This is a genomic window from Streptomyces sp. NPDC001492 (assembly GCF_053597275.1).
In genome coordinates this window covers 113486-171156 of record NZ_JBSFHW010000004.1, presented here as the reverse complement: position 1 = coordinate 171156, position 57671 = coordinate 113486, and the positions used below count along the sequence as shown (strand labels likewise).

The window sequence follows — 57671 nt, the reverse complement described above, 5'->3', positions numbered from 1 at the left end:
CAGCGCCGGGACACCGGATCGTAGACGGCGTAGAGGCAGGTCGCTCCGACGATGCCGGAGTCGGCCTGGGTGCTCTCCACCGCCCAGCCCTCGCCCCGGTCGAGGCGGCCCACCAGGTCGTCGAGGTGGGCGAGGAGGTCGTCGGGCGGCAGGTCCAGGGAGCAGAAGTTGTGCACGGCGGTACGCAGCCGGCCCATGGTGGCGGCGGCGTGCAGTCCGTGGCCGACGACGTCCCCGACGACCAGCGCCACCCGCGCGCCCGACAGCGGGATGACGTCGAACCAGTCGCCGCCGACTTCGGCCTGCGCCGGCAGATAGCGGCAGGCGACCTCGACGGCGCTCTGCTCGGGGCGGCCCTTGGGCAGCAGGCTGCGCTGCAGCGCGAGGGCGGTGTTGTGCTCGCGGGTGTAGCGGCGGGCGTTGTCGATGCAGGTCGCGGCGCGCAGGACCAGCTCCTGGGCGAGGGAGAGGTCGTCGTCCTCGAAGGGGGCGGGCCGCTCGGAACGGTAGAAGCTGACCACGCCGAGCGTGGTGCCGCGGGCCCGCAGCGGCACGGTGATCAGGGAGTGGACGCCCGCCGCGAGCACCCGCCCCATCCGCTCGGGATCCTGCGCGATCCAGCCGCCCGCCTCCGCCAGCACCGGCTCCATGACGGACTGCGTGAGCTCCAGACAGCGGGCCTGCGGCGTGGACGGGACGTACTCGACGGCGTCGCCGACGTCGTACAGATTCGCGGGCTGCTTGCGTACGGCGCGGATGGCGACCCGGCGCAGCGCCGTCCGGCCGCCGAGCGCCACCGGCTCCTCGCCGCGCAGCACCGCGTCGGGCAGGTCGACGGCGACGAAGTCGGCGAACCGGGGCACGGTCACCTCGGCGAGTTCCTCCGCGGTGCGGGTGACGTCGAGGGTGGTGCCGATCCGCACGCCCGCGTCATGCAGCAACTCCAGCCGCCTGCGCGCGAGTACGGCCAGCCGGCCGACGCCGGGCTCCCCGACGAGCAGCAGCCGGCTCTCGGCGCCGTCGAGGATGTCGCCGACGGTCTCGGCGGGCTGTGGCGGCGGGGCCGGAGGTACGACGGCTCGTACGACGACGGCGGGCCGGGGCCCCATGGGGGCCGTCGCCTCGCGCGCGGCCACCGGGGACCCGTTCGACCCGGGGGTCGCCACCGGCACCGGCCCGGCGACCGGTGGCGACGTCGGCAGCCCGAGGTCCCTCAGGCGCGGCCCGCCCAGGATGCGCACCTCCACCGCGACGCCCGTCTCCCCGGCCGCGCCCATGACCTGACGCCGCAGCAGCGTGGCGATACGGCCGCCCGAGAGGGGAACCTCGTCGAGGGTGCGGCCCGGCGAGGCGATGAGTTCCTCGGCCCGCTCGCGCAGTACGGCCAGGTCGATCCGGCCGAGACCGTCGGTGTCGTGTCCGTTGCCGTCGCCCGGTGCCGGGCGGACGGGCGGGCGTGCCGCTCCGCGCACGTCGAGGGCGGCGCGCCGGTAGGCGGCGAGGAGTGCGCGTTCCCGTTCCGTGGCCTGTTCGAGGAGGCGGCCCTCGATGTCCCGGGCGGCCGCCCGGACCAGCCGCAGCATGGTGATGTCGCCGTCGTCGCGCAGACAGGTGAGGTCCAGGACGGCCTCGATGCTGCCGCTCAGCGGATTGCGGACGGGTGCGCCGGCGCAGGCGAAGGGCTGCAGACAGTCGGCGAAGTGCTCACGGCCGACGACATAGATCGGTCCGCGCTCGGCGAGGGCGGTGCCGACGCCGTTGGTGCCGACCACCGGCTCGGAGGCGTCGAAGCCGGGGGCGAAGTTCACCTCGTCCAGCCGGTCGCGCAGCCGCAGATCGCCGTCGAGGCGCCGCACCATGCGGCCCCGTGCGTCGCACAGCGCGATCGACATGCCCATGTCCGCCAGGGAGGCGCTCAGTTTCGTCAGCACCGGGTCGGCCGCGCGCAGGAACCGTTCGTCCAGCGTGAGGCCCTGCTCGTAGGGGACCAGCAGATGGCCGGGTTCCAGCCCCGCGGAGCGGCAGCGCTTCCAGGATTTGAGTACCGAACCCCGGACGTCCGCCTCGACCCGCGCACCCGCCAGGAATCGTTCGTGGGCATCGACGAGTCCGCCGATGTCGTCCCAGGCGACGGACACCGAGATCACTTCCTCACCTGGAGCAGGCCCGGTCGCGCACCGCCGATCGGTACGTCCGGGCGTGGTCCTCCAAGCGCTTTCACCCTAGCCCCGCTGTGACCCACACCACAACATCAGGCCCTTTTGGTCAAGGCAGAGATCGGCTCCTCGCGCCATTGAATGATGCATTCAGCATCTCTAGCATCACACGGTGGATGCATTCACCCTTGGCTCAGGAGAATCCATGTTCCCAGCCAGACGTCCATGGCGCTTCACGACCGCGGCGCTCCTGCTGACCGCCGCCCTGACCGCCCCCACGGCGGCCACCGCGACGGCCGCCCCGACCGCCCGGCCGCCCCAGGTATGGCCGACGCCCCAGCAGATCCAGAGGACGGCGCCGGGCCACCTCGCCGTCCCCGCACGAGTCGTCGAGGTCGTCGGCCCCCGCACCGACCCCTCGGCCCACCGTCTCGTCGACTCCGTCCTGCGCGGGGCCGGCGCCACACACATCACCACCGTTGGGGCCGACGGCAGACCTCCGAAGGCCGGTCTCACCGTCTATCTCGGCGGCCCCACGGAAAACCCCGCCACGGCAGGCATCTTGAAGCGCCTGCACGCCAAGTCCCCCAGCGGTCTTCCCTCCGGCGGCCACACCCTCGCATCCGGCCGCGCCGACGGCCGCGCCCTTCTCGCTCTCTCCGGTGTCGACCCCACGGGCACGTTCTACGCGGCCCAGACCCTGCGCCAACTGGTCACCGCCAAAGGCAAGTTGCCCCTGGTCACCGTCCGCGACTGGCCCACCGCCGCTCTGCGCGGAGTCGTCGAAGGCTTCTACGGCACCCCGTGGACGCACGCCGAGCGACTCGCCCAGCTCGACTTCTACGGCCGCACGAAACAGAACGTCTACGTCTACTCCCCCAAGGACGACGCCTATCTGCGGGCCCGATGGCGCGACGAGTACCCGGCCGCCGAGCTGGCCGGGCTCAGGGAGCTGGTCGACCGCGCCGACGCCAACCACGTCCGCTTCACCTACGCCCTCTCCCCCGGCCTGTCGGTCTGCTACTCCTCCGCGTCGGACATCGCCGCCCTCACCCGCAAGTTCGACTCGCTGTACGACATCGGTGCGCGGTCGTTCGCGATCCCGCTGGACGACATCAGCTACACGAAGTGGAACTGCGACGCCGACGAGAAGGAGTTCGGCACGGGCGGGGGCGCGGCAGGCGCGGCCCAGGCGCATCTCCTCAACCAGGTGTGGAAGGACTTCTCCGCCCACCACCCCGGCCTCCAGCCCCTGGAGATGGTCCCCACGGAGTACTCCGACCTCGCCGACTCCCCGTACAAGAAGGCGCTGCGCGAGAAGCTGGACCCGTCCGTCGTCGTGGAGTGGACCGGCGTCGGCGTGATCGCGCCGACCATCACCGCCGAGCAGCTGAAGCAGGCCCGTTCGGTCTACGGTCACCCGATCCTGGTCTGGGACAACTACCCGGTGAACGACTACGTCACCAGCCGTCTCCTCCTCGGCCCCTACACCGGCCGCGAACCCGGGGTGGCGAGCCAGGCCGTCGGCGTGACCGCCAACCCGATGATCCAGGCCGAGGCCGGCCGCCTGGCCCTGTTCACCTCCGCCGCCTACCTCTGGAACCCGGCCGCCTACGACCCCCGCGCGGCCTTCCTCGCCTCCGTCCGCGACCTGGCCGGGCCTTCCGCCGCGACCTGGCTGCGCATCTTCGCCGAGAACAACTACTCCTCCCAGCTGGACGCGACCGAATCACCCACACTCACGAAGCTCATCGCGGCCTTCCGCAAGGCCTACGCCGACGACAACGGCCTCGACCGGGCGGCCGCCGCGCTGACCTCGTACTTCACGGACATGGCAGCCACGCCCGCCGAACTGCGCGCCCACCTTCCCAACTCCGCGTTCCTGGACGAGACTTCGGCCTGGCTGGACAAGCTGGGCCGCTACGGCAGCGCGGGCCGGACCGCCGTGGCCCTGCTGCTGGCCGACAAGAAGGGCGACACCGAAGCCGTCACCACGTACTGGAACCGGCTGAGGGCCGAGCGCAAGGAACTCGACGCGATCCCCCAGCAGGTCTCGCCGGGCGTGATGGACCCGTTCCTCTCTACGACGATGCTGGACACGGCGCCCGACCCCGGTGCCGACGCCTCCTTCGCCCCGGGTTCGCTGAGCCTCGCGCCGGGCGCGACCGAAACGGTCACGCTCAACCTCTCCGACAAGCGCTCCACCGCCTCCCGCACGGTCTCCTGGAAGCTGACCGTCCCCGAAGGCGTCACCGCCTCGCCCGCCGAGGGCAGTGTCACCGTCCCGGCCGGTGGCAGCGCCTCGGCGACGGTCACAGTCACCGCCGGGACGGCGCAAGGGGTCCGCTCGCTGGTCGTCTCCGGCACCGGAATCCTCAGCCGGGCACTCCCGGTCCGGGTCACCGACGGGACGGGAACGCCCAGGGCGCTGACCGCCGACTTCAGTGGTGCTTCGGTGAGTTCGATCGACCTCTCCTCCGGCAAGAGCACCGGCATCCCGGTGGGCGCCAACCCCGGCGAGGTGGTCGTGAGCGCCGACGGGCGCACCGCGTACGCCGCCAACCAGGGTTCGAACACGGTCAGCGTGATCGACGTCGGCCACAGCAGGGTCACCGCGACGGTCTCCGTGGGCCGGGTCCCGGCCGGCCTCGCCCTCACCCCTGACGGCCGTACGCTCTGGGTCGCCAACTACACGGACGGCACCGTCCAGCCCGTGGACACGACCACACTGACGGCGGGCACACCCGTGCCGGTCGGTTCCGGACCGGAGAACCTGGCGATCACACCCGACGGCAGGACCCTGTACGTCGCCAACATCCACGACAACACGGTCTCGCCCGTCGACCTGACCACGGGCAAGGCGGAGAGCGCCGTCCCGGTCGGCCCGAGCCCCTTCAATGTGGTCGCCGCACCCGACGGCAGGACGGTCTACGTCTCCGACTCCGGCGGTTCGACGGTCACTCCGATCGACACGGCGACGAACGACACCGAGCCGACCCTGCTGGTCACGGGCCAGGCCTACGGCCTCGCCCTCTCCCCGGACGGCCGGACACTGTGGGTGAGCCCGAGCAACGGCGACTCCGTGACCCCCGTGGACACGGTGACGGGCGCCCCCGGCAAACAGATCCCGGTCGGCAGGTCGGCCTTCGACGTGGCGCTGAACTGGAACGGCACCAAGGCCTACGTCACAACAGCGGACGAAAACGCCTTGGTGCCGATCGACGCAGCCACGGGGAAGGCAGAGGCCCCCCTCCCCACCGGCGCATATCCACTCGCGGTCGCGTTGGCCTTTTAGGGGCTCAACTGGCGGTACGCCGAATCCTCCCGGCGTACCGCTTCTCCAACTCGAGGTTCCCCTCGAACCCACCGGGCACATTGGCCGACACATACACGGGCGGCCGCTCACCGGCCTCAAGCAGCAGCTTCGAAGCCTCGGCGACAGCCATCTGGACCAGCATCACCCCGGTGAGGGTGGACAGCGCACAAACCGCCCCACCCCCGGGAAGCTCCAGCAACGCGTCCCCCCGCGGCGCCCGATTGTCCAGCACGACATCGGCCAGATCGGCGAGCTTCTTCCCGCTCGGGTGGCCGGCCGGGACGGCCCTGGTGTGCGTGAGGGAGGTGATGGCCAGAACCCGGTGCCCCCGCTCCTTGGCGGCCAGCGCCATCTCGACGATCACGTTGTTGACGCCGGAGTTGGAGATGATCACGAAGAGGTCCTGGGGGCTGGGCGCCGCAAGGTGGTAGAGCCGCTCGGCCACACCGGGTTCGCGCTCCAGGAGGGGATCGTCGAGAACGCTCGGGGCGTCGCCGCCGTACAGGACGAGGTCGGCGATCTGGAGCCGGTTGGTGGGGACCAGACCGCCCGCCCGGCCCGCGACTTCGAGGACCATCGCCTGGGAGTGGCCGGTGCCGAAGGCCTGGATCACGCCGTCCGAGCGGACGCAGTCGGCGATCAGTCCGGCGGCGCCCGCCACCTCCCCGCGTGCGGACTCGGTGATCTTCGCCAGGACGGCCAGGCTCTCCTGTGCGAAGCCCTCCGCGCTCACAGACTCGACGGACACGCGACACTCCCCACTGGTGGATTGAACCACCCCACCCGACTTCATAGATGAATCAATAAATCACATGGCCATGCAGCAAGCAATGCGCCGGTGCCGACGTGTGAACATGGCTCGCTTTTGTGGTCCTGGTATTCAATACATCCGCCTATGGGTGGCTGATACCTTCTCTTCATGCCCTCGACGGACGTCACCACACTGATCCGCACCGAGCTTCCCCGGCTGGCCGGATCCCTCCGCAAGGTCGGCGAGCTGATCCTGGAGGATCCGGCCGCCGTGACCCACTGTTCGGCCGCCGAACTGGGCCGCCGCACCGGCACCTCCCAGGCGACGGTGACCCGCTTCTGCCGCGCCATCGGGCTCGACTCCTATCAGCATCTGCTGATCGAGCTGGCCCAGGAGCGCGGCCGCGGCGAGGTCTCCGACTGGGGTTCCGCCGAGATCGGGCCGGACATCTCGCCGGACGACAGCCTGGAGCGGGTCGTCCAGGTCGTCGGCAGCGCCGACCTGCGTGCGATCCAGCAGACCATCGACCGGATCGACCTCGACGCGGTCGAGCGCGCGGCCCAGGCGCTGGCCAAGGCCCGGCGGATCGATGTGTACGGCGTCGGCGGCAGCGGCACGGTGGCGCAGGAGACCGAGACCCGGCTGTTCCGCATCGGCTGCGCGGTCCGCGGCTGGACCGAGGTGCACGGCGCGGCCACCTCCGCGGCCCTGCTCACGCCGGCCGACGTGGCCATCGGCATCTCCCACTCCGGCGCCACCCGCGAGACCCTCGAACCGTTCGAGATGGCCAAGGAGCGCGGCGCCACCACCGTCGCCATCACCACCGACCCGCGCTCACCGCTCGCCCGGGCCGCCGACATCCGGCTCATCTCGGCCACCTCGGAGACCAGCTTCCGTACAGGCAGCATCGGTGGCCGGCACTCGGTCCTGATGATCGTCGACTGTCTCTACGTCCGGGTCGGCCAGCTCTCCTACCAGCGCGCCAGCGCCTCCCTCGCCCTCACCGACCACATCGCCCCGCAGCATGCGGTGAAGTCCCGCCGGACGAGGTGAACCCGGCCCGTTATGCATGGATGAACCACCGAGAATGCGTGAAGGTGGTTGTTTGAATCATCCCGGCGATGCCAGGATGGGCTCCCCGAGCATTCTCGTAGGAGACCCATGCGCGTCACCTCTGCCGAATCGACCGAGCTCTTCGTCGGGACGACCGGGCATCCGCGCCAGGTGATGGCCGTCGAACTGAGCCACGCCCCGGGCCGCACGGTCCGCATCACCGTCGCCGGTCCGGGCGTCTCGGGGACGACGGTCGCGACGACGGGTGAGGACGGCACGGTCCGCGCCGAGACACCCGTGACGAGCGACCTCGTCCCCGGCGCCGGCACCCATGTCACGGTCACCGCCGAGGATGCCGGCGACCCCGCGCGGACCAGTGCGCTCACGGTCCCCTTCACCGCCGCCGAGCCCGGCTGGACCATGTTCATGGTCAGCCACTTCCACTACGACCCGGTGTGGTGGAACACCCAGGCCGCCTACACCGAGACCTGGGACGTCGCCGACGACCCGGCCTCCACCGGTCTGCCGGCCCGGACCTTCGACTCACGGGGCCAGTCCGGGATGAGCCTGGTCCGCGCCCACTGCGACCTGGCCCGCCGCGATCCCGCGTACACCTTCGTGCTCGCCGAGGTCGACTACCTCAAGCCGTACTGGGACTCCTTCCCGGAGGAGCGCGCCTTCCTGCGCGAGCTGATCCGCACCGGCCGCGTCGAGATCATGGGCGGCACCTACAACGAGCCCAACACCAATCTCACCGGCGCCGAGGCCACCGTGCGCAACGCGCTGTACGGCGACGGGTTCCAGCGCGGGATCATGGGCGGATCGCCGGAAACGGCCTGGCAGTTGGACGCGTTCGGGCACGATCCGCAGTTCCCGGGGCTGATGGCGGACGCGGGGATCAGCTCCAGTTCGTGGGCGCGCGGGCCGTTCCACCAGTGGGGGCCGGCTCTCTCCGTCTTCGGCGAGGAGCCGCGCGATCCCGGACGGATGCAGTTCCCGGCCGAGTTCAGCTGGATCGCCCCGTCGGGGCGCGGGCTGCTGACGGCCTACATGGTCAACCACTACGGCGCCGGCTGGGCGATCGACAACGCGCCCACCCTGCCGGCGGCGGAGGCGGCCGCCCTCAAGCTGTTCCGGGGCTTGAGGTCGGTCGCCCTCACCCGCAACGTCCTGCTCCCGGTCGGCGGTGACTACGCGCCGCCGTGCCGCTGGGTGATGGACATCCACCGGGACTGGAACGCCCGTTACGTCTGGCCGCGCTTCATCAGCGGCACACCGCGCGACTTCTTCGCCGCCGTGCGCGCCGAGCTCGACGCGGAGGGCCGCAAGGCGTCCCCGCAGACACGGGACATGAACCCGGTCTACACCGGCAAGGACGTCTCCTACATCGACACCAAGCAGGCCCAGCGGTACGGCGAGACGCTGCTCGCCGACGCGGAGGCCTGGGCGACACTCGCCTCACTGGTCGCCGGGCACCCGTATCCGGACGCGGCGCTCGACAAGGCGTGGCGGCAGCTGGTCTACGGCGCCCACCACGACGCCATCACGGGCTCCGAGTCCGACCAGGTCTACATCGACCTGATGACCGGCTGGCGCGAGCTGGCCGACCTGGCCGAGACCGTGCACACCGACGCCACGCAGGCGCTGGCCGACCGGGTCACCCCGGGCGAGGGCACCGACCTGGTCGTCTTCAACTCCTCGACGTGGCAGCGGCGGGACGTCCTCACGGTCGACGACCCCGGACTCGTCCCCGCCGGCCTCCCTGCGGTGCGCGAGAACGGTCAACTCCACGTCGTCGTGCCGGAGTTGCCCGGCATGGGACTCAAGGCCCTCCCCCTCACCGAGGGCACCGTCCCCGAGTGGGCGCCCGGCGAGGGCACCACCATCCGCAACGAGTTCTACGAGGTGACGGTCGACCCCGCGCGCGGCGGCGGCGTCAGCAGCCTCCGCGCCCTCACCGAGGGGGGCCGGGAGCTGCTGCGCGCAGGGGACATCGGCAACGAGCTCGTCGTGCAGGAGGAATACCCCAGGCACCCGCGCTTCGGCGAGGGGCCCTGGCACCTCACCCCGACGGGCACCACCGCCGCCCGCAGCCGTGACGTGGTGGCACAGGCCGAGGTCGAGCACTCCCCCGCCGGCGCACGGATCACCGTCCGCGCCGACCTCGGGCTGTTCCGCTACACACAGCGGCTCACGCTGTGGACCGGCGTTCCGCGCGTCGACGTGACGACGACCGTCGACGGCTACGACGGCGCCGACCGGCTGATCCGGGTGCGCTGGCCCTGCGACGTACAGGGCGGGCTGCCGGTGCACGAGGTCGCCGACGCGGTGATCGGGCGCGGCTTCGGGTTCGTGGACGTGGACAGCGAGGAGTTCCCGTGGACGCTGGACAACCCGGCGGGCACCTGGTTCGGGCTCGGGTCGACGGCACGGGTCGAACTGCGGGACGGCACAGGCGCGTTGCTGGGCCGCCGGTCGATCGGGGTCGCCGAGCTGGTGTACGCCTCCTGGGACGAGGCAGGTGAGCTGGGGACGCCGCTCGCGGCCGCCCTGGTGCGCGCCGGGGTCACGGCGACCTCGACGATCGCCGACGGCCCGCGCTACGGCGACCTGGAGGTCGACTCCAACCTGCCCGACATCCGAATCGCCGTCGGCGGCCCGGACCGCAATTCCCTCGTCGCCGAGGCACTCGGCTGGGATCCGGCCGCAGGGCGCGAACTGCAGCGGCAGCTCGCAGAGGGCGGCGTGGCCGCCGTCTGGGTCGCGCCGCGCGCCTCACTGCGCGAGGAGTGGGTGCCCGGGGCCGACCTGCGCGACCTCGAACGGCTGCCGCTGCTGGTGGTGGCGGGCGCCGACGCCGAGGGGGACGCGAAGGCGGTCGACGCGCTGATCGCCGACCTGGACGACGCGACCGTCACGGCCACGGCGGCCGGCGGCGGCGAGGCCCTGCCGCCGGGCGACGCCTGGGACGGGCGCGGCTTCGCCGTCCTCAACCGGGGTACGCCGGGCTGTGTCGTGACGTCCTCCGGCGACCTCTACATGTCGCTGATGCGCTCCTGCACGGGCTGGCCCTCAGGCATCTGGGTCGACCCGCCCCGCCGCACGGCACCCGACGGCTCGGGATTCCAGCTCCAACGCTGGTCCCACACCTTCGAGTACGCGGTGGTCGGCGGCGAGGGCGACTGGCGCGAGCAGCGACTGCCCCGCGTGGGCCATGAGTTCAACCACCCGCTGAGCGCCCGTGTGCGGCGGACATCGGAAGCGGCTTCCCTGCCGAGGGAGTTGAGCCTGCTGCGCCTCGAACCGGCGGGCGAGGTGCTGCTCGACGCCCTCAAGCCGGCCGGTTCCCCGCTCGCCCGCGGGAGCGTGGCACCGGCGGACCCGGAGCGCGGGGTCGTGGTGCGGATGCACGAGGTCAACGGCCGTCCGGTACGGGCGCGAGCGGAGGGACCGCGGCCCTGGACGCGGGGCGCCCGCACCGACGTACTGGAAACACCCCGGGAACAACTGGCGCCGGACGAACACGGAGCGCTCTCCCTCGGCCTGACCGGGTTCGAGGTCACCACGGTCCTGGCCACACCCACCGAGGGCTCCCGAAGCCCGTACGGCCCCGGCGTCGCCGCCCACGAGCCCGCGCAGCCGGTCCACACCCGCTACTGGCTCCACAACTCCGGCCCCGCACCCCGCGGCAACATGCCGCTCGCGGTGTACATCTCACCGACGACGCTCACCGCCTCCGGCGGCCCCTTCCACGCGACCGTCCGGATCTCCTCGGAACTCACCGACGCCCCCGTCTCGGGCACGGTGACCGTGGAGGCCCCGCCCGACTGGTCCGTTGATCCCGCCGCACTGCCCTACGCACTGGCCCCCGGCGGCTTCACCCTCACCGAGGTCACGGTGACACCGCCGCCCGACGCACCACCCGGCCGGCACTGGCTGGCGGCACGGCTGTCGTACGAGGGGCAGACGTACGAGGACGTCGCGGCCGTCGACGTACCGGGCGGGCAGGCCGGTCCAACTCTCATGACAGATCTAGGAGTTGACCGAATCACGGTCAGGACCGGCGAACGCGTCCGCGTTCCGGTGACCCTGCACAACACCACCCACGGCCCCATCAACGGCACCCTGTGGGCGGTCTCCTCCTGGGGAACCTGGCCCGGGGTCACCCCGGGCTGCCAGGGCTTCACGATCGCAGCGGGCGAGCAACTGAACTCCACCATCGACGTGAACGGCAGCGCGATACCGCCGGGCTCGTACTGGCTGCTGGCAAAGACCGCCTGGCACGGCCACGTCGCCTACACGAAGGCCGTGGAACTGGAGATAACGCCATGACAGACCACGCAGCAGTCGTACACGGCGAACCGCTCCCCAAAAACCGCGTCGACGCCTTCCTGGAGACGGTGCCGGAGCGCCCCGTCAGGGGTGCGGGACTGTATTCATCAGCGGCTCCGCCGCGGGGCGCGACCAGCCACGACGGCGAGTCAGTCAACCACCGACACAACGAGGCACTATCCGCCCCCGCCCGCGCGGAGCGCCAACGCAGACGCTGGGCGACCCAGGTCGTCGTCGCAGACGAACTGGCCCGAAGGGCCTGCGAGGACCGGGGGCTGGCCCCCGTGGAAGAGGTGTCCCCGACACAACTGCTGGCCGTGGCCGAAAACGACGTCGCGGACATGGGCAGCATCGTCGCAGCCGCCCTCGCCCACTCCCCCGCCGCCCGCACCCTCCTCGCCGAGCTGGAGGCCGAGCAGCACATCCCCGAGGAAGCCGTACAGGACTACTACGACCGCAACCGGGACCGCTTCCTCACCCCGGACGCGCTGCGGCGCGGGGTGGACCCCTTCGGTCGTGCGGCGCCCGCGGACTTCCTGCCGTACGAACAGGTCCGCGAGGGCATCGCGCGGGAACTGCGCCGCGCCGCGGGGCGACGTGCCTTCTTCGCCTGGTTCGACCAGGCACGGGCCGACGTGGTGTACGCCGCGGGGCACGAGCACCCCGGCGACCCCGCGCACCCGGACCACGAGCACCGCCACTGAGTCACGGACGGAACCACGGGCGGAACCGAAACGCAACACGGCAAACCATTGACCTCCGATGAATTCTGGTCCACCTTTTCATCAATCGGAGTCGAAGTTGGTTGATTGAACCAGCCCTCGGCTGGTCCCAGGAGGGTGGACATGCGCGCTGGAAGACTCACCGCATCCGTGGCGGGAATCATCGCCCTGACGCTGACGGCGGCCGGCTGCGGCCTGTCCGGCGGCTCCGGCGGCGGGGACGGCACCGCCGGGGGCTGCAAGGTCGACAAGGGCAACGTCGGCTCGGGCAAGCTGACAGGTGACGTCAAGGGCCGGATCACTTTCCAGACGACGAACCTGAAGAAAGACTTCGGGAGCTTCTTCAACGGAGTGATCGCCTCCTTCGAGAAGGCCCACCCCGGCGCCGAGGTCAAGTGGATCGACGACCCGGGCGACAACACCTTCACCCAGCGGACCGTCGCCGACGCCCAGGCCTGTACGTTGCCGGACGTCATCAACGTCAACGCCCCGACCGCGACCGCCCTCACCAAGGCCGGCTACCTGCTGAACCTGAGCGTGAAGGACCCGCAGGTCGCGAAGCCGTTCGTGCCGTCGTTCTGGAAGTCCGCCACCTTCAAGGACGCCTCCGGCTCGGCGATCCACACCACGCTCCCCTGGTACACCGGCGGCGTCCTGCTGACGTACAACAAGGACCTGCTGGACAAGGCGGGCATCGACCCGGCGAAGCCGCCGACCACGCTGTTCGGACTGTTCGCCGACTACGAGAAGGTCGCCAAGGCGGGCAAGGGCAAGTTCTACGCGACGATGGCCAACCCGATCTGGCGCATACCGTCGGACTTCGACCAGATGAACATCAAGACGCTGTCCGCGGACGGCAAGTCCGCCGTCTTCGCCAATGATCCGAGGACCACCCAGTGGGTGGCCTGGATGGCGAAGCTGTACAAGGAGGGCGCGATGCCGAAGGACTCGCTGTCCTCCAGCAACGACCCGTCCACGCCCTACAGCCAGGGCAAGGTCGCCTATGGCTCGACGAACCCGAGTTTCGTGCGCTTCGTGAAGCAGAACAGCCCGTCGATCTACGCGAAGACGGCTGTCGGTCAGCAGCCCTACGACGCGCTCGGCCGCGCCTCCGCCGGTGCCCCGCAGTACATCTCGGTCGCGGCGACCAGCAAGCACGCGCCGGTGGCACTCGCCTTCGCCGAGTACCTCACCAACGCCGAGAACCAGACGGCCTGGTGCAAGGACCCCAACGTGGTGATCTTCCCGACGACCACGGCCTCGCTGAACGACCCGTTCTTCCAGAAGGTCACCGGCAGCGACCCGTTCTCCCAGGCCCGCAAGCTGGTCGCCGACCAGCTCAAGACGGCCGACACCAACCAGACCAACCTCTCCCCGGCCGTGCAGAACGCGATCGTGGGACAGGTGCAGCTGGCCATGCAGGGCAAGAAGAGCCCCGCGCAGGCCGTGAAGGACGCCCAGGCGAAGGCGAACGAGCTGCTGAAGCAGGCGGGCTGAGCGTGGCGACCGAGACCGCTGAGCCGGTGACCGTGCCTGGTACGGGGCGTACTGCCGCCGTGCCGGGCACGGCCCCGTCCGGCATCCGCCGCATCGGCCGGGCCCTGCTGCCCGGCCCCGCGCCGGGCGCCAACGGCGCGGCGCTGTACCGCCGTTGGTGGCTGCCCTGGCTGTGGACCGCGCCCGCGATCGTGTGCGCGGTGGTGTTCGGGGTCTTCCCGTTCCTCAACACCGTCATCCTGTCGTTCACGAACGCCAAGCCGCTGGGCGGCGCCGCCGGCTTCGTCGGGCTGGACAACTACACCCGGATGCTGGGCGACTCGGACTTCTGGCTGGCGACCCGCAACAGCATCCTGTACGCGGTCGTCGTCGTCCCGCTGATGGTGCTGCTGCCGCTGATGCTGGCCGTCCTGGTGGAGAAGAACCTCCCCGGCATCGGCTTCTTCCGCTCCGCCTTCTACACGCCGGTCCTCGCCTCCAGCGTGGTCGTGGGCCTGAGCTGGCAGTGGCTGCTGGCCGACGACGGACTGGTCAACACCTGGCTCGAGAAAGCCCACTTGATCAGGTCCGCCGTCCCGTTCCTCTCCGACTCCTGGCTCATCCTCTTCTCCGCGATGGGCCTGACACTGTGGAAGGGCCTCGGCTGGTACATGATCTTCTACCTGGCCGCGCTCGGGAACGTCCCCAAGGAACTGCACGAGGCGGCGCAGATGGACGGCGCCGGCGCGGTCCGCCGCTTCTGGCACATCACCGTGCCGGGCGTGCGCCAGGCGATGATGCTGGTCGGCACGCTCACCGGCATCGGCTGCCTGAGGGTGTTCACGGAGATCTTCATGCTGGGCAGCTCCACCGGCGGCCCCGGCGGCGCCGACCGCACCCTGCCCTTCTACATCCGCGACGTCGGCCTCGACCCGATCACCGGCAACGCCGGCTACGGCTCCGCGGTCAGCGTCGCCCTGTTCGTACTCACTCTCGGCCTGACCCTGCTCGCGCAGCGCCTGACGAAGGAGGACGAGGCATGACGACCGCCGTCGAGAAGCCCCGGCGGCTGATGCCGCGCTGGCGGGAGTACGGCCGTCCCCGCGAACTGGTCGTCCGCTACCTGCTGCTGCTCCTCGTGCTTGGCATCACGGTCGGCCCGCTGGTCTGGCAGTTCCTCGCGTCGCTGAAGGGCGTCGGCGAGGACGTCTTCGGCGCGGACGCCTCCCTGCTGCCGCACCACCCGACCCTGCGGGCCTACCGCGAGGTCTTCTCGCAGGTGCCGGTGGCGACGTACATCCGCAACAGCCTGATCGTGGTCGTCCTGTCGATCGTCGGCCAGCTCGTCTTCTCCACCACGGCCGGCTACATGCTCTCCAAGCCCGGCTGGAAGGGCCGCAAGGCGGTCTGGGTGGTGCTGGTCGCCTCCATGATGTTCCCCTTCGAGTCGATCATGGTGTCGCTGTTCCTCAGCATCCGCGACCTGGGTCTGGTCGACAACCTGGTGGGCGTGTGGCTGCCCGGCTTCGTGGGCGCCATCAACGTCCTGCTGATGCGCGGCGCGTTCCTGGCCGTACCGCGGGAGATCGAGGACTCCGCGATGCTCGACGGCGCGAACGAGTGGCAGCGGTTCCGGTACCTGTATCTGCCGTCCGCGTGGGGCGCGATCATGGTGGTCACCATCAACACCTTCATCAGCGCCTGGGACGACTTCCTCTGGCCGCTGATCGTGCTCCGCTCGGAGAACCACATGACGCTGACGCTGGGCCTGTCCCGGCTGCAGAGCTCGTCGTTCGGCTACGACCAGCGGGTGGTGATGGCCGGTTCGGTGATCTCCGTCATCCCGGTGCTGGTGCTGTTCGTGATCACCCAGCGGTGGTTCTACAGGGGCGTCTCGGCGGGAGCGGTCAAGCTCTGAAAGCTGTCAGCTCCAGCACGCCGGGTACGGCGGTGAGCGCGGCCCGCGCGGACTCCGCGACCCGGATCTCCACGGTCCTGGTCCCGGCGAGTCGGTCCCTGTCGAGCGGCAAGGTGACCGAACGGCACTCGCCGGGCACCAGGTCGACACCCTCGAACGCGAACAGTTCGAGGGTGCGCGGCCAGGTGGACGTGATCAGCCGCCGCAGATAGACCTGCACGACGGTACGGCCCGACCGCGCACCGGTGTTGGTGACGTCGACCGTGACGGTGTGCCCGTCCGTGCGCGGCGGGCCGTACGCGAAGCTGGTGTACGACAGCCCGTGGCCGAAGGAGTACAGCGGCTCGGCGCTCTCGTCCACGTAGCCGCCGTACTCGGTGTCCTTGTGGTTGTAGTGGACGGGGAGCTGGGCGGCCGAGCGGGGCATCGAGACGGGGAGCCGGCCGGCGGGTGCCGCGTGTCCGAGCAGCACCTCGGCGATCGCGTCGCCGCCCCAGGGGCCCGGGTACCAGGCGGTGAGCAGGGCGGCCGGGGTCTCGGGCACGAGGTGCGGGCGGCCCTGGACCAGGACGACGACGGTCGGCGTGCCGGTCGCCACGACGGCGTCGAGCAGGACGTACTGGGCCCTGCCGAGCCGCAGCCCCGCGAGGTCGACGCCTTCTCCGCAGGTCATCTCCGAAGCGGCCGTGAGCGCGGCCCCGTTGGCGGCGAAGTCCGTCTCGGGGCTACGGGCGCTGCTGCCGCCCAGCACCAGGACGGCGACGTCGGAGGCGGCGGCCGCGGCGACCGCCTCGGGGATGCCGGAGAGATCGCCGCCGGTGAGGGCGCAGCCGCGGGCGTACCGGATGTCGGTGCCGGGCGGGGCCAGCTTGCGCAGCCCGTCGAGGACACTGCTGCCGGTGCGCTGCGGGGCGGTGTAGTCGCCGGACTGGTGGGCAGCGGTGGCGGACTGGGGTCCCAGGACGGCGATACGGGAGACGGTCGCCGGTATCGGGAGGGCGCCGCCGTGGTCGTGGAGGAGGGTGACCGAGGCGCGCGCCAGGGCGGTGCTCAGGTTGCGGCCCTGCTCCGGAGACGGCAACTCACCACCGCCACAGGGACGTTCGAAGAGCCCGAGACGGAACTTCAGGCGCAGGACGCGGGCGACGGCGGCATCGAGGACGGACTCCTCGACGAGCCCCCTCTCCACGGCCTCCTCCAGATGCGTGAAGCCCTCGTCCCACAGGCTCAGATCGACACCCGAGTCGAGGGCGAGGGCACCCGCGGAGACCTTGTCGCCGGTGATGCGGGCCAGCCGGTCCACGGCCAGCCCGTCGGCCATGACCAGCCCGTCGAAGCCCCAGCTCTCCCGCAGAAGCCCCGTGAGCAGGGCGTGGTTGCCGGAGCACGGCATCCCGTCGACCTCGTTGTACGCGGCCATCACGGCGGCGGCCCCGGCAGTGACGCCCGCGCGGGCCGCGAGCAGGTGGATCTCGTGCAGTTCCCGCGGGCCGAGCTCGGACTCGGCGGAGTTGCGGCCGCCGACGGTGGCGCCCTGCCCGGCGAAGTGCTTGAGGACGACGGGGGCCTTGTCGTCGGCGAAGTACTCGGCGGGCTCCCCCTGCATGCCGCGCACCAGTGCCCGGGTCATCCGGGCGGCGAGGTACGGGTCCTCGCCGAAGCACTCCTCGGTACGGCCCCAGCGGGGGTCGCGGACGATGTCGAGCGCCGCGACCAGGGCCAAGTGGCCGCCACGGGCGCGGAGTTCGGCCGCGGCGTGCGCGGCGGCACGCTCGTACAGCGCGGGGTCCCAGGTGGCGCCGACCGCCAGGTTGACGGGGAGGACCGTGCCGTCCAGGGCCATGTGGCCGTGCGGCACCTCCTCCACGAACAACGCGGGTATGCCGAGCCGGCTGCGTTCGAGAACGTGCCGCTGCACCAGCTCCGCGAGAGCCGCGCTGTCCCGGCCGCCGGGCCCGCTGCCGTGGTCGACACCGGACCAGGCGTCGGCGCGCATCAGCCCGTAGAGGGCACCGAGCCCCTCGAAACGGTCGGTCTCGGCGTACAGCGCCTCGGTGAGTTCGTATGCACCGCCGGGGCTGCGACGGTAGGCGTCCCAGCCGTACATGCGCTGGTTGAGCTGACCGACCTTCTCGCGCAGTGTCATGCGGGCGAGCAGGTCACCGACACGGGCGTCGACGGGGGCATCGGGATCCCGGTAGAGGGGACGCCCCCGTCGCGTGTCCTCGGCGCGGTCGGCCGCGCGCTCCTGCTTCGGCATGCGGCCGGTCCTTTCGTCGCTTGCGGAGGGGATTTCGGGGGTCTCGGTCGGACGTGGCGGGTGCCGGTCCGGCGTCATGGGTGCCGGTGCGGGCGTCGCGCATGCCCGTCGGGCTCAGCGGGTGTCGGTCCGGTGCCGTGGGGGCTGGCCGGCATCGGTCGGGGTTCGCGGGTGGTGTCGGTCGGACCGCATGGGCGTCGGTCTGCTGCGTGGGTCCCGGTCACAGGAGGAGGCGGGCGAGGGCGACGGAGCCTGCGCAGCCGTCGGCCACCCAGTCGAGGCTGAGGCCGAGAGCCTGGAGGCGGGTGGTGAGACGGGCGGTGAGGGGGCCCTCAGGGCCGAGGAGACCGCCGGTCGCGACCACGCGCTCACCCGGCTGCGGCGCCAAAGCCCGCACCGTTTCGGTCAGTTGACCGGCTGCTTCGTCGAGGATCGCCGCGGCCACCGGGTCCTTCTCCCGGGCCGCCTCGGCCACCAGTGGAGCGAGCCGGGCCAGCCGGGTCGGCGGTTCGGCCATGACGACGGGGAGCAGACGCATGCGGTAGGCCTCACGGTCGGCGAGTGACCAGACGGCAAAGTCGCCTTCCGGCACCGCGGGGGTACGCGCCGCAGTGCCGGGGCCGCCCTGCCGTCCGCCGCCCGGAACATCGGAGCCGCCTTCCGGCACCGCGGGGGTACGCACCGCACCACCGGGCCCGCCCTGCCGTCCGCCGCCCCGCACATCGGAGCCGCCTTCCGGCGCTGCGGGGGTGCCGCACGGCGGGCCGACCGGGTCCTCGTGCCGTCCGCCGGAACGACCACGGACGGCATCCGCGCCAGGACTGCCACCGGTGGCAGCCGGAGCAGGGCCATCGTGAGGCGCCCCCGGGGCGGGCCCTCCGCGCGGCGCCCAGGGTGCCCTTCCGCGCGGCAGCACCTCCTCCGGCAGCCCCAGCGTCCGCCCCACCGCCTCGGCCAGGGCGGTCGCCCCACCCCGTCCGTCCGCCATCCGCAGGGCGGCCCTGACCGCCTCGCGGCCGATCCAGAAGCCGCTGCCGTCGTCGCCGAGGAGCCAGCCGTCGCCGTCGACGGTGGCCGTGCAGCGGCGGCCGGTGATGCGCATGGCGACCGCGCCCGTGCCGGCGACCAGGGCGAGCCCGTCGGCCGGGGTGCCGGGGGCGGAGGCGAAGGCCGCCTCGATGTCGCTGCTGATGCCGATCGAGCCGGTGGTGATGCCGAGCCGGCGGAGGGCGGCGGTCAGGGCGGTGAGCGCGTTGAGGCGGCCGGGGTCGTCCTCCGTCGCCCCCGTGGCGCCGGCGAAACCGCCGGCCACCGCCGCGACCCGGCCGCGCGCGGGCTTCGGCACCGCCCGGGCGACGGCCTCGGCAAGGTGGTCGGTGAGCCGGGGCAGTGGGACGGTGAGGGCGTTGCCCGGACCGGCGGCGCCCTCACCAAGCACGTGGCCGTCCGCCGCGGCGGCGAGAACCGCGCGGATGCGGGTGCCGCCGGCGTCGAGGCCGAGCACCAGGTCCGGTTCCCCGGAGCCCCGGCCGCCGCCGGACTCCTGGTTGAAATCGTTATTCATCATCGACCATGGTGGTTGATACATTCAGCGAGGACAAGCCCCCGACCCCGCGGGGTCGGCGCCCCGAGGAGGATCCCATCCCCACGCTCCGCTTCGGCGTCAACTACACGCCCCGCCGCGGCTGGTTCCACGCCTGGCACGACTTCGACCCGCGGCACGCCCGTGAGGACCTGGCCCAGATCGCGGGGCTGGGACTCGACCACATCCGGGCCTTCCACCTCTGGCCGCTGCTCCAGCCCAACCGCACCCTCATCCGCACCGCCGCCGTCGACCAGCTCGCGCAGCTGGTCGACCTCGCGGCCGAGGCCGGCCTCGACGTCATGGTGGACGGCGTGCAGGGCCATCTGTCCAGCTTCGACTTCTACCCGGAGTGGACCCGCAGCTGGCACCACCGCAACGTCTTCACCGACCCGGAGGCCGTCGAAGCGCAGGCCGAGCTGCTGCGCACGCTCGCCCACGCCCTCGCCGACCGCCCGAACCTCATCGGCCTCCAGCTCGGCAACGAGCTCAACAACCTGGTCGAGCACAACCCGGTGACACCGGCCGAGGTCGACCACTACCTCGACACGCTGCTGGCGGCCGCCCGGGAGGGCCTGCGCCCCGGGCAGCTGGCCACCCACTCCGCGTACGACGCCGCCTGGTACGGCGACGACCACCCGTTCACGCCCGAGGCCTCGGCCCGCAAGGGCGATGTGACGACCGTGCACCCCTGGGTGTTCTCCGCCAACTGCGCCCGCCGTTACGGGCCCGCCTCCTTCGAGGTGCGGCACCTCGCCGAGTACGGCACGGAACTCGCGAAGGCGTACGCCACCGATCCGTCCCGCCCCGTCTGGGTCCAGGAGACGGGCGCCCCCGAACCGCACATCCCGGCGGCCGACGCCCCGGACTTCGCCCGCGCCACGGTCCTCAACGCGGCCGACTGCCAGGGACTTTGGGGCGTGACGTGGTGGTGCTCCCACGACGTGGACCGCTCGCTGGCCGACTATCCGGAGCTGGAGTACACCCTGGGCCTGTTCGACGCGGCGGGCCGCCCCAAGCCGATCGCCACCGCCCTCGCGGACACGATCGCAGAACTGCGCGCGAAGCCCGCCTCCCCCCAACCGCGCACCACCGCCCTGGTGTTGGACTGCACGCCCGCCACACGTTCCGTGTCGGGTCCGGGCGGGGCGTACTTCGACGCGTGGATGCGACTGCGCAGGCAGGGCGAACGCCCGGCGGTGCTGCCGGCGGAACGGGCCGACGACAAGGAGTACTTGGCGTCGCGGGGAATCACGCAGAACGTACGACTGCCGTAGGCCGCAACACCCTGAAGGGGCGCGGGGCCGTGTCGATATGCGGCTCCGCCGCGGGGCGCGACCAGCCCCCACCGGCCCGCGGGTTCATCCCGCTTCCCGCAGACCGCTCAGTACCTCCGCCACGGCCCGCAGATTGACCCGCCCCCGCCCGTACGAGCACAGGTCACCCCCCTCCGGCAGCCCGGTGTCCACCCGCACCGCGTCCGGCCGCCGGGCCAGCAGAGCCTCCCGGAACCAGGCCTGCCAGGGATGCAACCCGGCATCGCACGTAGCCACGACCAGCGGCGCGGCCGCACAGATCCGCAGGATCCCGTCAACCAGGGCGGCCGGATCCGCCGGCTCCCCGCTCACCGCCGTACCGCTCGCCGCGGGGTCGAGGGGCCGCAGCTCGGTCAGGAGGTCCTCGCCACCCCAGTTGAGGGCCGGGTGCGGCGGCGGGAAGAGGTCGACGACATGCGCGCCGCGTACCGCACGCGGCAGCGCCCGGCTGCGTACCGCGCGGCGCGCGGCCTCCATTCCGGCTCCGGCGTCCCAGGCGGCCACCACCCCGGCGGGGGTCGCATAGCGCTGGGCGAGCCGCCGTACCCGCCCGGCCGCCTCCCACACCCGCTCCTCGGAGAGCCGGCCGGAGTCCACGGCGTCGAGCACCGCGTCCCGGCAGGTCAGGGTGACCTCCAGATCCGGCACGGCGACGATCACCTGGTCCGCGCCCGCGGCGAGGGCTATGCGCGCGCCGGCCGCCTCGCCGTAGCGGTCGGCGATGGCCCTCATCTCCAGGGCGTCGCTGACCAGCACACCGTCGAAGCCGAGGTCGTGGCGGAGCAGGTCGCCGAGGATGCGGCGGCTGAGGGTGGCGGGGCGGTTGGCGTCCAGCGCCGGGTAGACGACGTGGGCGCTCATCAGCATGGGCACGCCCGCGGCGACGGCCGCGCGGAACGGTTCCAGGTCGGCGCGCAGCTCGTCGGCGGGCCGCGGGTCGACCGCGAGGTCGTGGTGGCTGTCGGTCTCGGTGCCGCCGTGGCCCGGGAAGTGCTTGGCGCAGGAGGCGACACCCCGTGCCTCGGTGGCGGTGATCCAGGCGCGCAGATGGCGGGCGGCGAGCTCCGGGGCGGCGCCGAAGGAGCGGGTGCGCACGATCGGGTTGTCCGCCCGGCGCTGGAGGTCGGCGACGGGGGCGTACGAGGCGGTGATGCCGAGGGTGGCGAGATGGCCGGCGAGGGCGTCGGCGCAGCGGGCGGTCAGGTTCGGGTCGTCGGCGACGCCGAGGGCGTAGGAGCCGGGGACCTCTGGGGCGCCGGCGGCGACCAGATGGCCGATGCCGCCGCCCTCGTTGTCGATGGCCACCAGCAGATCGGGGCGGATGGCCCGCAGTGCGTCGGTGAGCTCGCGGACCTGCTCCGCGTCGCGCACGTTCCGGGTGAACAGGATGACGCCGCCCAGGCCGCGGTCGATGAGCCGCTTGAGGGTGTCGGGGAAGGTCGTCGTGCCCTCGAAGCCGGCGACGAGACAGCGGTGGACCGCCTCGTCCAGGTCGGAGGAGACGGAGGACAGGGCCGGGCCCACGGACAGCTGCTCGGAGGTCACCTCATGGATTGTTCTGACTTGTTCATCCATAAGTCAACACTTCACTGGATGAATGATTCATCAAGGCAAGCTCGGACCGTCGGGCTTCGGCACGCGGTCCCTGCGGCAGTCCCGCAAGGCCGGTGTGACGAGCAGGTGCCGTACCGCCAGGCGACACGGAGCGACCGCATCCGGCCCGATCGGGCCCGGCACTCGCGGGCCCGGACAGGCAACCCGCCGGGCCGAGCCCCCCTCTACAGGAGTGATGGGGCAGCACCCGCGACCTCGGCCGTCCCGATGCCGGGCGCGGGCCGAGGGGGAGGACGGAGCGTGCGGAAGCGGAAGACGGTGACAGCCGTGCCCGGGGACGGGGCACGGATCGGCCGCATCGGCGGCTACCCGGTTCGCCTGCACATCGCGCTGCTGGCCCTGTGGACGGCGGCCTGGTTCGTGGTGGCCGAACGCCACGGAGCGGTGTCCTGGCACTACCTGAGAACCGGTCAGCAACTGCTCTTCCACCAGATCCCCGGCGGCGGCCTCGCCCTCTACGCCAACCACCCCGAGCTGCAGATCGGCCCGGTCAGCTTCCTGGTCGCCGGGCTGTTCGCCCCGTTCCCCGCCGAACTCGGCGAGAAGCTCGCCGACGCGTTCATGTCGGGTCTGGGCCTGTACATGCTGGTACTGGTCGGCCGCGCCGCCGCCGACCACTACCGGGGCACGGGCCTCAACCACAAACGCCTCCAGCAGCGCGTGCTGATCGCCGGAGCGGCCTTCATCCCCATGTGGGTGGAGGTCTCGGTGCGTTTTGCACACCTGGACGACGTCCTGGCGCTGTTCTTCACCACCCTCGCCGTACGGGCGCTGGTACGCGGCAAGGCGACAGCCGTGGGCGTCTTCCTGGCCCTCGCGGTGGACTCCAAACCCTGGGCGGTCGGCTTCCTGCCCCTGCTGCTGGCCCTGCCGCGCCCCGCCCGCCTGCGCTCCGCCGCCTGGGCGGCCGGCCTGGTGGCCGTGGCGTGGCTGCCCTTCTACCTCACCCACCTGGACACCCTGGCCGCCGCCCGCTTCACGATCCCGAACCAGCCCGCCTCGGCCCTGCGCTGGTTCGGCGTGCACGACGCCGCCACCCCCTGGTGGGACCGCCCCGCCCAGATGGCCCTCGGTATCGCCCTGGGCGCCCTGGCCGTCCGCCGGCACCGCTGGCCGGCGGTCGTGCTGCTCGCCGCCGACGCCCGCATCGTCCTCGACCCGAGCGTGTACACGTACTACAACGCCTCGGTCCTCCTCGGCACTCTGATCTGGGACTCGATCGGCCAGCGCCGGCTGGTCCCGTGGGTCAGCTGGCTCGCCCTCATCTCCCTGTACGGCAGCGCCCTGTTCATCCCCTCGGACTCCGCCCAGGGCCTCATCCGCCTGGCCTTCGCGGCCGGTTCCGCCGCCTACGTCCTGTACTGGCCCCAGCGCCCACCGCGCAGCAGACGCCACGGACGCGGGGCACCTGGCCGGGCGCACCCCGCGAGACCGCTCGGCCGTCCCGCCGAGTCGGACGCGGCACAGAGCTGCTGATGAACCACCGCTGAACGGAAGCGGTGACTCCGCGCCGTCGGCGGGCAGAAATGCCCCGAGGCGGTCACCGACCCCTCAACACCACTACGGGGGTGCTGACTTGACCGTCATCGTCGGCCTGGTTCACCGCAAGCGAGTACATCTGGCCGGGGACTCCGCGGGCAGTGACGGGTACCGGCTCACCATCTGCCGCGACCCCAAGGTGTTCACCAACGGACCCTACGTCCTCGGGTACACCACTTCCTTCCGCATGGGCCAGTTGCTGCACTACGCCCTCAAGGCCCCGCATCCGGAAGGTGCCCTCTACCGCTTCATGGCCACGACCTTCGTCAACGCGGTCCGCACCTGCCTCAAGGACGGCGGCTGGGCGCGCAAGGAGTCCGAGCAGGAGCAGGCCGGCAGCTTCCTCGTGGGCATCCACGGCCGGCTCTTCGCCATCCACGGCGACTACCAGGTCAGCGAGTCCGCCGACGGGTACGCCGCGGTCGGCTGCGGCGACGAGTACGCCCTCGGCGCCCTCCACGCCACCGCCGGCCTCGGCATGAGGCCACGTGAACGCCTCACCGCCGCCCTGCGCGCCGCCGATCACCACAGCGGCGCGGTCGCCGCCCCCTACACGTACGCCAGGACGGCGGACTAGGACGGTCAGTCCTCGTCAGCGGTCAGACGCAGGGAGATGGAGTTGATGCAGTAGCGCTGGTCCGTGGGCGTCGGATACCCCTCGCCCTCGAAGACGTGCCCGAGATGCGACCCGCAGCGCGCGCACCGCACCTCGGTGCGCACCATCCCGTGCGAACGGTCCTCGATCAGCTCGACCGCGTCGGTGTCCTTCGGGTCGTAGAAGGACGGCCAGCCGACGTGCTTCTCGGATTCACAGTTCTCGGCCTTGCTCTGCCGCCCGGCTCCGGCTTACCCACGGGCACGTCTCTCAGCCGCCGACGAGCGCGACGAGCTTGATGAAGACCAGGTCGGGGTCGGCCGTGAGATCCACGACTTCGTCGAGGTCCTCCACCTGGCGGTCCCCGGCCAGCACGAAGAAGCCGTTGGCCAGAAAGGCGCGCTCGGCGATCTCGGCCTGGCGCTCCCAGTCGATGCGGCGGGGTTCGCGGAGTCGGTAGCCGTTCAGCTCCGTCTCTGCGTCGTCAGGGCGTACGAGGCCGTTGAAGTGGTTGCCCGGGCGGGCGTTGTACCGGGCGACCTCCTCGCGGACCCGGAGCCTGATCAGCTCCCCTACGGTCATCCGTTCGGGCAGCCCGGCGACCTCCCACTCGCTGACGGGCTTGCCCGTCGCGGACTCGTCCCGGAAGGTCACGGCGGCCATCAGGTACCTCGCTTGATCTGCGTGAGGATGGACTCGTCGGTGATCTTGCTGTCGGCGGCGAGCAGAAACGCCTTGCTGAGGATCAGGGAGAGTCGTTCGTCCTCGAACGGCAGGAAAACCTTGCCGTCACTCTTGCCTCGCGATGGGACGATGCACAGGTAGCTGTCGTCCGGTTCCATCAGGATGTTGGCGGACCCCAGGTGGATCTTGTAAGTACGTAGATCACCGCGGACGACCAGGAAGCGGCTGTCGAGCGTGCACCGGTCGGCGATCTTCAGGCGGGGCAGGATCCGCTCCAGGGCGTCACGGCGCGCCTCGGCGCTCTCGGTCAGCTCGGCGAAGGAGGCCCGCTCCCAGTAGGTACGCCGGGGGCCGCCGTCGGTCCAGTCAGGGTCGGCGGCGATCGAGGTCACGCCGACGAAGAGGTCCACGTCGCGCATCGCCTCGCTGAACATCAGTGGTGGCACGTTTGCGAGCGGCGCCTCGCGCCAGGCGCCCTCCACTCGGTGGTCGAAGCGCACCTGGTCGGTCGAGGCCAGTTCGTCGCCGCCGGCCCAGTCGGCCCAGGTGTGGAAGAAGCGGACCCGCCACTCCCCCGCCGCCAGGGTGCGCTCGGCCGCGTCGCCGTCCCCGCCGTCCCAGGGGCCGAGTAGGTCGCTGTTCCATCCACGAGCCCGGAACAGGGCGAACATCTTGCGGTAGTGGACAAGGTGCGCGGCGAAGCGGTTGGAGTAGACGCGGGTCTGCTCCTCGGCGGGGGTGAGGAGGTAGATCTCGCGGAAGGCCTGCTTGAACGGCTGCCGGATCCGCCGTTCGAGGAGCAGGTCCCGCCAGGCCCGTACAGTGTCCGGCTCGGAGCGGATGGGGTGCCAGAGCCTTACGGAGGCGTCGTCGGGCGCGTCGGGAAGGTCTTCGTCCGTTTCGGGCAGTACGGCCCGCCACTCGCCGGGGGCGACCTCGATCTCCCAGATCAGCCGGCGTATGAGGGTCCGGGCGAGGGGGTGCCCGGCCAACTCGGTGCGCCACCAGCCGTAGGGATGGCCGGCCTCGACGGTGAAGCCGCCCTCCAGCGCGCGTACGAGGGTGACGAGTTGGGCGTTCACCCGCTTCACCAGGTCACGCAACTCCTTGACGGGGGCGGCGTGGTCGCGGCGGACCGTCGCCGGGACACTGCGCAGCGGGCGGCCGTCCTTCTCCCAGGTCAATGTGGCAACGTCGGTGACCGTGACGACGGCTCGGTAGTCCCCGACCTTCCGGCGCAGGACGCCGCCCGCGGCGCAGGCGCTGACGGGTGCGGTGTCGAAATCCAGCCTCGGCAGCCGTAGCGCCACCTCGGTGCGCTCGGCCAGGGCCGCGTCGACCTTCTTGAGCATCTTGTCGAGTTGTTTGGGCACCCCGGCGTGCCGGACGGTCCGGCGCACGGTGCGGATCGCGGACACCAGCTCGGGCGTCGGGAAGTCCTGCGCAGCGCGGACCACCTCGTACAGCAGGGCCTGAGACGGAAGTGTCTTCGCCGTCGTCGGGGCCAGGGTGACGCCGGGCAGCAGTCGCTCGAACAGCTCCGGGAGCCAGGACTCGTCGCGCAACAACGCCACCCGCAGGGCCTGTCCGAGCGTGGTGACCTCACGGTCGGTGAACGCCTTGTCCGCCCGGTAGGGGATCTCGCCCACCCGGATCGCGTCGGTGCGATCGGCCGCCGCTTCCAGCGCGCGGCGGGCGAACGCCACGTAAGCCGGGTTGTCGGCCGACCTGTGCCACGCGTGCGCGAGCGGCGAAACGAACCTGTGTTCTCGGTCGATCTCGGACAACAGCGCCTGTTCGGCCGGGGCGAGGCCGGCGATGACGGCGATCTCGTCCGCGACGATGGGGCCCACATCACGGGAGAGGCGCTCCACGGCCGCGCCCAGTGTCCCGCCGCCAGCGAGCCCAGCGACCGCGAGGAGTGCGTACGGCTGGCGCACGGTGTCCTTCTCCAGCCAGAATCCGACCAGGGTGCGGGCCGGTCCGGACACGTCGGGCAGCGGTCCCGTGCAGTGCTCCAGCGCGCCCAGGCCCAGAGTGAGGTCCGCCCAGCCGCGGTCCTCAAATCTTTCGACGAGTGCCTCGAACATCCGGCGGCACGCGTCGGGCGTATAACGCGGCTGCCGTTCCCCGGCTGCGTCGTCGACCGCGAAGCGGACCATCGTCATCGCGTGCGTGGCCGAGGCGTCCACCCGGTAGGCCGCCACGAGCAGGCTGCCGAGCTCCTCGTCGGAGACCTGCGACAGATCCGGGTGCCTGTCCCGCTCCTCAAGTGCGAAGTCCGGATCGGTCAGCGCGCGCATGAGCCGTGCTGCGAGGTCCAAGTCGTTCCTACGGGATTCGGCCACCAAGGCGTCGTCGAGCATGGCGAGATGATGGCAGAGGGGACTGACAATGCGATCAGCCTGAAGAACCCTCACGGCTGTTCACCTGAAAAGCGCAGAAGAGCACCATCCGGTGGCAGAGATGCCGCCGTACCGGCTCACAGACCGTGTTCGTCCATCAGGCGCATCAGGTTCCGTTTGCGTCTCTGAGCGGTGCGCAGCGCCGTGACGTATGCGGCGAACTCGTCCTCTGTGTCCAGGAGACGGTGGCAGTCGCGGATGTTCAGCAACAGGGTGACGAGCTGCTGGTAGGCCGTGTTGCCGGTCTGCGTGGTCAGTGGCTCGGCCAGGCGCAGGTAGACGCCGAGGGCGTCGGCCGGACGGTCGGCGCGTGCCTGGTCGGCGAGGGTGCGCCACTGCTGGTCGTGGGCGCCGGTTCGGGTGGCGGCCTGCCAGGCGGCGTCGACGTCCATGTCGTCGAGCAGGGCGTCGATCAGAACAGGGCCGCCGTACCGGCCCTCGTGCCGCTCCGCGTCGGCGCGCAGCAGGTCCAGCGCCCCGTCGCGCTCCGTCGGCCAGCGGTCGGCGGCCCGCGCGGCGGCCCGTAGCTGCTGGTACGCGAGCAGGGAGCGGCGGGCACCGAAGTGGTCGCGGCGCAGGGCGACGGCATCCGGCAGTCGATCCGTCTGGGTGTAGCGGTCGCAGAGGTAGTCGACGAGAGCGGTGTCGACGGCGGAGAGGTCCCGGGATTCCCGGATGCCGCGTTCCGCCCAGCGCAGGGCCTCGTCGCAGCGTTGGGCGCTGTCCAGCTCGCGGGCGATGACCAGATGTGCGTGGCCGTTCGGCGTGAGGTCGGCGGCGTGCACGGCGATCACCGTGTCGACATCGCCGCCCGCCTTGGCCACGCGCTCCATCAGGTACTTCTCCGCCCAGCCCCGCCGATTGCCCCGCCACGCCTCGACGGCCGACTTCCGCAAGGCCGCCATTCCCTCCCCGCCGAGGGCGTCCGCGTAATCGAGGGGGTCGATGTCGGTCAGGCCGTCGTCGATGCCACCGAGTGCGTGGCCGACCAGCCAGCGCGCGAGCTCTGCGGGGTCAGGGCGTGCCGCACGGCACGCTTCGAGATGGGCATCGGCGAGGTCCGCACCGATCTGCCCGAGCCATCCGTCGGAGTCGTCCACGCTCTCCACCGCCTCGGCCAGCAGCCGCATCGCCTCCCGCGCCAGGGGGATCGCATCGGCGGCCCGGCCGGAGCCGGTCAGCGCCCCGATCACGGAGACCGCCTGCCCGGCCTGATCGGCGTAGGCGCGGGCATCGGCGTACTCGACATGGCCGTACTGCGCGAAGGGGCCGACGTCGAGCAGATCGCGGATACGAGCCCGGACCGCGGCAAGGTCCCCGCGCACGCTCGCGGCCCGCAGCTCCAGGCGCCGCCGCAACTGCCGGTTCTCTTGGATCTGTTCCCGCAGCACGGCGAGCAGTTCGTCCTTGGACAGGGCGGACAGCCATCCCTCCAGGTCCTGCGCGCGCTCCCGGGCCGCCTTCCGCTGCCGTGGCAGGCTCTCCCGCTGGGCGAGCACCCTCAGACCGAGGGCGACGAGGTGCTTGCAGAAGTTGCCCTCGAGACCGAACGGGCAGTCGCACTCGCCGACCAGCCCTCCGGGCCCGTCCAGGACCAGTTCCACCTCGTACCGTTCAGTGCCGTGAACCGTCGCGGTGACCCACCCGTCACCGACCTCGACCCCGGAAACTGCGTCGAGGTACCCCAGGCCGCGTTCGAAGGAACGAGCACCGGCCAGCTTCTTGAGGATCGCCTCGGTCAGACCGCGCATGACTCTCCCCGACCGGCTGCGGTAGTGCAGTTGATGCTCCGTCAGCCTAGGCGGACCCGGGGCTGCTCATGACCAGTGGAGCCGCCTCCGTGACCGGCACACCTCCGAAAACGCCGCCCAGAACACGGCGATCCCGCCCGGCGTCATGCGGAGGATGGCCGAGCGGGATCAGGATGCGCCGGAGGAAGGCCCCGGGGTCACTCCTCGTCCGGCGTCAACCGCAGCGAGATCGAGTTGATGCAGTACCGCTGATCCGTAGGCGTCGTAAGCGTGAGCCGACCCTCCCAGGCCGGCCCTCGGTTGCCGTCCGAGGGTCGTTCCCGCCCGATGCTCACCGCGTCGCGACGTCGTGGGCCGTGCCGTCCGTGATGGCCTGGAGTTTGTCGGGGTTGGCGACGTTGTGGATGGCGGTGATACGACCGTCGGCGTCGAAGTCGAAAGTGACGGTGGCGATCACCCGGTCCGGGGCGCTGAACACGATGCCCGGGCCGCCATTGATCTCGACTAGCTCGGCGCGCATGTCGGCGGGCTGGACGCCTTGGTAGGTGACCGTGCCGATGGCCGCGAACCACGAGGCAACCGTCTCTGCCCCCACGACCGGCTTGAGCGCTTGACGAACCTTGCCGCCGCCGTCGGTCCACAGGGTGACGTCCGGGGACAACAGCTCCATCAGGGTGTTGATGTCACCACCGGTCGCGGCGGCGAAGAACCGTTCGGTGACCTCGTGCTGGCGAGAACGGTCGGCGGCGAACCGGGGTCTGCGGGCCCGTACGTGCTCACGCGCGCGGTGCGCGGCCTGTCGTACCGCCGCCTCGGACCGTTCCACCGCCTCCGCGATCTCGGCGTGGCTGAAGCCGAAGACCTCCTTCAGCACGAAGACTGCTCGCTCCAGCGGGCTCAGCGTCTCCAGCACCACCAGCATCGCCATCGACACCGACTCGGCGTCCATGACGGCATCGGCGGTGTCGCCGCTGGTGAGGATGGGCTCGGGCAGCCACGGGCCGACGTAGGTCTCGCGCTTGTGCCGGGTGGAACGCAGGCGTTCCAGCGCCAGGTTGGACACGATCCGCGTCAAGTACGCCTTGGGATCAGCCACTTGACAACGGTCGGCGGACGACCACTTGATCCAGGCGTCCTGCACCGCGTCCTCGGCGTCGGCTGCGGAGCCGAGGACGCGGTAGGCCACGGAGAACAGTAGCCTGCGGTACTCATGAAAGACCTGCTGGTCGGCGCTCACTCGGCACTCTCGGCGACGCGGGTGAAGCGGCCGCCCTGCGGCCAGAACGCGCCCGAGGCGGGCATCTTCTTCATGCGGCCGAAGGTCGGCCAGGGCGAGGCAGTCACCGTCTCCTTATACCGGGCCGCCATCCGGCCGGTCAGATGAATTCGCCGCGGGCTGTCGTCGGGGCGGGTGAACTGCACCACGGCGTCGTGCCGGCCCAGGCTCACCGGCGTGTGGTAGTAGCCGAAGCGGAACGGCTTGGGCCGCTTGCCCTTCAGCGTGCGGACGATCGACACCGCGGCGTGCACGCCGGTCGGCATCCCGCCCTGGCAGGTGCCGTGCATGACGCCGTAACCCTGGCGGATCGCCGCGGCGTCACCGATGGCGTACACGTCGGGGTGCGACACCGAACGCAGTGCGGTGTCGGTGACAATGCGGCCGCGTTCGTCGACGGCCAGTCCGGCGGCGGCTGCCAGTGGCGACACCCGCGTACCGCTCGTCCACAGGACGACATCGGCGGCGATGCTCTCCCCGCCCGCCAGTTCGACCGACCCGGGCAGCACCTTCACCACCTCGACGCCGCTGCGCACCTCGACGCCGAGGCGGTTGAGCGCCGACTGCAGGTACGTCCTGGCCTTCGGGTTCATGGACGCACCGGGCTCGTCCCGGCCCAGCAGTACGACGTTCAGCTCCGGGTACCGCTCGGCGATCTCCGCGGCCGACTCGACGCCGGTCAGCCCGCTGCCGGCGACCACCACCGTGCCGCTGCTGAGCCGCGCCAGCCGGTCGGCCAGCGCCTCGGCCTCCTGGGGGCTGTTGAGGGTGTACGCCTGGTCGTCGACGCCCGGCACCCCGGTCGTGTCGGCCACGCTGCCCAATCCGTACACCAGCGTGTCGTAATGCAGGACCCGGTCATCGTCGATCCGCACCGTCCGTGCGTCCGCGTCCACCGCCGTCACCCAGCCACGCACGAACTGTGCACCCGTCCCCTCCAGCAGCGCCGGAATGCTCAGCTCGGCAACCTGCTGCCCGGTCGCCGTCATGTGCAGCCGCAGCCGCTCGGTGAACCGCTCCTGCGCGTTCACCAGGGTCACCTGCACGTCCTCGCGCCGCTTGCCCCGGGACGCGAGCTGGATGGCCGCGGACATGCCCGCATAACCCGCGCCCAGGATCAGAACGCGGTGGGTGGTGGTCTCCGTACCGGTTTCGTGCCGTGCACTCATCGCTTTGCCTTCCTCCACTCGCTCTTGACGACCAGTGGATGGAGGCTGCGGGCCAGTCCGTGACATGAGATCGATGTGATACATGCCACCACCGCTAGCACCTCACTCCTCGTCCGGCGTCAACCGCAGCGAGATCGAGTTGATGCAGTAGCGCTGATCCGTAGGCGTCGGATACCCCTCGCCCTCAAACACGTGCCCAAGATGCGAACCGCACCGAGCACACCGCAGCTCGGTCCGCACCATCCCGTGTGAACGGTCGGACACCAGTTCCACCGCATCCGAGTTGCGTGCATCGTAGAAGCTCGGCCAGCCGACGTGCTTCTCGGATTCACAGTTCTCAGCCTTCCTCTGCCGCCCGGCTCCGGCTTACCCACGGGCACGTCTCTCAGCTGCCGACGAGCGCGACGAGCTTGATGAAGACCAGGTCGGGGTCGGCCGTGAGATCCACGACGAGTGCTGACTGGTGCGCGCGACTCCGGTTCTCCGAGAGAGCGCCGAGGGGAGGACGGGGCCTTTTCACATACATCGATACCGCCCTGGCGAAACCCCTGTCGTCATCCTGAACGCGCGGTTGAAGTCCGACGCCCGCGGGAAACCCCACCGCGCCCCGATCGCGTGGACCGGGACGTCTCGTAACGCCGGGTCGGTCAGGTCGCGGCGGCAGCGCGCCAGGCGTTGTTCGCGGATGAAGGCCGCCGCTGTCGTGCCCTGTTCCTGGAAGATGCGCTGGACGTAGCGCACCGAGACACCGTGGGCCGTGGCGAGGGAGGCCGGCGTGAGGTGTGCGTCGCCCAGGTGGTGGTCGACGTAGGACGCGATGCAGAGGAACAGGACGTGGCGCCGGGATTCGGAGGGCAGGCCGGTGTCGAGGGCTGCTTGGCGGCCGAGGATCGTCGCCGTGAGGTCGAGGGCGGCCTGGCCGAGCCGTATCAGCTCGCGCGAGGAGCAGTCGGCGTACTGCTCCGCGATCCCCGTCAGCAGCTGGCACAGGACGCGACCGCCCCCGCTGCGCGCGGGGAAAGGAACGGCGAGCAGGTGCTTAACGCGTTGCGGTGGCAGTCGTAGCGACCGCTTAGGGAACTGCAGGACTACCGAGCCCGACAGCCCAGGCGAGCAGGCGGACATCGTCACGAACGGCCGTGAGCTGTCACGCAGGACCATCTCGCCGGTCCCGGTCACGCAGGCGAGTTGGTAGAAATCCGGGTCGGCACCCCCGACGACCTGCGGTGGCCGTTGCGGTCGAGGCGATCTGCAGGTGATCTCGTACAGCTCTGCCACACCTAATGGCATGTGCACGACATAATTACGCCCCAGAACAGCACGCATGACCCCCGGCCCTCTCGCCCCCTGCCCCTGTGACACATATTGATGTGCACAACCTGTGGAGAAATAGTGCGCTCCTGGCCAATCACTGTGCGCATCGCGCTCATGACGCGCTCCTCCCCCGCGGGTGAAGGTGTTCCCGCCCGAAACACGGGCTTCATCCGCTCCCGGATGAACAGATGACGCGACACACAGGGGGAGACACATGCGCATACGCACCAAACTCGCGGCCGCGACCGGGCTGGTCACGCTCGCCGCGTCCGCGGGGCTCATGCTCGGCGCGAGCCCGGCCTCGGCCGGCCCGAACTGCGCCTCCGGCTACCACTGCGTGTTCTACCTGGGCATCAACAACTCGGCCCGCCACTCGTACTTCGACACGGACAGCAACTTCACCAACGACACGTTCAACCAGCTCACCGACCGCTCCGGTGGCGGCGTGAACGTCAACGACAACACCGTCTCCGCAAGCAACTCCAGCACCGGAGGCTACGAGAGCCACTACTACTACGACGCCGGCACGAGCTGGAACACGTTCCTGTTCTGCGTGAACCCCGGCTCCTCCGTCGACTATCTGCCGAGCAACCAGCAGAACCGGGCCAGCGCCCTCCGGCTGCGCGGCACGACCACCGTCAGCTGCTACTGACGCTGGCTGCCGCTGAGCGGTCGTACACCGTGGCCCGGAACGCGGCCGTTGTACGGCGCCGCCTTCCGGGCCACCTCACCTGCCAGGAGGGAAGGGCCACCACCATGTCAGCAATCGGAACGCCGCGGAGAGGGAGAACGGGCGCCGTCCTGCTGGTGCTGGTCGCGCTCGCGGCCACCGTCGCATGGGCACTGAGCGACCGTACGTCCGCCTCCCCGCAGCCGTCCGCCCGCACTGGCGACCTGCAACTCGCCTCCCTACGCAGCCGACTGCCTCTCTCCCGCCTGCTCCACATGCGACCCGACGCCTCTCGCCGCATCCACGGCGCCGAACAACGCCTCGTGGCCGACTGCATGGCCACCCGCGGATTCGACTACACCCCCGCTCCCGCTGCCGACGCCTCGCCCACGGGGGCCGCCCTGTTCGGCATCGAGAGCCTCGACGAGTCGGCCGAGGCCGGGGTGGGTGAGCCGCCGGCCTCCGAGCAGCCGCAGGGCGAGGGCTTCGACCGTGCGCTCTACGGCGACCCGAACCGGAAGATCTCCGCCCAGAACAAGGTGATGCGGGTCAGCCGTCCCGCGACCGGCTGTCTGGCCGAGGCCCAGACGCGGCTGCTGGGCGAGGGCGGCCGTACCCGCGACCTGACCCTGCGCATGCAACTCGACCAGGGGGAACGGGACACCCTGCAAGCCCTCCAGGAGGACCCGGCCTTCGGTGCGGCGACCGCCCGCTGGCGTGATTGCATGGCGGACGGCGGCATCACCGCCAAGGACCCCCGGGCCCTCGCCGGGAGCATCCCCCGCGGAACCGACCCGGTCACGCAGCCCGCGGTCCGCGCCGACGTCCGGTGCAAGCAGCGCACGGGCTATCTGACCAGCGCATACACCGGCCTCGCCGCCATGCAGCAAGCCTGGCTGGACGCCCACCCTGAACCGGCCGCCGAGTGGCAGGCGCTCCACCGCCACGAGGACGGGGAAGCCCGGAAGGTGCTGGCGGATTCATAGCGCTCAGCGCTCCGCTGGAGAAGCGGTGCATCACCCGCGGGTCCGTCGTGGCTGGTCGCGCAGTTCCCCGCGCCCCTTTGGGGCGCTGCCGAGCCGACGTTCGTGGTCAGCGCACGGGGACCCGGGGGCTGCTCTTCACGCCCGGGCAGGATCAGCAGGGCCCATGCGCCAGGCGTCCCGCTCCCTGTGGTCAGCCCTCGTCCGGCGCCAGCCGCAACGAGATCCACCAGTGTATGACGCGTATTTACGGACCGGCCGAGCGATAGCGCGACGGCAAGTCACCACAGCGCTACCCGTGTCATGACTCGTGGTTGCCGATCAAGATCAGACGGCGCTGGGGCCAGCTGACGGTGGCGTTGAGGGAGTGGGCTTGGTCGCCGCTCAGCGCTTGGAATCGGTCGCGCCGCAATGTGTTCCGTGGAGGCGGATCCCAGCGTCCGCCTGATGCTCTGCATGCAGACCCAGAGGCGATGGCACACCCATCATGACAGGTCAAGCGTGTCCTCACCTAGGACGAACGGCACAGCCCAGCAAGATTGTTCGGGGTGCTCGCACGCTCCCAGAATCGACGTCATGAATGACTTCCGGGACGCCGACCGCCACATCACACCGAGGGAAAGGGCCGACGCGATTCTCGCCGAGGCGGGCCTGGAGTACGCCGGCGGCTGGGGCGCCGGCTTCAACGCCCTCCCCACCTATGCCGCGCTGCGGCCGATCGCGGCAGGAGACACTGTGCCCACCTCTGTCGTACGACTGGACACCGCCGATCCATTCGTCGACACCGATGCGGAATGGTTCCGGCTGGCCACCGCGCACGGGCTGTTCGGCAAGGACGGGGGCTTTCTGGTCACGCTGGGGGTCGGCGGCTGGTTCCGGGTCCGGCTCGGGGAAGAGTGGCGGCTTACGGAGGTCCTGCGGAATCAGCCCCGCTGCCCGGAATTCATGACACTCTCCCCGGAGGGGAAGATGCTGATCGGCGTCACCACCGAGGAAGACGAGATCCGGCTGATCGTGGTCGCCGACGTCCCGGCGTGCCAGGAACGACGGGCCCTGAGACTGGCACGGGAGGAGAGCGAGGAGGAGCGGCAAGCGGCCTGGGACGGGCTGTTCAGCAGGCTCCGGATTCCCCAGCGAACACGGGAGGAATGGGCGCTCGGACTCCTGTACAACCCCTCTCTGCCCGACGACCTCCGGCTCGATCTCGTGGTACGGACCCGGAGGTTCTACGGCCGCGAGCTGCCCGCCGACCTGATCGACCAACTGATCGTCCACCCGGACTGGAAGGTGCGCGGCGCTGTTGTCGACACAGGCTCCAACCAGCTGACGCCCGACCAGTGGAGCCGCCTCGTCCTCTCCGAGGAAAACGACCGTCACCGCTGGGCCCTGGTCAGCATCGCCGTCGACTACGGCGCGACGTTCACCTCCGCCGCCTACGAGCGGCTCGCCGCCGACCCCGTCCCGCGTGTACGTGCCGAGACCGCCGCGCTGACCGGCTTGCCGGCCGCCGTGGCCCGCGCCCTCCTCGACGACCCCGAACCTCAGGTCCGGAAGTCCGCCTGCGCCGCCGCCTGGCCGGACCTCGACGCCGACGAGCGCCGCGCGCTCCTCACCGACCCCGACCCCGGCGTCCGCATCGCCGCCCGCCGACTACACCACCACGAACACCCGGTTCCGCTCGCCGCCTTCGAGCGCGGCGATCTCGGCGACGCCACCCGCGTCGTCACCGACTCCGCCCTTGAACCGGAACTGGCCCACCATCTGTCCCAGCACCCGGACGCCACGCTGCGCCTCGCCCTCGCCGACAACCCTCATCTGTCCCCGGCCCTGATCGCCGTACTGGCCGAGGACCCCGACCCGTCCGTCCGGGGCACCCTCGCCCTCCGCCCGGACCTCACCGAGGTTCAACGGGCCGCCATTTCTTACGACTTCGATCTGTCGAGCCGCTCCCACACCCTCTCCTGGGTCCAGGCCCTGCACAACGACCCCGAAGCCATGCGCCGACTCTCCGCCTCCTCCCACCCCCTGATCCGCCGCTCCGTCGCCCGCGCCCGCCATCTCCCGCCGGACGTCGTCGACCGGCTCGCCCACGACGAGGACCGCGTCATCCACCTCTTCCTCGCCGAGTCCTGCGACGACGCCCCGCCCTGGATGCTGCTCCAGGTCTGGCACTGGTGGAACGGCAGCCTCTCCGCCCCCGGCCGCCCCCGCACCCACCCCAACTTCCCCCGCACCGACCTTCTGAAATACGCCGACGACCCCAACCCCCGGCTACGCCAGCTCGCCCTGGACGACCCGGACTCCACCCCGGAACTCGTCGAACGCTTCACCCTCGACCCGCACCGCGAGGTCCGCTTCCGTGCCGCCGGCGACCCGCGCCTGAGCCGCCTGGGCGCAGTCCGTCTCCTCGACGACCCCGACCGCTCCGTGCGCTGGGCCGCCTCCCGCAGCCCCCGCCTCCCCGCCCGCGTCCTGGTCCCGCTCCTCCGTGACCGGCACACCTCCGAAAACGCCGCCCAGAACACGGCGATCCCGCCCGGCGTCATCCGGAGGATGGCCGAGCGGGATCAGGATGCGCCGGAGGAAGGCCCCGGGGTCACTCCCCGTCCGGCGTCAACCGCAGCGAGATCGAGTTGATGCAGTACCGCTGATCCGTAGGCGTCGGATACCCCTCGCCCTCAAACACGTGCCCGAGATGCGAACCGCACCGAGCACACCGCACCTCGGTGCGCACCATCCCGTGCGAACGGTCCTCGATCAGCTCGACCGCGTCGGTGTCCTTCGGGTCGTAGAAGGACGGCCAGCCGCAGTGCGACTCGAACTTCGTGGTGGAGGTGAACAGTTCGGCGCCGCAGGCGCGGCACGAATAAACGCCCGTCGTCTTGGTGTCGGTGTACTCACCCGTGAAGGCGGGCTCGGTGGCGGCCTGGCGCAGCACCGCGTACTCGGCAGGGGTCAGCTCCGCACGCCACTGCTCGTCCGGCTTTTCGACGTCGTACGACATGAAGCTCAGCCCCTTACTTCGCGAGACGGTCCAGGATGCGCGGTCCGAGGTCGGTGACGTCGCCCGCGCCCATGGTGAGAACGAGATCACCCGCCTTCGCCATTCCCGCCACGACCTCGGGCACCTGGGCCTTGTCGTGGACGGGCGTCACCTCCGCGCCCGCGGCCCGCGCCGCCTCGATGATCAGCTCGCTCGTCACGCCCGGGATCGGGTCCTCGCGGGCCGGATAGATGTCGAGGACGACCGAGGCGTCCGCCAGGGCCAGCGACTGCCCCATCTCCTTGCCGAGCTCCTGCGTCCGCGAGAACAGGTGCGGCTGGAAGACGACCAGGATCCGCGCCTCGCCCGCCGCGCCCCGCATCGCCTCCAGGTCGGCGGTCATCTCCGTCGGGTGGTGGGCGTAGGAGTCGATGACCTGGACGCCCGCCGCCTCGCCCTTCAGCTGCAGCCGGCGCTTCACACCGGTGTACGCGGCCAGGGCCGGGGCCAGCTCGGCGGCGGGGACGCCCAGCGCGACGCCCGCCGCGAGGGCGGCCACGGCGTTGTGCGCGTAGTGACGGCCGGGCACGGACACGGTGAAGGTCAGCTCCTGGCCGTCCAGCAGGACCGTGACCTCGCTCTTCAGCCCCTGCGGGACGACCGACAGGACCCGTACGTCGGCGTCCTCGGCCTCTCCGTACGTCACGGTCCTCACGGAACCGGCCAGCCGCCGGGTCAGCTCGCGCGCGCCCTCGTGGTCGGAGGAGATCACCAGCGTGCCGCCCGGAACGATCCGTCCGGCGAACGTCTCGAAGGACTCGTAGATCTCGTCCATGGACGCGTAGTTGGCGTGGTGGTCGAGCTCGACGTTGAGGACGATCGCGACCTCGGGCGCGTACTTGTGGAAGCTGCGGTCCGATTCGTCGGCCTCGGCGACGAAGATCTCGCCCTCGCCGTGCAGGGCGTTGGAGCCGGGTGCGTCCAGGTCGCCGCCGATCGCATACGACGGGTTCAGCCCCAGCTCGCTCAGCGAGACGGCCAGCATCGACGTCGTGGTCGTCTTGCCGTGCGTCCCGGCGACCGCGATCGGCCGCAGCCCGTCCATCAGACCCGCGAGGGCGTCGGACCGGTGCACCACCGGAATCCCCAGCTCGGCGGCCCGCGCCAGCTCCGGGTTGTCCTTGCGGATCGCCGACGACACGACCACGCAACTGGCGTCGTCGGCCAGATGCTCCGCCGCATGCCCGATGTGCACGGTCGCCCCCAGCGCCCGCAGAGCCTCGGCGGTGGCGGACTCCTTCGCGTCACTGCCGGCCACCTTGGCCCCCCGCTGGGCGAGGATCTTCGCAATCCCGGACATCCCGGCCCCACCGATGCCGATGAAATGCGGTCGGTCCATGGCGGGAGGAAGGGTGCCGGGTGCCATGCGTGTGTCTCCCTGTGCGCGGTGATACGGCGGAATGTTCAGCACCCCAGCTTATTGCCTCCGGCGATGGCACCTCCCCAGGGGCGCGGGGCTGTATCGATATGCGGCTCCGCCGCGTGGGCGCGACCAGCCCCCATGAACCCGCACCCGAAGAACTACGCCTTACTGTGCGAGAACAACTTCAACACCGGCACCCCCACCTTGTGCCGAGCCCGAGAAGCCCAGTCCCGATGGAAGAACTCCTCCACGTAGTGGGGATCGGTCAGCACGATCACCTCATCGGCGTCGATCTCGTCCACGAGAGCCTTCAACGCATCCAACGGATGATCCTCGATCAGCCGTCCCTCCGCCTCGCTGCCCGCAGCATGCAAGGCCTGCAGCGAGACCTCCAGCGCCCGCTCCCCGAAGGGCCTCGCGGCCTCCCCCTCGGGTACGTCCCGCTCGCGCGCGACCTCGTCCAGCTCGCCGAGCGCGACGTCGTCGATGGCCCGCAGCAGGCGGTCCGCCTGATCGCCGCGGGGCTGGAGCAGCACGTGGAAGGAGACCTCCTCGTCCCCGTGCAAGCTGGTGACGAACTCCACGTCTGCGGACGTCAGGGCCTTCTCGATCATCAATACGCTTGTGAACACCGGGCGCCCCTTCTGCGGAAACCATCCTGCCCCGTGATGTCACGGGGACTGCGAGATTCAGTGTGCCCGCCCCGAGCAAAGCGGAACGGTAGGTTCCGCCGTTTTCGGGACCGGCGGTACCGCTGAACGATTCTCAGGGCCGCTGGTAGCGGGTGAAGAGGAAGCCCTCCTCCTCCAGCAGCGATGTGAGGACGAAGCGGTGCGGAACCGCTACCGACGGGCCGCCCGCGATGCGCTGCGCGTCGCCGGCGGTGAGCATCGGGGAGACGGCGAGGCAGAGCTCGTCGAGCACTCCTGCGGCCACCAGCTGGCCGAGCAGCCGCGGACCCCCCTCGGTCAGCAGCCGGGTGTGGCCGAGCTCGCCCAGGGCCCGTACGGCGCGGGCGGGCTCCACGCCGACGCCGTCACCGGCGATCACCACCCGGGCGCCGGCCTTCTCGGCGGCGGCGACCCGGTCCGGGGCCGCCGCGGCGCCGGTGAGGACCAGGGTCGGCACCACCGGCGAGGTGAACAGCGGAAGGGAGAAGTCGAGGTCCAGGCTGGCGCTGACCACCGCGATCGCCGGCGCCGGCGGCTGCCCGGCCGCCTGCCGCAGCTCCGCGAACTCCGCACGCGCGCGTGCGGGCCGGTACCCCTCCTGACGTACCGTTTCCGCACCGACGACCACGACGTCCGCCAGCCCGCGCAGGGTGCCGAAGATCCGCATGTCGGCCGCGCTGGAGATCGGCTGCGAGCGGCCGTCGTGCTGCGCGGCCCCGTCGAGGGTGGACACCATGTTCGCCCGCAGCCACGGGACGGGCCGTCCACCGGCGGTGGGCTCGGGATAGGCGTAGGCGGCGGCGAGTTCGGCGAGGCTCCACTCGCGGTCGGCCGGGACTTCCAGAACACCGGCCCCACCCTCCTCACCGGGAGTTCCAGGAGCTTTCGGCACTGTCTCGTCGGTCACAGGGAACAGGCGTCGCATGTCGTGCAGTGTGGCACGGCGCTTAGCATGGGGAACCGTGTCGTCCTCCCCTTCCGCCCCCGGCCTCAGCCCGATAGCCGACGCGGCCCCCCTGTCCCTGTGCGCCCGTGCCCCGCACGTCCCCGCGGACCGCCTGGTCGCCGAGATGGTGCCGCCGCCGCGCTTCGACTCGGTCCGCTTCAGCACCTACATACCGGACCCGAACCAGCCCAGCCAGACCGAGGCCGTCCGCGTCCTCGAGGGCTTCGCGGCCGGACTCGGCGGGGCGCACGCCGTCGGCGGTGGAAAGCGCGGCTTCCTCGGCTTCGGGAAGCCGAAGGCGCCGAAGCTCCCGCCCGGCCCGCGCGGTGTCTACCTCGACGGCGGTTACGGCGTCGGCAAAACCCACCTGCTCGCCTCCCTCTGGCACGCCACCCCGGCGGAGCCCGCGCTCAAGGCGTTCGGCACGTTCGTCGAGCTCACCAACCTGGTCGGCGCCCTCGGCTTCCAGCAGACCGTGCAGACGCTCAGCGGCCACCGCCTCCTGTGCATCGACGAGTTCGAGCTCGACGACCCCGGCGACACGGTCCTCGTGTCGACCCTGCTCGGCAGGCTCGTCGACGCGGGTGTGGCCCTTGCCGCCACCTCCAACACCCTTCCCGGCAAGCTGGGCGAGGGCCGTTTCGCGGCCGCCGACTTCCTGCGCGAGATCCAGGGCCTGTCCGCCCACTTCCGCGCCCTGCGCATCGACGGCGAGGACTACCGCCACCGCGGTCTGCCCGAGGCGCCGGCGCCGTTCTCGGACGAGCAGGTGACGAAGGCGGCGTACGCCACGCCGGGGGCCTCTCTCGACGACTTCCCGCACCTCCTCGACCACCTCGCCAAGGTCCACCCCAGCCGGTACGGCGCGCTGACCGACGGCCTGAAGGCCGTCTGCCTCACCGACGTCCGCCCCGTCCCCGACCAGTCGACGGCCCTGCGGCTCGTGGTGCTCGCGGACCGTCTCTACGACCGCGAGGTGCCGGTCCTCGCCTCCGGCCTGCCCTTCGACCGGCTGTTCAGCGAGGAGATGCTGAACGGCGGCTACCGCAAGAAGTACTTCCGGGCGATCTCCCGGCTCACCGCGCTGGCCCGAGACGGCAAGGGACTCGCCGAGAGCGACTAGTTCAGGCCACCCCACCAGCGCATTTCAGGCTCTCTTCCGCTGGAAACGTGAAGTTAACCCTGCAAACAACTTTGCAGGGTTAACGTGTTTCTTGACCGGTGATTGACCATTCCTTGGTTGATGCAAGAGGCTGAGCGGGAGGGAGGGGGGCGCATGTTCCGAGGTGCGCCGACCCGTACGGTCCTGGCCCTGCTCGCCGCCGCCCTGCTTGCCCTCACCTTCTTCGCACCCACCACGTCCTTCGCAGCCGCGCACACGGCCCGTCATGCCGTAGCCAAGGATCTGCCCGGAACCAAACCCTCCGGCAAGGCACTGCGTGACGAGGCCGCGACGTTCCGCGACTGCGGAGTCCCCGGGGCCCCGACCGGTCCCCTGCGGCCCCGCGAGCGCCATGTGAACACCGGATGCACTCCGGAGGAGCCCGAGCGCCCCCTGCCCGCGCAGGACCCGGCCCTCGCCCACATGGCCGTCGCCAACCGCGCCCCTCATCCGTCGAGACCCTCGACATCCCACTCTCCGGCGGCACTTCAGGTCTTCCGCTGCTGAGAGAGAAGCAGAACAGCGCAGTTCCCCCACATCTGTCCTGCCCACACCGACGCGCCGTCGTGGCGCGCCAGGAGGAGTCATCATGCAGCCCCTCATCGACAACGCCCGTACGTTCGGACAGCGCCCTGAGGAGTTCGCCAAACTCGCCGAAGGCCAGTCCCCGCAGGTGCTGTTCATCACCTGCTCCGACTCCAGGGTCGTCCCGGCCCTGATCACCGGCGCCCGCCCGGGCGAGCTCTTCGAGCTGCGCACCGCGGGCAACATCGTCCCGCCGTTCGCCTCCCAGCACCCCACCAGCGAGGCGGCCACCATCGAGTACGCCGTGGAGGTGCTCGGGGTCGACGACATCGTGGTCTGCGGCCACTCGCACTGCGGCGCCGTCGGTGCCCTGGTGCGCGGCGACGACCTGACCGCCGTCCCCGCCGTGCGCGACTGGCTCGCGCACGCCACCCCGCGCCCGGCAGGCGCGGTCGAGGACCCCGCCGTCGCCGAGGGCGTGCAGAGCCACGTCCTGACGCAGCTGCTGCGGCTGCGCTCCTACCCGTTCATCGAGAAGAAGCTGAAGGACCGTCAACTGTCCCTGCACGCCTGGTACTACGAGGTGCACACCGGCGCCGTCCTGGCGCACGACCCGGCCGCCGACACCTTCAAGGCCCTGTGAGCGCCGCGATGACGACCAAATACCCTTACCTGAGGCAGGACTTCCTCGCCTCCATAGTCGTCTTCCTGGTCGCCGTGCCGCTGTGCGTCGGCGTCGCGGTCGCCTCCGGCGTCCCGGCGGAGCTGGGCCTCGTCACCGGCATCGTGGGCGGCCTCGTCACCGGGTTCCTGCCCGGCAGCAGCCTCCAGGTCTCGGGGCCGGCCGCCGGTCTGACCGTGCTCGTCTTCGAGGCCGTCAGCGAGTTCGGGGTCGGCACGCTCGGCGTGATCGTGCTGATGGCCGGTCTGCTCCAGCTCGCCATGGGCTTCCTCAAGATAGGCCGCTGGTTCCGGGCGATATCCGTCTCCGTCGTCGAGGGCATGCTCTGCGGCATCGGCCTGGTGATCATCGCCGGGCAGATCTACGCGGCAGCCGGCCTGAAGGCCCCGTCGACCGGCATCGGCAAGATCGCGGGCCTGCCGGGAGCTTTCGCCGACGCCCTCGGGAGCACCGAGGCCCTGGCCTCGCTCGCGATCGGGGCGGGCACCATCGCCGTCATCGTGCTGTGGAAGAAGCTGCCGAAGGCGGTGCAGTCGGTGCCGGGCGCCCTCGCGGCGGTGGTCCTGGCCACGGTCTCCGCCCTGGCCTTCGGCCTGCCGGTCGCCACCGTCACGGTGGAGGGCCTGTTCGGTGTCATCCAGGTGCCCGGGGCCGGAGCCTTCGGTGAGCTGGCCACCCCGGCCATCTGGGGCACGATCGTGGCGTTCGCGCTGATCGCCTCGGCGGAGAGCCTGTTCAGCGCGGCGGCCGTGGACCGGCTGCACGACGGTCCGCGCACCCATTACGACAAGGAGATGGTCGCCCAGGGCGTGGGCAACACGGTGTGCGGTCTGCTCGGCGCCCTGCCGATGACCGCGGTGATCGTGCGCAGCTCCGCCAACGTCAACGCGGGCGCGAAGACCAAGGCCTCGCGGGTGCTGCACGGCGCCTGGCTCCTGCTGTTCGCCGCCGCGCTGCCTTCCGCCCTGGCACTGGTCCCGATTCCCGCCCTGGCCGGCATCCTGGTGCACGCGGGCTGGAAGCTGATCCCGTTCCGCCAGATCTCGGCGCTGTGGCGCAGCCACAAGGGCGAGGCGCTGATCCTCGTGGTCACGGCCGTGTCGATCGTCGCGGTGAACATGTTCGAGGGCGTGCTCATCGGTCTGGCCCTGTCCGTGGTGAAGACCGCGTGGGAGGCCTCGCACCTCAGGACCGAGGTCGTCGACAAGGGGGCCGGTCCCATCCAGGTCCACCTCTCGGGCAACGCCACCTTCCTGCGGCTGCCGAAGATCCTCGACAGCCTGGAGGCGCTGCCCCAGGACCGTCCCATCGAGCTGGACCTGTCCGGCCTGCACCACCTGGACCACGCCTGCCGTACGGCGCTGGAGAACTGGGCCGAGCGGCACAGCGCGGTCGGCACCGAACCCGTGCGGGTCACGGCCGCATAGCTCGCCGGTGGCTGGTCCCGGGGCCGTCGTGGCCCGGGACCAGCCACCAGGCATATCGTTACAGGAACAGACATACCGGGCCTCTGACAGAGGGGGTCGTGATGGTTCCTGAGGTGGTGACGGCGGCCGTGGTGGCCGGTTCCGCGGGGATCGTCTACCTCGCCGCGGCAGCGAAGGTCGTCAAGCAGTTCGAGCGCGGGGTGGTCTTCCGCCTCGGGCGGCTCGCCGGTGCCGTGCGGGAGCCCGGATTCACGATGATCGTCCCGTTCGTGGACCGGATCAACAAGGTGAACATGCAGATCGTCACGATGCCCGTGCCGGCCCAGGAGGGCATCACCCGGGACAACGTGACGGTGCGCGTGGACGCCGTCGTCTACTTCAGGGTGGTCGACGCTGCGAACGCGCTGATCAAGGTCGAGGACTACAAGTTCGCTGTCTCGCAGATGGCGCAGACCTCGCTGCGGTCCATCATCGGCAAGAGCGAGCTGGACGACCTGCTCTCCAACCGCGAGAAGCTCAACGAGGGCCTGGAGCTGATGATCGACAGCCCGGCCGTCGGCTGGGGAGTGCAGGTCGACCGGGTCGAGATCAAGGACGTGTCCCTCCCCGACGCGATGAAGCGCTCCATGGCCCGCCAGGCCGAGGCCGACCGGGAGCGCCGCGCCCGGATCATCAACGCCGACGCCGAACTCCAGGCCTCCAAGAAGCTGGCCGAGGCCGCCGCGCAGATGGCCGATCAGCCTGCCGCGCTCCAGCTGCGGCTGCTGCAGACGGTGGTCGCGGTGGCCGCCGAGAAGAACTCGACGCTCGTGCTGCCCTTCCCCGTGGAGCTGCTGCGGTTCCTGGAAAGGGCACAGGAACACCAGCCGCCGCCCGCGCCGGCGCCACCTCCGGACCACCAGATCGAGACGTGACACGTGTGACCCGCGTGGTTCCCGAGCCGCGCGCCGGGTGATAGACACAGCGACGTCACAGTTCCTGTCCGCCAACAGGAAGGTTGCACCCTTCATGTCTGCAACACGACGTCAGATCCTCGCCCGCTCCGGTGCCCTGGGAGCGGGCATCGCTTTCACCGGGGCCCTGTCCGAACTGTTCGCGGGAACAGCCGCCGCCCAGGACCTCGGCCACACCGGCTACGGCCCCCTGGTCCCCGACCCGGACGGTCTGCTCGACCTCCCGGCGGGCTTCCGCTACCGGGTCCTCTCCCGTGAGGGCGACCAACTCCGCTCCGGCGAGGGCCCGGTGCCCTCCCACCACGACGGCATGACCGCCCTGCCCGCGAGAGGCGGGCGCGTCCACCTGGTCCGCAACCACGAGAACCGCCCCACCGCGAAGTACGCCGTCCCCACGATCGCGGGCCTCACCTACGACCCGGCGGGCAAGGGCGGCTGTACGGCCCTGACCCTGGACTCCCACAACAACGTTCTGTCGGAGCGTGTCGCCATCGCCGGCACGGCCGTCAACTGCGCGGGCGGGCCGAGCCCTTGGGGCACCTGGCTGACCTGCGAGGAGACCGAGGACAAGGCCGGCACCAACGGCTACACCAAGGACCACGGCTTCATCTTCGAGGTCGACCCCTCCGACCCGCACCGCACGGGCGCCGTCCCGCTGACCGCGATGGGCCGCTTCCAGCACGAGGCCATCGCGATCGACCCCAAGCGCGGGATCGTCTACGAGACCGAGGACGCCTTCCTCAAGCCCTTCGGCCTCTTCTACCGCTTTCTGCCCGACAAGCCGCTGGGGGGTGTGGGTTCACTGCGCGCGGGCGGCCGGCTGCAGGCGATGCGTGTGCCCGGCGTACCCGACCTGTCCACGATCCAGGAGACCGGCGCCACCTTCGACGGCATCGAGTGGGTCGACGTACCGGACCCCCTTGCTGCCCAAACGCCCGTCCGGCTGCAGGACTTCGGCCCGAAGGGCATCACGCACGCGCAGAAGCTGGAGGGCTGCTACTGGGGCGGGCGGTGCGTGTACTTCGTGTCGTCCTTCGCGCACAGCGCCGACGGTTCGGCGGCCGACCACTACGGCCAGATCTGGCGCTACGACCCCTCGGCGCGCCGTCTGACGCTGGTGATCGTCTTCGGCCCGGACACCGACGTCCAGCTCCCCGGCGAGTCCCCGGACAACATCTGTCTCGCTCCGAGCGGCGGCCTGATGGTCTGCGAGGACGGCAACGGTGCCCAGCACGTCTTCGGCGTGACGAGGGGCGGCGAGGTGTACGCGATGGCCCGCGGCAGACAAAACATCGGCACCCCGGACGCCCCCGAGTGGGGCGAGTTCGCCGGCGTCACCTTCTCCCCCGACGGGCGCACGATGTACGTCAACTGCTACACGCCCGGCACGACGTTCGCGGTGACGGGGCCCTGGCGCAGGTAGCGGGGGCGCACGGGCGCGGCTAGCGTTCCGTGCATGCACCGCAGGCTCGTGATGGTCGCCGTCGCGGCGGCAGTGGGGCTCGCCTCGGGGTGCGGGGACGACGGCGGTGGCGCGTCCGTCCCCGCACCCAGCGCCGCGCGGCGGATCACCGTGACGAGCAGCGCCTTCCCGGAGAGCGGCACCGTCCCCCGCCGCTATACGTGCGACGGGGAGAACGTCTCACCACCGCTGGACCTGTCCGGCGTCCCCGACGGCGCCGCCGAACTGGTCGTGCTGGTCGAGGACCCGGACGCCCCGCACGGCACCTTCACGCACTGGCTGATGTGGGGCATCGACCCGCACGACACCCACTGGGCCGCCGGAGAAGTACCCAAGGGCGCCACACAGGGCCGCAACGGCTTCAAGAAGAACGCGTACGGCGGCCCCTGCCCGCCCAAGGGCAAGCGCCACCACTACGTCTTCTCCGTCTACGCCACCGACAAGGCCCTCACCCTGTCCGCCGACGCGACGGCCGACGACGTCAAGCGCGCACTGAGCGGCCACACGGCGGCCTCGGGCACCATGACGGGCCGCTACGGGCGCTGATCACCTGGCCTTGCCCCTGAGTGGTGCGCCGATACACCATTCGCCCGTTTCCTCCATTTATGTTCGTACGATGATCACTTTCGTACGACCTGTACGCGTGCGCCATGCGGCCGCCGTCTGTGTACTCGGCGCCGCGCTCACCGCCTGTGGCGCCCCCGACGCGCCCCACGCCGCCCGCCCGGCCCCCTCCGCGGCCTCCGCCGCCCCGTCCCGGCCCCCGACGCTCGCCCCCGGCCCCGCCGGTCTCACCCCCGTCTTCAGGAACGGCCCCCGCACACAGGGCAGCACGGTCGCCCTCACCTTCGACGCCGACATGACCGCTGACGAGGGGGCGCGGGCGGCACGCGGCGAGCGGTTCGACAATCCGGAGCTGATCGCGACACTGCGGGCACTGAAGGTGCCGGCGACCGTGTTCATGACCGGGCGGTGGGCGGACGAGTATCCGGCGCAGGCGCGGTCCATCGGCCGGGACCCGCTCTTCGAGGTCGCCAATCACTCCTACAGCCACTACAGCTTCACCGGGGACTGCTACGGCCTGCCGACCGTCTCGGCGGACCGGATGCGGTCGGACGTGGAGCGGGCGTACGCCGCGTTCCGCAGGGCCGGGGTGGCGGACGCGATGCCTTACTTCCGCTTCCCGGGCGGCTGTTACGACCGGCAGGCCCTGAAGGCGCTGGCCGCGACCGGCGTCACCGCCGTCCAGTGGGACGTGGTGAGCGGCGACGCGTTCGCCACGGATGCGGACGCCGTGGCCCGGCAGGTGCTGGAGGGGGTGCGGCCGGGGTCGGTCGTCGTCATGCACTGCACGCGCAGCGCCGCTCCGGTGACCGAGCGCGCGGTGCGCACCATCGTGCCGGAACTCCGCAGGAAGGGCTTCCGCTTCGTGAAGGTGTCCGAGCTGATCGGGGCCACGAGGGGGCGCCAGTGAGCGGCTTACGCTGGAGGTGTGAGCGAGGACTACTGCACCATCCGCGACACGACGAAGCCGTCCCGCAAGGACGGGCCGCCGTACGCCGAGTGCGTGCTGTGCCGCGAGCCGACCGAGTACCCGGAGTCGCACAAGGGGATCACCCTGTGCCCGGTGTGCGAGTGGCAGGAGGCTCAGCGCACCGCCTGCTCGGGATGACCATCGCGACACGAGAACCCATGGCCCCCGAGGCATCTGCACTTCCAGCGGAGCACCTGTTCAGGGTGAGCGCCGGGGCGTAAGGGCGCAGGCCCCGGCGATCGCTGCCGTCGCGATGACGGCTGCCGCGGCCAGGGGCACCAGCGGGACGGGGACCCTGCCCGACTGAGAACCGGCGACCAAGCCGCTCACCGCCGCCTGCGCCGGTGAGCCCGTCGTCACCGCCGACAGCAGCGCAGCGAGCAGCATCGCCGGGACCGCCCGACCGGGCGCCCGCAGCACCGGCCAGTTGGTGAGCGCGCCGACCGCCGTGCCGAGCAGCGTGCAGGCCAGCGCGGCGAGGAGCCCTGCCGCGGCGGCCGGGAGCACTGCGATCCGGGTCCGGTTGTCCGTGCTCATCGGGGCGCTGATCAGGGTCACGACGAGGACCGCGGCCGCCCCGAGTGCCGCCGTCGCGATCAGGGCCGCCAGCAGCCGGGCCAGATGCGCCCGTCCGGGCCCGGCAGCGGCGGCCACACACGCACGGGCTGCGGGCGGTTCGACGGTGACGCAGATCCGTACCAGCCAGGCGGCGACGGGCAGCAGGGCCGCAGCCGCGTAACCCAGCGAGTCGAGGATGGGCTGCCCGCTCTGCACACCGATGCCGAGGAACGCCGCGTACAGGATGACCGGCGGCAGCCAGCGCTGCGAACGCAGGAGAAGGGCGGCCTGGTAGCACAGGAGGGCGGTCATCGGCGGTTGTCCTTGTCGAGGGCGTGCACGCTGACCACGTGCCACGGCGGGCGGGCCGTCAGCAGGGTGCGCAGCACGATGTCCGAGTGGGAGGCGGGGACGGTGAGGCGGTATGTGCCCGGCGCGGCCTCCTGAGCCGAGACGAGGGAGCCCAGTGCGTCGGTGGGCGGCTGCCCGCCCTGCGGGCCCTGCACCTCGACCACCACCTGCGGGCCGCTGTCGGCCGGTGCCGCTGTGTCGCGCGTACGGCGTTCGAGGCCGCCGTCGCGCACGGTGTACGCGGTGTCGGGCACCCCCTCCAGGCGGCGCGGGTCGTGGTCGACGAAGACCACGGCGCAGCCCTCGGCGGTGCGCTCGGCGACGGCCCGCTCCAGCTCGGTGCGGGCGGCGGCGTCCAGGCCCGTCCATGCCTCGTCGAGGACGAGCAGCTCCGGCTCGGCGAGCAGGGCCTGCGCGACGGCCACCTTCTGGCTGCTGCCCTTCGACAGCTGGGCCATGGGGGTGCGAGCGTGGGCGGCTGCGCCGAAGCGGTCCAGCCATTCACCCGCGGCGCGGGCCGCCGTGCGGCGGGAGAGGCCGTGGATGGTGCCGAGGTGGGTGAGGTAGCCGTGCGCGGTGAACGGGAGGGCCGACGGGAAGCGTTCGGGGACGTAGGCCGTGCGGGGGCGGCCTGTGATGCGGCCCTCGCTGGGGGCGTCCAGGCCGGCCAGCAGGCGCAGGAGGGTCGACTTGCCGGTGCCGTTGGGTCCTTCGACGCGGGTCAGTGTGCCCGGCGTCACCGCGAGGTGGACGCCTCGTAAGACCCAGGGGCCGCGGAGGCCGTAGCGGCGGCCGACGTTGTCGAGCTGGAGATCACGTCGCATGGCGGCATCTTCGCAAAGTGGCACTGTCCGTCGCCCCTTTAAGGTTGGCTGATGTGAGCCAAGATGTGACGTCCGCCAGTGACAGCCCTTTCCGGTCCGAGCCCAACGAGCGGGATCAGGCCCCGCAGTTCGTGCTGCCGCTCGTCGTGCACATCGAGAAGGCCGCGCCGCCCGCCCGTACCGACGCCCTGGAGACCGCTGCCCGGGCCGTGCTGGTGATGCTCAGCGACGAGCGGTCCCTCGGGGACGGGGAGTGGGCCCAGGTCATGCGGGACTGGCAGGACGCCCGGATCCGCAAGGTGGTGCGGCGCGCCCGCGGCGCCGAGTGGCGGCGGGCCGAGGCGCTGCCCGGGATCACGGTGAGCGGCAAGTCGGCGGAGGTACGGGTGTTTCCCCCCGTGCCGCTCGACGGCTGGCCCAAGGACCTGGCCAAGTTGCAGGTCTCCGGCACCGATCTCGACGACCCGGAGCCGCCGGCCGAGGCGGATCCCGCGGTGCCCGTGCTGTGGCTGAACCCCGACCTCGGCATGTCCGCCGGAAAGGCGATGGCGCAGGCGGGGCACGGTGCCCAACTGGCCTGGTGGGAGCTGTCGGACGAGGAGCGGGCGGCCTGGCGGGACGCGGGTTTCCCGCTCACCGTACGGAGCGCCGACCCGGGCCGCTGGGGGCGCCTGACCACGAGCGGGCTGCCGTTGGTGCGTGACGCGGGCTTCACGGAGATCGCGCCGGGCTCCTGCACGGTGGTGGCCGATCATCCGGCGCTGCGCTGACCCGGGGACCTTCAGCGGCACACTACGACTTTACCAGCCGTTTAGCTTTTTTTCTTTCGCTTGAACAACGCCGGAGTCCCGCGCGTATCTCCTGGCATGCGGATCAACGGTACGGCCCTGCTCGTCGCGGCCATCGTCGTCACCATCGGAGCAATCGCGTTCCCCGTGTGGTCCTACGCCGACCGGTCGGGCACCGGTCAGGCGAACGTCGCGGCGGGGACCGTGAACACCCAGTGGGGCCCGCTGACCGCCGCCGACCGCGATCTGATCGTGCGGGTGCGGCTGGCCGGCCTGTGGGAGCTGCCCGCCGGGCAGCAGGCGGTCGAGCGGGCGCCCAGCCAGGCGATCAAGGAGGCGGGCGACCACCTCATCGTCGGCCACACCGACCTCGACAAGCGGGTGCGGATCGTCGCGGCCCGGCTCGGCGTAGAGCTGCCGAACCAGCCGAACGAGCAACAGCAGGGCTGGCTGCGGGAGATGACCGCGGCGGCCGGCGCCGAGTACGAGTACAAGTTCGTGAACCTGCTGCGCTCCGCGCACGGCAAGATCTTCCCGGCCATCGGCACCGTCCGGAACTCCACCCGGAACACGCTCGTACGGCAGCTGGCCTCGGACGCCAACCAGACCGTCCTCGACCACATCACGGTGCTGGAGAAGACCGGCCGGGTCGACTTCGACGCCATCGCCAACGACGCGGTGGCCACCACGACCGCCAGCCCGACCGGCCCGTCGGCACCGGTACCCGGCCAGGTGGTGCCCTCGGCGCCGGCCGCCGAGGCCACCGGGGACATCGGCACCACCTCCCGGCCGTCGCCGGGCGCGCCGGGCACCGTCAGCACCGACCGGCCGGATCCGGTGGACTCCGAGGGTGTGCTGCGGTGAGCCGATCCGGCCGGACCGAACCTCAAATGTTGCTCTGAAGGTCCCGGCGACGGGATTCACGTCCGAGCGGCGGGGCCATACCCCCGTCACGTTCTTCGAGGAGACGGCAGGGAGGGGACGGACCATGGAGCGACTGGGAACGGGCATCGGGTGGCGGCCGGAGATCGCCGACGCCGTGGAGCGCATGCCGGGCATCGACTGGGTCGAGGCCGTGGCCGAGAACGTGTGCCCCGGGCACCTCCCCGAGTCGCTGCGGCGGCTGCGCGAGCGCGGGGTGACCGTGATCCCGCACGGTGTCTCGCTCGGCCTCGGCGGAGCGGACCGGCCCGAGGAGCACCGGCTCGGCGCGCTCGCCGAGCGCGCCGAGGCACTGGGCGCACCGCTGGTCACCGAGCACATCGCGTTCGTACGGGCCGGCGGCCCGCTGACGGCGTCCCCGCTCCTGGAGGCCGGGCATCTGCTGCCCGTGCCGCGCACCCGGGACGCCCTCGACGTGCTGTGCGAGAACGTCCGCATCGCACAGGACGCCCTGCCGGTGCCGCTCGCCGTCGAGAACATCGCCGCGCTGATCTCCTGGCCGGGCGAGGAGATGACCGAGGGGCAGTTCCTGTACGAGCTGGCCGACCGGACGGGCGTACGGCTGCTGATCGACGTGGCCAACCTGCACACCAACCACGTCAACCGCGGCGAGGACCCGGCCAAGGCGCTCGCGGAACTCCCCCTGGAGGCCATCGCGTATGTCCATGTCGCGGGCGGCTTCGCACGCGACGGCGTCTGGCACGACAGTCACGCCCACCCGGTGCCGCAGCCGGTCCTCGACATCCTGAGCGACCTCGCCGCGCGGATCTCGCCGCCCGGGGTCCTGCTGGAGCGGGACGAGAACTTTCCCGAACCCGCTGTTCTGGAGGGCGAGTTGGAGGCCATCCGGGCAGCCGTGGAGAAGGGACGGGTCATACGCGAGGAGACCGCGGCGGAGGCGGCGGTCGCGGCGGAGGCGGGCGCGGGTGCCGTCGCCGCCCCTGCGACCGACAGCGCCCGTCAGCGGCTCGGACTCGCACAGGCCGCCCTGCTGTCCGCGCTCGTCGCCGGGACGCCCGTGCCGGAGGGTTTCGACCGGGTGCGGCTGGGGGTGCAGGCGCGGGCGCTCGCCGGGAAGCGGGCGGATGTCGTGGCCAAGGTGGCGCCCGAGCTGCCGGAGATCCTCGGGGACGCCTACCGGCCCGCCTTTCTCTCGTACGCCCAACGTCACCCGATGACCGGCGGCTACCGCCGGGACGCCCTGGACTTCGCCGGGCGGCTGCTGCTCGACGGACGCCCGGAGGAGGGCCGGGCCCGGCGGGAGCTCAGGGAGTGGTGGCTGGAACGGTCGGGGCCCGTGCCGCGGTCGCAGCGGCCGGCGGTGAGGATGGCCAGGGCGGCGCGGCGGGTGCTCCTGCACCGCTGAGTGCCCGGGCGACGACCGGGAGAACGGGGCCCGCCGAACCCCGCAGTAATATGCGGTGCCGTAGGAGGCACCATGCGACCGCGACCACCCGTCACCGGCCGAGGCATATTCAGCGGCACCGGGGTCATCATCATCGGCCTGACGGCCACCCTGCTGGCACTGATCTTCCCGATCTGGTCGTACGCCGACCGGTCCGGCACCGGCGTCAGCGCCGACGTGCTGAACGCCGACACCGTCTCGACGCAGTACGGTCCGCTGTCCGCGCTCGACCGCGACTTCATCACGAAGGTCCGGCTGGCCGGCCTGTGGGAGCTGCCCGCCGGGCAGCAGGCCCAGCAGAAGGGCACCACCCAGGCCGTACGGACCGCGGGGCAGCATCTCGTCCTGGGTCACACGTTCCTCGACCAGCGGGTACGGGACGTGGCGGCCAAGCTGGGGGTGCAGCTGCCCAACGAGCCGGGCGACCAGCAGAAGCAGTGGCTGGCGACCCTGAACGCGGCGCAGGGCACGGACTACGACAGCAAGTTCGCCAACATCCTGCGGCTGGCCCACGGCAGGGTGTTCTCGGTCGTCGCCCAGGTCCGCGCGAGCACCCGCAACTCGCTGGTGCGGGCGCTCGCCGACGACGCGAACACGACCGTGCTGGACCACATCAAGGTCCTGGAGGCCACCGGCTACATCGACTGGGACGCGCTCGCCCGGGATCTGGCGTCCGCGACAACTCCCCCGCCGGCCGACCCCACCCCGGGCCCCGGCCCCGTCGTCCCCCTCGAACCGTCCTCCTCCCCGGCCTACACGCTGCCGCCGGCCGCCTCCAGCCCGCCGCCATGACCTCTGCCGGGCCTCACAAACGGAACGTCACATACCCACAACACTCCGTCCGCATGGTGAACAGGGCATGGCATTCCGCCGGGCATCTGGCATAGAAACGCGGCATGTTCTGGGTTGTTCTCCTGCTGCTGGCCTGGGCCGCCGCCGGTACCGCGTGCACGCGGTTGTGCCTGGCCGCCGCACGTGCGGCGGCCGGGGACGCGGACGTCGCAGCGCAGGCCCGGCGTCATGATCTGACGCTCTACGAGGCCGCGTTCCTGTCCGGCGGGCCCGCCAGGGTCGCCGATCTGACCATGGTCTCCATGGCCCGGCAGCGGCGCCTGCTGCTGGCCCACACGGGCTGGGCGACGGTGGTCGACCCGCGCGGCCGGGACGACATGGAGCGGTCCGTCATAGGGGCCATCGGGCCCGAGGGACAGAGCCGCATCGCCCCGGTCCGGGCCGCGGCGGCCTCCGCGGACGCGGTCGCGGGTCTCGGCGACCGGCTCGTCGACGCGGGCCTGGCCGTGCCGGCCGGCGCCCGGACCACGGTCGCGGCCGGAGTGCGCCAGGTGCAGCTCGCCGCGCTGGCCGTGCTCGCGCTGGGGGCGCTCGCGCTGCTGGTGCCCGCCCAGCCGAACATGCCGCGCGGCCTGGTGGCCCTGTGGTTCGCCCTGCCGCTCGCGCTGACGCTGAGCTGCCTCGCCATCGCCCGGATCGAGGCCCATCCCTACTCGCGCTGGGCCTCCCCGGCCGGGCAGCGGCTGCTGGGCGCCCTGGCCCGGCGCGTCCCGAACGGCGACGACCGTACGTATCTCACCACCGTCGCCGTACGAGGCGTCCGCGCGATCGGTGAACCCGACCTGCGCGCGGCCTTCGCGCACCGCGACCAGTCCTGGCGCGAACCGCACGCCAGGGGCGCATAGGGGGCATTGAGGCCGACACCGCCGGGGCGGTGCTTGCCTTCTGCATGCACCGAACGAAACATCCCTTTTGTCGCTGCCATGCACCGAAGGGATACGTCATGAGAGCTGTCGCCCTCTACTCGGCCGCCGGGTCCTTGCTCCTGACCGCCCTCGCGGCCGCACCGGCAGGCAGCGCCCCCGTCGCCCCGGACGCGGCCGAGTTGCACGGCACGACGGTGGCCGCCGCGCGCGCCCGGGCGGCGGGCATCGACTTCGGGAAGTGCGCAGCCGCGCAGGACATGCCGGGCACCATGGAGTGCGGCACGGTGTCCGTGCCGCTGGACTACGCGCGTCCCCGCGGCAAGCAGATCAAACTGACCGTCAGCCGGGTGAGGGCCACCCACAAGGACCCCCACAACAGCAAGCGGCGGGTGCCCCGGCAGGGCGCCCTGGTCTACAACCCCGGCGGGCCCGGCGGCGACGGCCTGTACTTCCCGCTCGTCGGGATGCTCCCGGAGTGGAAGCGGCTCGCGGCGGCCTACGACCTGATCGGTTACTCCCCGCGCGGTGTCGGCAAGTCCTCGCCCCTGTCCTGCGAGGAGCCCAAGCTCTTCTTCAAGGCACCCTCGCAGGCGCCGACGTACCCCTCGGAGGCGTACAAGCAGGAGCGCGTCAAGGAGGCGAAGGCCTATGCGACGGGCTGCGCCAAGCGGTCCGGTGGCGGGCTGCAGTACTTCAACTCGCTCAACAACGCCCGTGACCTGGACGTCGTGCGGGCGGCCCTGGGTGAGGGGAAGCTGACGTTCATGGGCGCCTCGTACGGCACCTACTTCGGGGCGCTGTACGCGACGCTGTTCCCCTCGCACGTGCGGCGGATGGTGTTCGACTCGGCGGTGAACCCCGATCCCGAGCAGATCTGGTACCGCAACAACCTCGACCAGTCGGCCGCGTTCGAGAAGCGCTGGGCGGACTTCCGGGAGTGGATCGCCCGGCACGACGACGTGTACGGGCTGGGGTCGACGGCCGACGAGGTGCAGGCAGCCTACGAGAAGGCGAGCGAGCAACTGTCGGCGAAGCCGGCCGGCGGCAAGGTGGGACCGGCCGAACTGCAGGCGGCGTTCCTGTCGGCCGGGTACTACGACGACTTCTGGCCGACCCGCGCGAAGGCGCTGTCGGCGTATCTGAAGGGCGATGCGAAGCCGCTGGTCGAGCAGGCCGGTCCGGCCACCGAGACGGCCGCCGAGGCGGAGAACACCAACGCCGTGTACACCGCCGTCGAGTGCAACGACGCGCCCTGGCCGACGGACTGGAAGGTCTGGGACCAGGACAACACGCAGCTCGCGCGCGTGGCCCCCTTCGAGACCTGGGACAACGCGTGGATGAACCTGCCGTGCGCCTACTGGCCGGCGCCCCGGCAGCAGCCCCTCGATGTGCGGACCGGGCCGGGTGAGCTGCCGCCGACGCTGATCCTGGCCGCCGAGCGGGACGCGGCGACGCCGTACGACGGCGCCCAGGAGCTGCACCGGCGGCTGAGCGGCTCGGTCCTGGTGACCGAGCGGGAGGCGGGCACGCACGGCATCGCGGGCGGGCCGAACCGGTGCGTCAACGGCTACCTGGACGCGTACCTGCTGGAGGGCCGGCTGCCGGTGGAGGAGGCGTCCTGCGCCCCGCACGCGGAGCCGAACCCGGCCGCGACGGACGGCCGGGCCCACCCGGCCCCCATCAAGGAGAACCTGAAGGGCAAGACCGCCCGGCCCTGACCACGCGACTGGCGGGCGCCGGCTACGCCAGGCCCGCGACGAGTTCCGCGATGTCCTTGCGGCGGCCCGTGTAGAACGGGACCTCCTCGCGGACGTGCATCCGGGCCTCGGAGGCGCGCAGGTGGCGCATGAGGTCGACGATGCGGTACAGCTCGTCGGCCTCGAAGGCCAGGATCCACTCGTAGTCGCCGAGGGAGAACGAGGCGACCGTGTTGGCGCGGACGTCCGGGTAGCCGCGGGCCATCTTGCCGTGGTCGGCGAGCATGCGGCGGCGGTCCTCGTCGGGCAGCAGGTACCAGTCGTAGCTGCGCACGAAGGGGTAGACGCTGACGTAGTTGCGAGGCGTCTCGTCGGCGAGGAAGGCCGGGATGTGCGAGCGGTTGAACTCGGCGGGACGGTGCAGCGCCATGTTCGACCAGACCGGCTCGAGGGCGCGGCCCAGCTTGGTGCGGCGGAAGAGGTTGTACGCCTCCTGCAGCTGGTCGCTGGTCTCCGCGTGCCACCAGATCATGAGGTCTGCGTCGGCGCGCAGGCCCGACACGTCGTACGTGCCGCGGATCGTCACGTCCTTCGCGGCGAGCTGGTCGAACAGCTCCTGGACCTCGTCGGCGTAGCCCGCGCGGTCCTCGGGCAGCACGTCCTTCAGCCTGAAGACGGACCACAGGGTGTAGCGGATGACCTCGTTGAGGTCCTTGGCCAGCTTGCCCTTGTTCGCGA

The 57671-nt window shown here is 71.3% G+C and carries 46 protein-coding genes and 2 pseudogenes (2 of these 48 running past the window's edge); 28 read left to right on the top strand and 20 right to left on the bottom strand.

Features of this window, described 5'->3' with window-relative positions; genetic code table 11:
• Positions 1-2147, bottom strand: the 5' portion of a protein-coding gene (locus tag ACWC1K_RS06765) for a SpoIIE family protein phosphatase (RefSeq protein WP_450829174.1). 715 nt of this gene lie to the left of the window's left edge; the window shows 2147 of its 2862 coding nt (coding positions 1-2147); the start codon lies at positions 2145-2147; its stop codon lies beyond the left edge, outside the window.
• Between the two features lie 214 nt (positions 2148-2361).
• Between ACWC1K_RS06765 and ACWC1K_RS06760 the strand changes: the two genes are divergently transcribed.
• Positions 2362-5451, top strand: coding sequence for a beta-N-acetylglucosaminidase domain-containing protein (locus ACWC1K_RS06760; RefSeq protein WP_450829173.1), 3090 nt, complete (start codon positions 2362-2364; stop codon positions 5449-5451).
• Positions 5452-5455: 4 nt separating this feature from the next.
• On the opposite strand, the gene ACWC1K_RS06755 is transcribed toward ACWC1K_RS06760, so the two are convergent.
• A complete protein-coding gene (locus tag ACWC1K_RS06755; RefSeq protein ID WP_450829172.1) occupies positions 5456-6220 on the bottom strand; it encodes a sugar isomerase domain-containing protein in 765 nt (254 codons plus the stop codon).
• Between the two features lie 171 nt (positions 6221-6391).
• Between ACWC1K_RS06755 and ACWC1K_RS06750 the strand changes: the two genes are divergently transcribed.
• From ACWC1K_RS06750 to ACWC1K_RS06725, 6 genes are all read left to right on the top strand, one after another.
• Positions 6392-7276: a MurR/RpiR family transcriptional regulator gene (locus tag ACWC1K_RS06750; protein ID WP_123968103.1), complete on the top strand. Its 885-nt coding sequence runs from the start codon at positions 6392-6394 to the stop codon at positions 7274-7276.
• 108 nt (positions 7277-7384) lie between these two features.
• The gene (locus ACWC1K_RS06745) at positions 7385-11608 is read left to right on the top strand and encodes a glycoside hydrolase family 38 N-terminal domain-containing protein (RefSeq protein WP_450829171.1); all 4224 of its coding nucleotides are present in this window, start codon (positions 7385-7387) and stop codon (positions 11606-11608) included.
• Complete coding sequence (locus ACWC1K_RS06740; RefSeq protein ID WP_450829170.1) at positions 11605-12312, top strand: peptidyl-prolyl cis-trans isomerase; 708 nt, start codon at positions 11605-11607, stop codon at positions 12310-12312. The genes ACWC1K_RS06745 and ACWC1K_RS06740 overlap by 4 nt, the downstream gene beginning before the upstream one ends.
• Before the next feature lie 141 nt (positions 12313-12453).
• Positions 12454-13827 (top strand): extracellular solute-binding protein, encoded by a 1374-nt coding sequence (locus ACWC1K_RS06735; RefSeq protein WP_450829169.1) that lies wholly within the window; start codon positions 12454-12456, stop codon positions 13825-13827.
• A gap of 59 nt (positions 13828-13886) precedes the next feature.
• On the top strand, positions 13887-14849 hold the full coding sequence (locus ACWC1K_RS06730; RefSeq protein WP_450829339.1) for a carbohydrate ABC transporter permease: 963 nt from the start codon (positions 13887-13889) through the stop codon (positions 14847-14849).
• Positions 14846-15724 (top strand): carbohydrate ABC transporter permease, encoded by an 879-nt coding sequence (locus ACWC1K_RS06725; RefSeq protein WP_450829168.1) that lies wholly within the window; start codon positions 14846-14848, stop codon positions 15722-15724. Before ACWC1K_RS06730 ends, ACWC1K_RS06725 begins: the two co-directional genes overlap by 4 nt.
• Here ACWC1K_RS06725 and ACWC1K_RS06720 read toward each other — a convergent pair.
• Together ACWC1K_RS06720 and ACWC1K_RS06715 are read right to left on the bottom strand one after the other, a co-directional pair.
• On the bottom strand, positions 15714-17984 hold the full coding sequence (locus tag ACWC1K_RS06720; RefSeq protein ID WP_450829167.1) for a glycoside hydrolase family 3 N-terminal domain-containing protein: 2271 nt from the start codon (positions 17982-17984) through the stop codon (positions 15714-15716). The two genes, ACWC1K_RS06725 and ACWC1K_RS06720, sit on opposite strands and share 11 nt — an antisense overlap.
• Before the next feature lie 220 nt (positions 17985-18204).
• On the bottom strand, positions 18205-19551 hold the full coding sequence (locus ACWC1K_RS06715) for a BadF/BadG/BcrA/BcrD ATPase family protein (protein WP_450829166.1): 1347 nt from the start codon (positions 19549-19551) through the stop codon (positions 18205-18207).
• A gap of 5 nt (positions 19552-19556) precedes the next feature.
• On the opposite strand from ACWC1K_RS06715, the gene ACWC1K_RS06710 reads away from it, so the two are divergent.
• Entirely contained in the window at positions 19557-20843 is a 1287-nt protein-coding gene (locus ACWC1K_RS06710; protein WP_450829165.1) for a glycoside hydrolase 5 family protein, read from the top strand.
• Between the two features lie 84 nt (positions 20844-20927).
• Here ACWC1K_RS06710 and nagZ read toward each other — a convergent pair whose 3' ends face one another.
• Positions 20928-22427: a beta-N-acetylhexosaminidase gene (nagZ, locus tag ACWC1K_RS06705; protein WP_450829164.1), complete on the bottom strand. Its 1500-nt coding sequence runs from the start codon at positions 22425-22427 to the stop codon at positions 20928-20930.
• Positions 22428-22814: 387 nt separating this feature from the next.
• Here nagZ and ACWC1K_RS06700 point away from each other — a divergent pair, with 387 nt between their 5' ends.
• Both ACWC1K_RS06700 and ACWC1K_RS06695 read left to right on the top strand, forming a co-directional pair.
• Entirely contained in the window at positions 22815-23972 is a 1158-nt protein-coding gene (locus ACWC1K_RS06700; RefSeq protein WP_450829338.1) for a hypothetical protein, read from the top strand.
• A 100-nt stretch (positions 23973-24072) separates the two neighbouring features.
• Positions 24073-24612: a hypothetical protein gene (locus tag ACWC1K_RS06695; RefSeq protein WP_450829163.1), complete on the top strand. Its 540-nt coding sequence runs from the start codon at positions 24073-24075 to the stop codon at positions 24610-24612.
• A gap of 5 nt (positions 24613-24617) precedes the next feature.
• On the opposite strand, the pseudogene ACWC1K_RS06690 reads toward ACWC1K_RS06695, so the two are convergent.
• The 8 genes and pseudogenes from ACWC1K_RS06690 to ACWC1K_RS06655 form a co-directional block, all read right to left on the bottom strand.
• Positions 24618-24839: pseudogene (locus ACWC1K_RS06690) on the bottom strand (peptide-methionine (R)-S-oxide reductase); the annotation flags it as partial.
• 61 nt (positions 24840-24900) lie between these two features.
• On the bottom strand, positions 24901-25293 hold the full coding sequence (locus tag ACWC1K_RS06685; RefSeq protein WP_450829162.1) for a hypothetical protein: 393 nt from the start codon (positions 25291-25293) through the stop codon (positions 24901-24903).
• Complete coding sequence (locus tag ACWC1K_RS06680; RefSeq protein ID WP_450829161.1) at positions 25293-27680, bottom strand: DUF4132 domain-containing protein; 2388 nt, start codon at positions 27678-27680, stop codon at positions 25293-25295. The genes ACWC1K_RS06685 and ACWC1K_RS06680 overlap by 1 nt, the downstream gene beginning before the upstream one ends.
• Positions 27681-27796: 116 nt before the next feature.
• Positions 27797-29470, bottom strand: coding sequence for an SWIM zinc finger family protein (locus ACWC1K_RS06675; RefSeq protein WP_450829160.1), 1674 nt, complete (start codon positions 29468-29470; stop codon positions 27797-27799).
• A gap of 331 nt (positions 29471-29801) precedes the next feature.
• Positions 29802-30707 (bottom strand): RNA polymerase sigma-70 factor, encoded by a 906-nt coding sequence (locus ACWC1K_RS06670; RefSeq protein ID WP_450829159.1) that lies wholly within the window; start codon positions 30705-30707, stop codon positions 29802-29804.
• Positions 30704-31915 (bottom strand): NAD(P)/FAD-dependent oxidoreductase, encoded by a 1212-nt coding sequence (locus tag ACWC1K_RS06665; RefSeq protein WP_450829158.1) that lies wholly within the window; start codon positions 31913-31915, stop codon positions 30704-30706. Before ACWC1K_RS06665 ends, ACWC1K_RS06670 begins: the two co-directional genes overlap by 4 nt.
• Before the next feature lie 102 nt (positions 31916-32017).
• Positions 32018-32239: pseudogene (locus ACWC1K_RS06660) on the bottom strand (peptide-methionine (R)-S-oxide reductase); the annotation flags it as partial.
• 192 nt (positions 32240-32431) lie between these two features.
• The gene (locus ACWC1K_RS06655) at positions 32432-33193 is read right to left on the bottom strand and encodes a helix-turn-helix domain-containing protein (protein ID WP_450829157.1); all 762 of its coding nucleotides are present in this window, start codon (positions 33191-33193) and stop codon (positions 32432-32434) included.
• 250 nt (positions 33194-33443) lie between these two features.
• Here ACWC1K_RS06655 and ACWC1K_RS06650 point away from each other — a divergent pair, with 250 nt between their 5' ends.
• The 3 genes from ACWC1K_RS06650 to ACWC1K_RS06640 all read left to right on the top strand — a co-directional run bounded on the left by ACWC1K_RS06650 (position 33444) and on the right by ACWC1K_RS06640 (position 37519).
• Complete coding sequence (locus ACWC1K_RS06650; RefSeq protein ID WP_450829156.1) at positions 33444-33881, top strand: hypothetical protein; 438 nt, start codon at positions 33444-33446, stop codon at positions 33879-33881.
• Between the two features lie 104 nt (positions 33882-33985).
• The gene (locus tag ACWC1K_RS06645) at positions 33986-34885 is read left to right on the top strand and encodes a hypothetical protein (protein WP_450829155.1); all 900 of its coding nucleotides are present in this window, start codon (positions 33986-33988) and stop codon (positions 34883-34885) included.
• A 573-nt stretch (positions 34886-35458) separates the two neighbouring features.
• Positions 35459-37519 carry a PE-PGRS family protein gene (locus ACWC1K_RS06640; RefSeq protein ID WP_450829154.1) on the top strand — a complete coding sequence of 687 codons (2061 nt, stop codon included), beginning with the start codon at positions 35459-35461 and terminating at the stop codon, positions 37517-37519.
• Here the strand turns inward: ACWC1K_RS06640 and msrB are convergent.
• The 4 genes from msrB to ACWC1K_RS06620 form a co-directional block, all read right to left on the bottom strand.
• Positions 37479-37886 (bottom strand): peptide-methionine (R)-S-oxide reductase MsrB, encoded by a 408-nt coding sequence (gene msrB / locus ACWC1K_RS06635; protein WP_450829153.1) that lies wholly within the window; start codon positions 37884-37886, stop codon positions 37479-37481. The genes ACWC1K_RS06640 and msrB overlap by 41 nt on opposite strands.
• Before the next feature lie 13 nt (positions 37887-37899).
• Entirely contained in the window at positions 37900-39291 is a 1392-nt protein-coding gene (murC, locus tag ACWC1K_RS06630; RefSeq protein WP_450829152.1) for a UDP-N-acetylmuramate--L-alanine ligase, read from the bottom strand.
• A 155-nt stretch (positions 39292-39446) separates the two neighbouring features.
• Entirely contained in the window at positions 39447-39920 is a 474-nt protein-coding gene (locus ACWC1K_RS06625; RefSeq protein WP_450829151.1) for an indole-3-glycerol phosphate synthase, read from the bottom strand.
• A 133-nt stretch (positions 39921-40053) separates the two neighbouring features.
• On the bottom strand, positions 40054-40884 hold the full coding sequence (locus ACWC1K_RS06620) for a pyrimidine reductase family protein (protein WP_450829150.1): 831 nt from the start codon (positions 40882-40884) through the stop codon (positions 40054-40056).
• 37 nt (positions 40885-40921) lie between these two features.
• On the opposite strand from ACWC1K_RS06620, the gene zapE reads away from it, so the two are divergent.
• The 9 genes from zapE to ACWC1K_RS06575 all read left to right on the top strand — a co-directional run bounded on the left by zapE (position 40922) and on the right by ACWC1K_RS06575 (position 48788).
• A complete protein-coding gene (gene zapE, locus ACWC1K_RS06615; RefSeq protein ID WP_450829149.1) occupies positions 40922-42028 on the top strand; it encodes a cell division protein ZapE in 1107 nt (368 codons plus the stop codon).
• A 153-nt stretch (positions 42029-42181) separates the two neighbouring features.
• Positions 42182-42574: a hypothetical protein gene (locus ACWC1K_RS06610; protein WP_450829148.1), complete on the top strand. Its 393-nt coding sequence runs from the start codon at positions 42182-42184 to the stop codon at positions 42572-42574.
• Positions 42575-42656: 82 nt separating this feature from the next.
• Entirely contained in the window at positions 42657-43235 is a 579-nt protein-coding gene (locus tag ACWC1K_RS06605) for a carbonic anhydrase (protein WP_450829147.1), read from the top strand.
• An 8-nt stretch (positions 43236-43243) separates the two neighbouring features.
• Positions 43244-44701 (top strand): SulP family inorganic anion transporter, encoded by a 1458-nt coding sequence (locus ACWC1K_RS06600; RefSeq protein ID WP_450829146.1) that lies wholly within the window; start codon positions 43244-43246, stop codon positions 44699-44701.
• A 101-nt stretch (positions 44702-44802) separates the two neighbouring features.
• Positions 44803-45615, top strand: a complete 813-nt coding sequence (locus ACWC1K_RS06595) for a slipin family protein (RefSeq protein WP_450829145.1) — start codon at positions 44803-44805, stop codon at positions 45613-45615.
• A gap of 94 nt (positions 45616-45709) precedes the next feature.
• Positions 45710-47077: a PhoX family protein gene (locus ACWC1K_RS06590; protein ID WP_450829144.1), complete on the top strand. Its 1368-nt coding sequence runs from the start codon at positions 45710-45712 to the stop codon at positions 47075-47077.
• 33 nt (positions 47078-47110) lie between these two features.
• Positions 47111-47662 (top strand): YbhB/YbcL family Raf kinase inhibitor-like protein, encoded by a 552-nt coding sequence (locus ACWC1K_RS06585; RefSeq protein ID WP_450829143.1) that lies wholly within the window; start codon positions 47111-47113, stop codon positions 47660-47662.
• A gap of 70 nt (positions 47663-47732) precedes the next feature.
• Positions 47733-48590: a polysaccharide deacetylase family protein gene (locus ACWC1K_RS06580; protein ID WP_450829142.1), complete on the top strand. Its 858-nt coding sequence runs from the start codon at positions 47733-47735 to the stop codon at positions 48588-48590.
• 18 nt (positions 48591-48608) lie between these two features.
• Positions 48609-48788: a hypothetical protein gene (locus ACWC1K_RS06575; protein WP_450829141.1), complete on the top strand. Its 180-nt coding sequence runs from the start codon at positions 48609-48611 to the stop codon at positions 48786-48788.
• A 60-nt stretch (positions 48789-48848) separates the two neighbouring features.
• On the opposite strand, the gene ACWC1K_RS06570 is transcribed toward ACWC1K_RS06575, so the two are convergent.
• Together ACWC1K_RS06570 and ACWC1K_RS06565 are read right to left on the bottom strand one after the other, a co-directional pair.
• A complete protein-coding gene (locus ACWC1K_RS06570) occupies positions 48849-49520 on the bottom strand; it encodes an ABC transporter (protein ID WP_450829140.1) in 672 nt (223 codons plus the stop codon).
• Positions 49517-50383 (bottom strand): ABC transporter ATP-binding protein, encoded by an 867-nt coding sequence (locus tag ACWC1K_RS06565; RefSeq protein WP_450829139.1) that lies wholly within the window; start codon positions 50381-50383, stop codon positions 49517-49519. Before ACWC1K_RS06565 ends, ACWC1K_RS06570 begins: the two co-directional genes overlap by 4 nt.
• A 53-nt stretch (positions 50384-50436) precedes the next feature.
• Between ACWC1K_RS06565 and ACWC1K_RS06560 the strand changes: the two genes are divergently transcribed.
• The 6 genes from ACWC1K_RS06560 (at position 50437) to ACWC1K_RS06535 (ending at position 56954) form a co-directional block, all read left to right on the top strand.
• Complete coding sequence (locus tag ACWC1K_RS06560; RefSeq protein WP_450829138.1) at positions 50437-51153, top strand: aminoacyl-tRNA hydrolase; 717 nt, start codon at positions 50437-50439, stop codon at positions 51151-51153.
• A gap of 96 nt (positions 51154-51249) precedes the next feature.
• A complete protein-coding gene (locus ACWC1K_RS06555; protein WP_450829137.1) occupies positions 51250-52035 on the top strand; it encodes a DUF4142 domain-containing protein in 786 nt (261 codons plus the stop codon).
• A gap of 124 nt (positions 52036-52159) precedes the next feature.
• Positions 52160-53479, top strand: a complete 1320-nt coding sequence (locus ACWC1K_RS06550; protein WP_450829136.1) for a DUF692 domain-containing protein — start codon at positions 52160-52162, stop codon at positions 53477-53479.
• Between the two features lie 72 nt (positions 53480-53551).
• The gene (locus ACWC1K_RS06545) at positions 53552-54310 is read left to right on the top strand and encodes a DUF4142 domain-containing protein (RefSeq protein WP_450829135.1); all 759 of its coding nucleotides are present in this window, start codon (positions 53552-53554) and stop codon (positions 54308-54310) included.
• Between the two features lie 104 nt (positions 54311-54414).
• On the top strand, positions 54415-55215 hold the full coding sequence (locus tag ACWC1K_RS06540; RefSeq protein ID WP_450829134.1) for a TIGR04222 domain-containing membrane protein: 801 nt from the start codon (positions 54415-54417) through the stop codon (positions 55213-55215).
• Positions 55216-55313: 98 nt separating this feature from the next.
• Positions 55314-56954, top strand: a complete 1641-nt coding sequence (locus ACWC1K_RS06535) for an alpha/beta hydrolase (protein ID WP_450829133.1) — start codon at positions 55314-55316, stop codon at positions 56952-56954.
• Positions 56955-56976: 22 nt separating this feature from the next.
• On the opposite strand, the gene hemQ is transcribed toward ACWC1K_RS06535, so the two are convergent.
• On the bottom strand, positions 56977-57671 hold the 3' portion of the coding sequence (gene hemQ / locus ACWC1K_RS06530; protein WP_099931938.1) for a hydrogen peroxide-dependent heme synthase. It continues 37 nt past the right edge of the window; 695 of the gene's 732 nt are visible here — the last part of the coding sequence; its start codon lies off the right edge, out of view; its stop codon occupies positions 56977-56979.

Coding starts and splice junctions, on each gene's coding strand:
- ACWC1K_RS06760 (WP_450829173.1), top strand. CDS start 2,362: ATGTTCCCAGCCAGACGTCCATGGCGCTTCACGACCGCGGCGCTCCTG.
- ACWC1K_RS06750 (WP_123968103.1), top strand. CDS start 6,392: ATGCCCTCGACGGACGTCACCACACTGATCCGCACCGAGCTTCCCCGG.
- ACWC1K_RS06745 (WP_450829171.1), top strand. CDS start 7,385: ATGCGCGTCACCTCTGCCGAATCGACCGAGCTCTTCGTCGGGACGACC.
- ACWC1K_RS06740 (WP_450829170.1), top strand. CDS start 11,605: ATGACAGACCACGCAGCAGTCGTACACGGCGAACCGCTCCCCAAAAAC.
- ACWC1K_RS06735 (WP_450829169.1), top strand. CDS start 12,454: ATGCGCGCTGGAAGACTCACCGCATCCGTGGCGGGAATCATCGCCCTG.
- ACWC1K_RS06725 (WP_450829168.1), top strand. CDS start 14,846: ATGACGACCGCCGTCGAGAAGCCCCGGCGGCTGATGCCGCGCTGGCGG.
- ACWC1K_RS06720 (WP_450829167.1), bottom strand. CDS start 17,984: ATGCCGAAGCAGGAGCGCGCGGCCGACCGCGCCGAGGACACGCGACGG.
- ACWC1K_RS06715 (WP_450829166.1), bottom strand. CDS start 19,551: ATGATGAATAACGATTTCAACCAGGAGTCCGGCGGCGGCCGGGGCTCC.
- ACWC1K_RS06710 (WP_450829165.1), top strand. CDS start 19,557: ATGGTGGTTGATACATTCAGCGAGGACAAGCCCCCGACCCCGCGGGGT.
- ACWC1K_RS06685 (WP_450829162.1), bottom strand. CDS start 25,293: ATGGCCGCCGTGACCTTCCGGGACGAGTCCGCGACGGGCAAGCCCGTC.
- ACWC1K_RS06680 (WP_450829161.1), bottom strand. CDS start 27,680: ATGCTCGACGACGCCTTGGTGGCCGAATCCCGTAGGAACGACTTGGAC.
- ACWC1K_RS06675 (WP_450829160.1), bottom strand. CDS start 29,470: ATGCGCGGTCTGACCGAGGCGATCCTCAAGAAGCTGGCCGGTGCTCGT.
- ACWC1K_RS06665 (WP_450829158.1), bottom strand. CDS start 31,915: ATGAGTGCACGGCACGAAACCGGTACGGAGACCACCACCCACCGCGTT.
- ACWC1K_RS06650 (WP_450829156.1), top strand. CDS start 33,444: ATGCGCATACGCACCAAACTCGCGGCCGCGACCGGGCTGGTCACGCTC.
- ACWC1K_RS06645 (WP_450829155.1), top strand. CDS start 33,986: ATGTCAGCAATCGGAACGCCGCGGAGAGGGAGAACGGGCGCCGTCCTG.
- ACWC1K_RS06640 (WP_450829154.1), top strand. CDS start 35,459: ATGAATGACTTCCGGGACGCCGACCGCCACATCACACCGAGGGAAAGG.
- msrB (WP_450829153.1), bottom strand. CDS start 37,886: ATGTCGTACGACGTCGAAAAGCCGGACGAGCAGTGGCGTGCGGAGCTG.
- murC (WP_450829152.1), bottom strand. CDS start 39,291: ATGGCACCCGGCACCCTTCCTCCCGCCATGGACCGACCGCATTTCATC.
- ACWC1K_RS06620 (WP_450829150.1), bottom strand. CDS start 40,884: ATGCGACGCCTGTTCCCTGTGACCGACGAGACAGTGCCGAAAGCTCCT.
- ACWC1K_RS06610 (WP_450829148.1), top strand. CDS start 42,182: ATGTTCCGAGGTGCGCCGACCCGTACGGTCCTGGCCCTGCTCGCCGCC.
- ACWC1K_RS06605 (WP_450829147.1), top strand. CDS start 42,657: ATGCAGCCCCTCATCGACAACGCCCGTACGTTCGGACAGCGCCCTGAG.
- ACWC1K_RS06600 (WP_450829146.1), top strand. CDS start 43,244: ATGACGACCAAATACCCTTACCTGAGGCAGGACTTCCTCGCCTCCATA.
- ACWC1K_RS06595 (WP_450829145.1), top strand. CDS start 44,803: ATGGTTCCTGAGGTGGTGACGGCGGCCGTGGTGGCCGGTTCCGCGGGG.
- ACWC1K_RS06590 (WP_450829144.1), top strand. CDS start 45,710: ATGTCTGCAACACGACGTCAGATCCTCGCCCGCTCCGGTGCCCTGGGA.
- ACWC1K_RS06585 (WP_450829143.1), top strand. CDS start 47,111: ATGCACCGCAGGCTCGTGATGGTCGCCGTCGCGGCGGCAGTGGGGCTC.
- ACWC1K_RS06580 (WP_450829142.1), top strand. CDS start 47,733: ATGATCACTTTCGTACGACCTGTACGCGTGCGCCATGCGGCCGCCGTC.
- ACWC1K_RS06570 (WP_450829140.1), bottom strand. CDS start 49,520: ATGACCGCCCTCCTGTGCTACCAGGCCGCCCTTCTCCTGCGTTCGCAG.
- ACWC1K_RS06565 (WP_450829139.1), bottom strand. CDS start 50,383: ATGCGACGTGATCTCCAGCTCGACAACGTCGGCCGCCGCTACGGCCTC.
- ACWC1K_RS06555 (WP_450829137.1), top strand. CDS start 51,250: ATGCGGATCAACGGTACGGCCCTGCTCGTCGCGGCCATCGTCGTCACC.
- ACWC1K_RS06550 (WP_450829136.1), top strand. CDS start 52,160: ATGGAGCGACTGGGAACGGGCATCGGGTGGCGGCCGGAGATCGCCGAC.
- ACWC1K_RS06545 (WP_450829135.1), top strand. CDS start 53,552: ATGCGACCGCGACCACCCGTCACCGGCCGAGGCATATTCAGCGGCACC.
- ACWC1K_RS06540 (WP_450829134.1), top strand. CDS start 54,415: ATGTTCTGGGTTGTTCTCCTGCTGCTGGCCTGGGCCGCCGCCGGTACC.
- ACWC1K_RS06535 (WP_450829133.1), top strand. CDS start 55,314: ATGAGAGCTGTCGCCCTCTACTCGGCCGCCGGGTCCTTGCTCCTGACC.